The 42553-nt window shown below is 56.4% G+C and carries 34 protein-coding genes; 14 read left to right on the forward strand and 20 right to left on the reverse strand.

Annotation, left to right across the window (positions count from 1 at the left end; genetic code table 11):
• Positions 1-77: 77 nt before the first annotated feature.
• From VFE46_04870 to VFE46_04900, 7 genes are all read right to left on the reverse strand, one after another.
• Positions 78-884, reverse strand: coding sequence for an FAD-dependent oxidoreductase (locus VFE46_04870; GenBank protein ID HZZ27320.1), 807 nt, complete (start codon positions 882-884; stop codon positions 78-80).
• A 3-nt stretch (positions 885-887) separates the two neighbouring features.
• On the reverse strand, positions 888-1034 hold the full coding sequence (locus tag VFE46_04875; protein ID HZZ27321.1) for a hypothetical protein: 147 nt from the start codon (positions 1032-1034) through the stop codon (positions 888-890).
• Between the two features lie 177 nt (positions 1035-1211).
• The gene (locus tag VFE46_04880; protein ID HZZ27322.1) at positions 1212-1370 is read right to left on the reverse strand and encodes a hypothetical protein; all 159 of its coding nucleotides are present in this window, start codon (positions 1368-1370) and stop codon (positions 1212-1214) included.
• On the reverse strand, positions 1348-1878 hold the full coding sequence (locus VFE46_04885; GenBank protein ID HZZ27323.1) for a DoxX family protein: 531 nt from the start codon (positions 1876-1878) through the stop codon (positions 1348-1350). Before VFE46_04885 ends, VFE46_04880 begins: the two co-directional genes overlap by 23 nt.
• Before the next feature lie 155 nt (positions 1879-2033).
• The gene (locus VFE46_04890) at positions 2034-2825 is read right to left on the reverse strand and encodes an alpha/beta fold hydrolase (GenBank protein HZZ27324.1); all 792 of its coding nucleotides are present in this window, start codon (positions 2823-2825) and stop codon (positions 2034-2036) included.
• Between the two features lie 374 nt (positions 2826-3199).
• Entirely contained in the window at positions 3200-4069 is an 870-nt protein-coding gene (locus tag VFE46_04895) for a dockerin type I domain-containing protein (protein HZZ27325.1), read from the reverse strand.
• Positions 4070-4132: 63 nt separating this feature from the next.
• Positions 4133-10333, reverse strand: a complete 6201-nt coding sequence (locus tag VFE46_04900) for a CotH kinase family protein (GenBank protein HZZ27326.1) — start codon at positions 10331-10333, stop codon at positions 4133-4135.
• A gap of 725 nt (positions 10334-11058) precedes the next feature.
• Between VFE46_04900 and VFE46_04905 the strand changes: the two genes are divergently transcribed.
• The gene (locus tag VFE46_04905) at positions 11059-11238 is read left to right on the forward strand and encodes a Flp family type IVb pilin (protein HZZ27327.1); all 180 of its coding nucleotides are present in this window, start codon (positions 11059-11061) and stop codon (positions 11236-11238) included.
• A gap of 436 nt (positions 11239-11674) precedes the next feature.
• Complete coding sequence (locus tag VFE46_04910; GenBank protein HZZ27328.1) at positions 11675-12358, forward strand: peptidylprolyl isomerase; 684 nt, start codon at positions 11675-11677, stop codon at positions 12356-12358.
• Between the two features lie 44 nt (positions 12359-12402).
• On the opposite strand, the gene VFE46_04915 is transcribed toward VFE46_04910, so the two are convergent.
• Positions 12403-12957, reverse strand: a complete 555-nt coding sequence (locus VFE46_04915) for a hypothetical protein (GenBank protein HZZ27329.1) — start codon at positions 12955-12957, stop codon at positions 12403-12405.
• A gap of 420 nt (positions 12958-13377) precedes the next feature.
• Here VFE46_04915 and VFE46_04920 point away from each other — a divergent pair, with 420 nt between their 5' ends.
• Positions 13378-13620, forward strand: a complete 243-nt coding sequence (locus VFE46_04920; GenBank protein HZZ27330.1) for a response regulator — start codon at positions 13378-13380, stop codon at positions 13618-13620.
• 56 nt (positions 13621-13676) lie between these two features.
• Here the strand turns inward: VFE46_04920 and VFE46_04925 are convergent, their stop codons facing one another.
• Positions 13677-14927 (reverse strand): iron-containing alcohol dehydrogenase, encoded by a 1251-nt coding sequence (locus VFE46_04925; GenBank protein ID HZZ27331.1) that lies wholly within the window; start codon positions 14925-14927, stop codon positions 13677-13679.
• Between VFE46_04925 and aroA the strand changes: the two genes are divergently transcribed.
• A complete protein-coding gene (gene aroA, locus VFE46_04930; protein ID HZZ27332.1) occupies positions 14910-16292 on the forward strand; it encodes a 3-phosphoshikimate 1-carboxyvinyltransferase in 1383 nt (460 codons plus the stop codon). The genes VFE46_04925 and aroA overlap by 18 nt on opposite strands.
• Positions 16293-17059: 767 nt before the next feature.
• On the opposite strand, the gene VFE46_04935 is transcribed toward aroA, so the two are convergent.
• The 5 genes from VFE46_04935 to VFE46_04955 form a co-directional block, all read right to left on the reverse strand.
• Positions 17060-17392 carry a hypothetical protein gene (locus tag VFE46_04935; GenBank protein HZZ27333.1) on the reverse strand — a complete coding sequence of 111 codons (333 nt, stop codon included), beginning with the start codon at positions 17390-17392 and terminating at the stop codon, positions 17060-17062.
• 117 nt (positions 17393-17509) lie between these two features.
• On the reverse strand, positions 17510-17758 hold the full coding sequence (locus tag VFE46_04940) for a hypothetical protein (protein HZZ27334.1): 249 nt from the start codon (positions 17756-17758) through the stop codon (positions 17510-17512).
• Between the two features lie 558 nt (positions 17759-18316).
• The gene (locus VFE46_04945; GenBank protein HZZ27335.1) at positions 18317-18889 is read right to left on the reverse strand and encodes a response regulator; all 573 of its coding nucleotides are present in this window, start codon (positions 18887-18889) and stop codon (positions 18317-18319) included.
• An 875-nt stretch (positions 18890-19764) separates the two neighbouring features.
• On the reverse strand, positions 19765-20754 hold the full coding sequence (locus VFE46_04950; protein ID HZZ27336.1) for an RICIN domain-containing protein: 990 nt from the start codon (positions 20752-20754) through the stop codon (positions 19765-19767).
• Positions 20755-20818: 64 nt separating this feature from the next.
• Entirely contained in the window at positions 20819-21796 is a 978-nt protein-coding gene (locus VFE46_04955) for an RICIN domain-containing protein (GenBank protein HZZ27337.1), read from the reverse strand.
• Between the two features lie 428 nt (positions 21797-22224).
• Between VFE46_04955 and VFE46_04960 the strand changes: the two genes are divergently transcribed.
• The gene (locus tag VFE46_04960; protein HZZ27338.1) at positions 22225-22521 is read left to right on the forward strand and encodes a DUF2442 domain-containing protein; all 297 of its coding nucleotides are present in this window, start codon (positions 22225-22227) and stop codon (positions 22519-22521) included.
• A gap of 30 nt (positions 22522-22551) precedes the next feature.
• On the opposite strand, the gene smc is transcribed toward VFE46_04960, so the two are convergent.
• Together smc and VFE46_04970 are read right to left on the reverse strand one after the other, a co-directional pair.
• Positions 22552-26220, reverse strand: a complete 3669-nt coding sequence (gene smc / locus VFE46_04965) for a chromosome segregation protein SMC (protein HZZ27339.1) — start codon at positions 26218-26220, stop codon at positions 22552-22554.
• 171 nt (positions 26221-26391) lie between these two features.
• Positions 26392-28263 (reverse strand): flagellar basal body P-ring protein FlgI, encoded by a 1872-nt coding sequence (locus tag VFE46_04970; GenBank protein ID HZZ27340.1) that lies wholly within the window; start codon positions 28261-28263, stop codon positions 26392-26394.
• A gap of 386 nt (positions 28264-28649) precedes the next feature.
• Between VFE46_04970 and VFE46_04975 the strand changes: the two genes are divergently transcribed.
• Genes VFE46_04975 through VFE46_04985 form a run of 3 tightly spaced genes read left to right on the forward strand, consistent with a single transcriptional unit; the run spans position 28650 to position 33172 of the window.
• On the forward strand, positions 28650-31349 hold the full coding sequence (locus tag VFE46_04975; protein HZZ27341.1) for a c-type cytochrome: 2700 nt from the start codon (positions 28650-28652) through the stop codon (positions 31347-31349).
• 47 nt (positions 31350-31396) lie between these two features.
• Positions 31397-32656 carry a redoxin domain-containing protein gene (locus VFE46_04980; protein HZZ27342.1) on the forward strand — a complete coding sequence of 420 codons (1260 nt, stop codon included), beginning with the start codon at positions 31397-31399 and terminating at the stop codon, positions 32654-32656.
• Positions 32657-32674: 18 nt separating this feature from the next.
• Entirely contained in the window at positions 32675-33172 is a 498-nt protein-coding gene (locus VFE46_04985) for a DinB family protein (GenBank protein ID HZZ27343.1), read from the forward strand.
• Between the two features lie 47 nt (positions 33173-33219).
• Here the strand turns inward: VFE46_04985 and VFE46_04990 are convergent, their stop codons facing one another.
• Together VFE46_04990 and VFE46_04995 are read right to left on the reverse strand one after the other, a co-directional pair.
• Positions 33220-33483, reverse strand: coding sequence for a CopG family antitoxin (locus VFE46_04990; GenBank protein ID HZZ27344.1), 264 nt, complete (start codon positions 33481-33483; stop codon positions 33220-33222).
• Positions 33484-33526: 43 nt separating this feature from the next.
• Positions 33527-33751: a hypothetical protein gene (locus tag VFE46_04995; GenBank protein HZZ27345.1), complete on the reverse strand. Its 225-nt coding sequence runs from the start codon at positions 33749-33751 to the stop codon at positions 33527-33529.
• 154 nt (positions 33752-33905) lie between these two features.
• Between VFE46_04995 and VFE46_05000 the strand changes: the two genes are divergently transcribed.
• The 6 genes from VFE46_05000 (at position 33906) to VFE46_05025 (ending at position 40163) form a co-directional block, all read left to right on the forward strand.
• On the forward strand, positions 33906-35147 hold the full coding sequence (locus VFE46_05000) for a beta-ketoacyl-[acyl-carrier-protein] synthase family protein (GenBank protein HZZ27346.1): 1242 nt from the start codon (positions 33906-33908) through the stop codon (positions 35145-35147).
• A gap of 61 nt (positions 35148-35208) precedes the next feature.
• Positions 35209-35469, forward strand: coding sequence for an acyl carrier protein (locus tag VFE46_05005; GenBank protein HZZ27347.1), 261 nt, complete (start codon positions 35209-35211; stop codon positions 35467-35469).
• Between the two features lie 38 nt (positions 35470-35507).
• Positions 35508-37061, forward strand: a complete 1554-nt coding sequence (locus tag VFE46_05010) for an NAD(P)/FAD-dependent oxidoreductase (GenBank protein HZZ27348.1) — start codon at positions 35508-35510, stop codon at positions 37059-37061.
• Positions 37062-37127: 66 nt separating this feature from the next.
• Positions 37128-38573 (forward strand): NAD(P)/FAD-dependent oxidoreductase, encoded by a 1446-nt coding sequence (locus VFE46_05015; protein HZZ27349.1) that lies wholly within the window; start codon positions 37128-37130, stop codon positions 38571-38573.
• 244 nt (positions 38574-38817) lie between these two features.
• Positions 38818-39309, forward strand: a complete 492-nt coding sequence (locus VFE46_05020; protein HZZ27350.1) for a 3-hydroxyacyl-ACP dehydratase FabZ family protein — start codon at positions 38818-38820, stop codon at positions 39307-39309.
• The gene (locus VFE46_05025; protein HZZ27351.1) at positions 39306-40163 is read left to right on the forward strand and encodes an SDR family oxidoreductase; all 858 of its coding nucleotides are present in this window, start codon (positions 39306-39308) and stop codon (positions 40161-40163) included. Before VFE46_05020 ends, VFE46_05025 begins: the two co-directional genes overlap by 4 nt.
• Before the next feature lie 200 nt (positions 40164-40363).
• Here the strand turns inward: VFE46_05025 and VFE46_05030 are convergent, their stop codons facing one another.
• Together VFE46_05030 and VFE46_05035 are read right to left on the reverse strand one after the other, a co-directional pair.
• Entirely contained in the window at positions 40364-40972 is a 609-nt protein-coding gene (locus VFE46_05030) for a Uma2 family endonuclease (protein HZZ27352.1), read from the reverse strand.
• Between the two features lie 73 nt (positions 40973-41045).
• Positions 41046-42125: a 3-oxoacyl-ACP synthase III gene (locus VFE46_05035; protein HZZ27353.1), complete on the reverse strand. Its 1080-nt coding sequence runs from the start codon at positions 42123-42125 to the stop codon at positions 41046-41048.
• Positions 42126-42553: the final 428 nt, after the last annotated feature.

Here is a 42553-nt window from a genome sequence, read left to right on the forward strand (position 1 = left end):
AACCGCCGTTTGATTTTGGGGCTAGGCCCATGCCAATTCTCTTGGACAACCAAATCCCAGCGGGCGATGTTGCACCCTCAGTCAGCGCGATGGGAGTCAACCACCGTCTGCTGTTGAGCATGGTCGACGAAGTCTTTTCTAAATCTGATGACCCAGCAAATATGTCCTCCTGGGAGCAGTTCGACAATCTTGGCGATCATCAAACCGATGCGCATTTCTGCGAAATTGAGGCGCTCGTCTCCAGCAATGCCTAGGCGATATCGAATGCCATGCTCCGCAGCCTCTTGTTCGTTTAGCCCAATGCGCGCCAACTCCGGATCGGTGAACAGACAAAACGGCACTTGCCGGCCGGTCGTCGTGCGATTGCCGCCGAAAAGGTTCGCTAGCACAATGCGAAAATCATCCTCACCGATATGCGTGAAGTACGGACTGCCCGCGCAGTCTCCCGCGGCCCAAATTCCTATTGCCGTGGTTTCCAATCGCTCATTGACTTTGACATGTCCACGTGCGTCGACCTCCACGCCAGTCTTTTCCAGCCCAATGGCATCGGTGTTCGGCGTTCGACCGCCAGCAACCAAGACATGCGTACCTTCAATATTTCCACGAGTTGTGCGCATCCGAACGGATGTTCCGGATTGACCGTCCACCTGCTCGACCGTCATGCCAGTCAACACTTCAATGCCTTCGTCGCGAAATAGCTGCTGCATCGCCTTGGAGACGTCCGAATCCTCACGATGAATGAGAGCAATGTTTCGCTCGATGACTGTCACGCGACTGCCAAAGCACCGAAATGCCTGCGCAATTTCCAGGCCGACGTAGCCGCCACCTAACACAATCAAGTGTTCTGGCAATTCACCTAGTTCAAGCGCTTCGATATGAGTCATGGGTCAGACATCTGAAAGCCCCGGCGTGTTGTCGATTCGAGCCCGCGATCCGGTGTTGATAACGACAATATTGCCTTGGAGTGTGCGCGTGCCACCGTCATTCAATGTCACGTCAATGGTCTTGGCCGTCACAAACTTTCCGCTGCCCATGATCTACTCGGTGTCAGATTCTTTATATTTCTGCTGGTGTACTGCGATCAGGCCGTCAACCATCTTCCGTTTACGATCGCGGACCCCGGCCATATTGATTTTGCAATTCTCTGCGATGATGCCGAACGCGTCCCGGCGAGACAATAGTTGGCGACTTTCGCGCTGTGAATGATGTTCTTACTCGGCAAGCAGGGCGATATTCGGGCAAGACCCGCCAACATACCGCCGCTCGATAACCGCTGTCTTTTTGCCCCGAGAGGCCAGCGACCAGGAAAGGAGCTTGCTCGGTGCACCACTTCCCAGAATGACGACATCATATTGCTCTGGCTGGTTCATCTGATCCTCCTTGGAATTGGTTTTCAGTGGCACAAAGGTTGGATTTCTCGCGGAACAGAATTCGGTCGACCGATGCCGCTGTCGGGCTCGACAATGCCAGCGCAATCAACCCCGCAATGTAGAGCAGGTTGATCTCGTATCCAGGCGGTCCAAACACGGGCCCCGAGGGGGTCAACCCAATCGTGTTTACCGAACTGAATCCGTAATGGATGTGAACTGTAAACAGGGCAACCAGCATCGAGATAATCAGCGGAATGCTCGCAAGCCTCACCATGAGTCCGATGATCAGGAGCATGCCACCAAGAACTTCAATGCACGCCACCAGCCACGCCGTGGGAAGTGGATATGGCGCGCCGATTTGCTCAAGGATTGCAGCAAACTTCGCCGGACCGCGATTTAGTTTTTCCAAACCGTGCAGCAGAAATCCGACGCCAACAATGAGCCGAAGCGGGAGAAGCGTCCAAGAATTAGGGATGTTCAATTTCCCGAGTGATCTCCAACGAATCATTTCGACATCTCCTTACAAAATGCCTCGTCAGGCTATTGCGATACCAACAATCCTCCACTGCGGCCGCCGATGGCCTATTCGGAATAATTACTCATGCGAAATATGCTTAGCGAGAAATTCGCGCATTAATTTTGCGATTTCGTTCGCATTGGTTTCTAACGCGAAATGCCGGTATCGAGAAAATGCACGACAGCGTCCGGGATGTCGCGTTTGAACGCCTCGGCCCCTGGTGGCAGAAAAAATGGATCGTTTTTTCTCCACACCGCCAGCAGCGGCGGCTTATGGGTACGAAAATACTTTTGGAAGGTCGGGTATAGCGCGACGTTGCTCTTGTAATCGCCGAACAAGTCGAGCTGTACTTCAGCCGCGCCCGGCCGGGCCAGGTAGAAGTTATCGAGTGTGTATCCGTCTGGCGAGACCGCAGTAGGGTCGGTAACTCCATGCGTGTATTGCCAAACGGTTGACTCGGGCGTCAGAAAGGCGCGAAGGGCCTCGCGGTTTGCGGGTGATGCGTCTTGCCAATAAGCCCGGATCGGATTCCAGCCGTCGCTGAGTCCTTCCTCGTACGCGTTGCCATTCTGGCTGATGATCGCCGTGATCCGGTCCGGGTGCTTTACCGCGAGTCGGAATCCGGTCGGCGCGCCGTAATCGAAAACATAGACGGCGTAGCGATCAAAGCCGACCACCTCAGTGAAACGATCGATCGTCTCGGCGATCCTGTCGAAGGTATGGCCCCGGCCCGGCATGTCGGACCTTCCGAAGCCTGGCAAATCGGGAGCCATAATATGAAATCGGTCGGCCAGCATCGGGATCAGATCCCGGAACATATGGCTGGCGCTCGGGAAACCATGAAGCAACAGTAAGTTTGGGGCGCCGGCCGGGCCGGCCTCGCGATAGAAGACGTTGACGCCGCCCACGTCCGCTGTTCGATACTTGATGGCAGTCATGACGCCTCCTTTGAGTTACGAGCCTAAGCAATTCGGATTGATCGATGTTGTTATGCGATTGAAATCGTAATGTCTCAACGTCGGTTAATGCAGTGCCGCGGAATTTAGTTCCTGGACTTCATTCGCCGACATTTGCCTGTGCGAATTGACCATGCTCAGACCAACCGTAAGTTCTTTAATTGCCTCGCGGATGATCTCGACGACGACGGATGGCGCGGACACGATTGGCGCGTGGTCGACTGTCACTACTTGTTGTAAATCAGGCAGAAATCAAGCGTTTTGTTGATTACCTGCCGATGTTCGGCAGTGCAGCCAGTTCCTAGCCCGCCCAACGTTCCAAAATTTGCTCGCTCGCGGTGAGGCCGTGGTGAGAATTATGAATTTAGGGACGCACCGCTTCGCGCTTTGGGCTTCCGATAATAATTTCCTTGCCTACCCACAGCCAATGTGGTTAGCGCTAAGAGAAGAAAAGACGCCGGCTCGGGCACGGAAGAAATTGAACCGCTGCCGTTTGTCAGGTAGTTCAGTAGCGCTTGCAGATCGGTATTGGTAAATTTGCCATTGCCGTCAAGGTCGCCGAGAAGCGTTACTTGCGAATCGGTCAATCCCCCGTGAGTTTGTTCGTAGCTAGACAAATTGGTGAGAGCTTGCATCATCGGTATAATGTCCGAGGCATCGACATGACCATCGCGATTTAAATCGCCGGGCGCCACGACCGTGAGGATGCCGTTGCCAAAGACAGCGGGAACAATATCTCCATCTACGTCTCCATCGTTAAATTTGCTGTCGCTACTGCTGTTCTTCGTGCCGACAAGTTTTAAATCGTAATCGCCCAGGGGTGCGCCGGCGGCACTAAAGCTAACTGTGGCAAGTGTGCCACTGGGATTGACGAATTCCCCTTGATTGTCGGTTACGACAACATACGACTGAAATTGCGGAAGATTTCCGCCGCTAGCCGGAAGAACATCGTCGGGCGCAACCTGGCCAGACCAAATCGTATTGCTCAAAAAATTAACGCTGTTGATCGCTGGCAAACTTTCTGTGCCGTCGGCAATTTGCAGCGTGAATAGCATGCCTTCAATGTCTTCCGCTGCAGGGTTTGCGGTATCGGACACAGCCAAGCTGATCGAAGCCGACGAATTCTTAGCCACGTAGTAATGTCCCAAATTGACAATTGGATTGGCATGTGCCGCCAGAACGGTCGCCAGCCAACTGACGCAAATAATGAATCCAATCGTTCGCATGGAATTACCTGGCAAGCCGTTTTTTGGCCATACAATGGACCGCCATTTATGGTCTGAAAGACATTATAGTTTCAGCAGTTGTTGCCATCGCGGCGCAACATCGGCCGCCAAATTTTCGCAATAAGCATCGATGGTGACCGAGTCGGTATCAAAACTGTGTGATTTCTCGCGCTTTGTGGGAAGGAACATCAAATCCACGAATAGATCTTGCCCAGGCAAATGGTGGTTAACCATCGGCGGTGGCGTGGATGCAACATCTTCATATATGGTGGAAAGGTTGTTACGCAATCCAGTATTTACAACCGCCACGGTACTGCTTAAGGGAATTAGCGGCGGCAAAGTGTTTTCCACTGCCACAATCGGCGGGCTGGGCCGAGAGCTGGAATCAACAGACGTAGAATTACCATCCGTCGAAGTCACCGACGAAAAATTAACGGTTATCGGGGTAGATAAAATCGTCGGAAGCAATGGGGGGCTAATCGGCATAGCTGTTGGAATTGAGGCCGGGGCATCCTCGGCAAGCGGAGGCGAATCGGCATCAGCAGTCAGCGAACCGCCGCCAGTTGGCGCGGTAATCAATTGGAGCGCCGCATCCGCCACGCGGACATTTTGCTTGGCGACCGTCACATCCTGGTTGTCGACAATGCCATCGCGGTTGAAATCAAACGGATTGATGATCGATACCGGCCCCGCATCGTGATGACCGCGAGCTGCCAAAATATCGCTCGAATCGATATTGGCATCGGTCGCGGAATTTCCGACTTCACCCATGGCGTTGCCGACATAAAACACGTCGGGCGTTGCCAGTTGCGTAACGCCATCGGCATTCAACGTGACCTGTAGCCACTCGTTCTGAATAGCATTGTCTGCCCAAATCAGTTCGATCCGGGTGGAACCGTTGATGCCCCCGCCGGAAAACTCCGAAATAATTTGTGGAGCCGGAGCTGTTTGCCAACTGGCCACGTCGTTGGTATTGCCTACTAGGAACGTAAAATCCCCGGCAGTGACGGCGCCATCGAGATTGTTCACGTCAATCATGAGGCCATTGAGGCCTTTAGAGTAACTCGTGTAATTTTGGAAGCTGGCGGTTTGGCCCGGCAACAGCACTTGTTTATCGGTGGCAATCGCGTTGGAATCGATCTCGTCGTCAAACAGACTGTCGTTATAGAAAATGAAGTTGTCGGCGATCGTCGGCACGGTGGGTATGACACTCACAGCTGAAGTAAACGCGGAGTTGCCGGCTCCGTCCGTGGCGCGAATTTGATAAAAGTATTGCGTGCCGGCCGTGAGATTGGTGTCGGTAAATGTGGTCGCGCTACCTTGTAGCAAAGTCACTTGCGCGAACGTGCCGCCCACGCCGGTTTTACGATCAACCTCGATATTTTGCGCGAAACTGGAGGCATTGGTCCAATTCAACTGCGCCTGCGACGCGGATAACGCGATCGCGGTAAAATTGGCGGGAGCGGCCGGTATTTCTCCCAAACCAGCAATTTCCGAAGCGCTCAGCACGCGGCTGTAAATGCGAACATCGTCCAAACTGCCGTTGAAATAATTCGCGCCAGTGATCGTCGTGCCGTTTACGTCGGTTAATGCGCCAAGCAGGGAGAACGGACTGGTTTTGCTTCCCGTATCAAAAGTTCCGCTGCCGTTGAGCACTCCATCGACGTACAATTGCACAATGCCCGTCGCGGCGTCGCGGGTCATGGCGATATTGTGCCACTGGCCATTGTTGATGGGGCTGGTGCTGTAGACGCCACCGGCATCGCCCACATAAATTCCGATGTCGCCGGCGGTATTGAGAGTCCCCCAATTAATATCGTTGTTGCTACCGCTTTGCTCCACACCAGTAATCGCCGGCGACATATAGTGGAGGCTGCTAGTGGATGTTTGCGTCGTCCGGACCCACACGTCCAGAGTGCTGGTCGTGCCCAAAATCGGCGCCAGATTACTGGCTAGTTGTACCGCCGATTGTCCGCTGCTGCTGAAGGACAGCGCGCTTGTGCCAATGCGCCCGGGGGTAATAAAAGTAGTTGCGCCGACGAGCGTGCCTGTGTTCGTGCCGGCGGAATCAGCAGCAGTACTGCCCGAGCCGGCATCGAATCGATACCAATCGACTGGCCCCAGCAATTCGCTAATTTCCGCTGAGCGAGCGCTTTCTAGCCCCGCGGAGTTCACGGCAGTGACTTCGTAGTAAAAATTAGAGCCCGAAGTAGCGTCGATGTAGATGGGCTGCGCCACGTTGACTGCGATGGGCGTTGGGGCTTCGCCGCCGCTGGTGCTGCCACGATAGAGGTTATACGTGTCCGCACCAACCGGCACACTCCAGGTAAGCGTGATGGAGCCACTGGCGGTTGCCCCAACCAAATTGGTTGGCGCCACGGGAAAAAGGGTAACGAGCACATCGCCGGGATTGCTGAAGCCCGAAGCATTGAAGGCTTGAATCAAGTATTCGTACTGGGTTCCAGGGATCAGACCAAGGCCGTTATTATTGTCCGTGAATGTTGTCGTGTTAGCGGCCAGGCTGGCAATTTGCGTGAAAGGACCGCCAGAAGTGCTGCGGAAAACGGTGTAGCCCTGCTCGGTGGTGGCGTTATCGATCCATTGCAGCGCAACCTGGGTGGTTGAAATATTCGAGGCCACAGCACTTGTGGGTCCCGGCAACGACGCCGTGCTGCCCACGCCCGGAGTGCCATTGGTGGTTGTGCTGGCTCGCCAATTGGCAGAGTTGTTCAAGTCTGGATCGACCGCTGGGTTAATCACTTCCAATGTGGCGCCCGACCCATGCGTCGTCGGGTACCAGTCGGGACTATACGTGAAATCGGCCAATACTTGTCCGAATGCGTCATCCAGTTCTACCTCTTCGCCGCTATTGCTGAAACTTTGGCCGGTCGAAAGGTAATCGCCCAAAATCAACGGCCCGGCGCCATACAGCGATTGAAACGCTGCCGTGTTGTGCACCAAAACGCCCACTTGTCCCGGTGTAAGCGTGACGTTGCCGAAGGTGAAATCGATCCCGTTTGTGAAACTAACGCCCGCCAAATTCAGCGTTTGACTGCCGAAGTTTTCCAGCTCGACGAATTCAAAATCGTCGTTGTTGAACGAACTGCCGCTGGGCTTTTTCGGATCGTAATTCAACTCCGTGATTCGCAGCGAGTTTTTCACCGCATTATTCGGAGCAGTAACCACAAATTGTGTGGAATCGGCGCTGACACTTGACCAATGGCTCCAGCGCCCGTTGGAATCTAGCATTCGCACTCGCAACCGGTACGTGTGGCCAGGAATCAATCCGATATTCGAGGGAATGGTCACGGTCGGACTATAAGGGGTGATTACGCCGCTATCCCAGACGGCATTGACCTCCAAATTTGGATTGAGGCCCGGCACATTCGTAACGTCGGCAATGCGCCACTCCACGCCGGCAAAACTGCCCCCCAAGTTGCCGGCGGAAAACAAGCCGGTGGAGAAGGTCAAATCGTTTAAGGGGAAGTCGGAATCGCCGGTGTAAGAAACGCTGGGAGTCAATGGCGCAGCGGAAGCATCGGCGGTGGTGATGACGGTCGTGTCTAAATACGAAATCCGGCTTTGCGCAAACGACTTGAGCCGCGCCACCATGCCGGCAAAATCTTGCGTGGGCGAGCCGTTGGCGTAAAATCGCCCCACGCTTGCTTTGGAGGAGTTCACGTCGCTGGAGGTTTCAATCGGATTGTAATCCCACATCGCCGCATCTGCTTGAACCAACGTGGGACCAGTGCTCTGGGGGTTAACTTCGTTGGCATAAGCGTCGGCCAGCTTGCTGATGTTTTCCGGCGTGAACAGCAAATCTTCCAGGCTGCGAACCGTATCGCGATACTGAATTTGCAGATCAGCATAAGCCAAAATCGCGGAGGTAAACGGCGTGATGTCGCCGTTGGTGGGCTGGTAATTGACATACCACGTCAAATCGGTATCCCAGGGAATGATTTCCCAGAGTCCTGTGTCGGGATTGTGGTAATACAAATAGTTTTTTCCGAAGCCGATGTCCCAGTTATGGATCATCTCGGTGACAGCCTGATAGGCGTAGAACTCGGGCAAGTCGATGTTGGCTTCGATCCACGCTTCGCTGGGGTGATTATTCAGCGCGGCGATGAAAGCGGTTAAGTCTGAGCCGTCGCTGGGTTCGGTGGACCCCTGATTTTTTGAGGTGCCCGCGCCGTTTTCGATTTTGTAAAGATTACCGTCGGGCAAATCATGCGCATCAAGAAAGCGCCCGTCCGGCTCCTCGATCATCAAATACAAACCCTGAAAATCGGTCGTGTATTGGCTGGTTCCGGTCGCGGAGGCGCTTTCGACAATTCGCAGCTCGGTGGGAATGGTGGCCGGCGCTGGCACTCCGGCTTCGTCGAATAGCGCGAACGACATGGTTTCGAACAGGCCCTGTTCGCCGCGATCACCAATGTCGCCTTGCTGGATGTCGGCGCCTAAGTCAAGCTTTTTCCACAGCGTGGGATAAGGCGTGCCATCGGCATAGTAGGCTTGGAAATCGTGTCCGTTTTGGAAGTCGATTTTCCACATATTTTTGCCCATGGCGTACCGCCACGTACCGCCACGGGCTCGGTAGTGAATGCCATCGTAGACCACGCCGTTGTAAACCAATGTGCCGGAAAAGGTATATTCGTTGCCGGTCGAAGCCGGACTATTGGAACCGGGAATGTGCTGCGAGTTGTCGTGGTCTTGCTGTTTTGTCAGAAGTTGCAGTACGGGCACAGAACTCATAGTTGCCGAACTGAACATCTGAGTTTGCCCGGCCGAGCCACTGCCGCCGGGTTGTAGCGCAGCAGTGTACGATGGCACGCCTGAATAAACGTAATAGGCGAAATTGGGCACCGGGTCATCGTCGTAGGGGCCGGTGATGGAAAGGCCGTCACTACCGGTGGCCGTAATGCGGTATCGCACCAAGCGCCGATCCATCTGCACCGAGGCCGGCAGCACGGCGGTGTAAATTCCGTCGCCGGCGGCGGCATCGCCATTGGTGCCGTTGTCGAACATGGTGACGGTGGTCCAATTCGCTGGATTGCTGTAGGCGGCGTCTTGCAAGGAAATGTAATTGCCGGCGTCGACCGTTTGATACGCCAGTGTCACGGAAGCCACACCGGCAGGATCGGTCACTTTAACGGTGATGCTTTGCGTGGTGCCGGGCGTTGGCATTTGCTGACTTTGCGTCACCTGCCGCATGTCCGGCGCAGCGGCGGCCGCAAAATCGGAGTTTTGCCGGCCAGGCGTGGGACCGCCGGTGCCCGTGGTTTCGATCAGTGCGGCGTCGAAGTAAGCATCGCTATCGGTCTTGGCGGCGTTGAAAAATTGGATGGCAATTTCGTTATCGCCAGCCTGGAGAAATGTGGGGTTGATCGTGAAGTTGAAATAAGTGGCGTCCGAGCCAGCGCGCGCGCTGCTGGCCAACCCGTTGAATGCCGTGTTCTCGCCCGGTGTATTTACGGTTTGCGCCAGGTGGCCGTTGATCCAGACGTTGAAGCCGTCATCGTACATCGCCTGCAGCGTCAACCCCAGCGCCTCAGCCGGATCAGGAATGTTAAACGTCTTGCGCATGAACACTGAGGTGTAGCTGCTGCTCATGTCAGACAGCTTGGTGCCCATCACCGGTCCGCCGGTTTGGTCGTAGCCGATGGGTCCGGCGCCAGTTTTCCAATTGCTGTCCTCGACATAATCGAGCCCACGCCACGCACCGATTGCAAATGGCGCCGGGGTTGCTTCCGCCGTTCCTTTGCGATAATCCCACGTGGAATCTTTGGCGATGAGCGTTACTTGCGTCGGCACGGCGGGATTATACGATCGCCAATTGCCGCCCAAACTGTTGTCTAAATTCGGGTTGATAAGTTCGATGCTGTACCCAGGTCCGGGCGAGTCGCCCTCCAGCGGCCAGGGAAAACCCGCTCCATAATTCACATCGTCCAGCATATTGCCAGCGGCATCTTGAATCGTTACATCTTCGCCGCTGTTGCTCAGACTGCCGGACCACGGTCCAAACGAACTGACGCCATACATTTGTTGCAGTGCCGTCGGGCTTTCCGACACAACGATGAAGCCACCGGTTGCCAGCGTGGTGCCCGAGGGGAACGTGTAGTGCACGCCGTTCACGAACGAAGCCCCGCTCAAATCGACGGACGTGGTTCCGGGATTGGTCAGCTCGATGAATTCCGTCGGCTTGGTTTTGTCCGGCGGATTGTAGTTAATTTCGTTGATGACCACGCTCCCGGCGGCAAGCTGCAATCGGACTTCCAGCCGCTCGAAATAGCGTCTGGAAAACAGCCGGTGTCGACGGACGTGCCTGCGTTGCGCATTCCCATCCCTGCATCGCTTGGTCATGCATTGCTCCTGATCCCAATCATTCCCCTAACCATTAGCGAATATCAATATATTTGCAATCGCTCACCGCTGCAATAAAAAGATCTTTTATTGTGATCGCTACGAATTAGAAAGCGCCTGTTCGTTTCTGCTTAGACACCCATGTTGGAATTTCGCGAACATTCTTGCATGCAGTTCGGTCGTATCCGCATTCGAAGTGATTTTGAGAATGGAGATTAAATCATTTCGCGTTGACTTCCAATGATTCCGCGTCTGCCACTAGCGTGTTCAAGTTCGTGGCCGTTCCCGAACCAGCCTCGATCACGTTGGGAACTACTTGCATTCATCGGTTGCGTGGTGCTTTCAGTGCGACGTCGAAAAGCAGGCTGACTTGGTCGAGGGGCAGCGTCGTACGGAACCGCCCGGTCGATTTGTGTGTAAATAACTGACACTACCACTGACGATCATGGGACAAATTCAATTCCACATGCGGAATGGGCCAATTGACCCAGTCGGGTAATGTGCAAAGTACCCAATACTCTTCAGCCTGTTGATTTGCATTTGTTTCTTGGCAAGCTAACCTTAAGTGGTAGTCTAGTCATTTGTGGTGTTGTCTTTTCTTTGGCTGAGATTCGATCGGGAGTTAGAGGATGATTTTATCAATCAAACGGTTTATGCGGTCCGATCGTGCCGCAACCGCCGTGGAATATGCAGTGATGTTGGCGTTAATTCTGTTGGTATGCTTCGGAGCGATCGTGCTGGTGGGGCAGGCCACTTCCACAAGCTATACGTCGTCTGCAAATTCATTGAGCGCAGCCTTCGGAAGTTAGGCAATTAGCGCAAGTAACTAGCCTGCGGCATTAGATTACGCGGACGCGCTGAAAATTCGCGAGGTTGATCGCGGGCGAGCCCCGTGTCTGGTAGACAAGCACGGGGAATAAGCTAACCTTTGCGGGTTGCCGCATCCGATGAACATGCGGTATGGCAAGTTGCGGAAGGTGCTAGCACAGCCTCAGCTTGCTCAACCTCAATAATAGCGGCTCTCCTTCGCGCCAAGGGATTACCTGCCCCAGTCCCTGCGAGGAGAGCCGTTTTTTTGATGGCCGCTTTGATTTTATGGAAAATCGGCATTGCCAGAATTGCACCAAGCGCGGATGATGCCATCCCCGCATTCCGGCTTACCGGAATATCATTCGGCGCGGTCTTTAGATTTGGCCCCGTCGATTGCCTTCGATTACCAACCAAGCAAGGAGGTTTGTGTTGGCCATGCAATGCATCGACCTAGCTGTGCGTAAATTTTTGTGCGGACTGGCGATTGCTGTTCTACCAATCACCGCCGGATGTTGGTCTAGCGACACCGCCCCTCCTACCGCCAGCATCAACACGTCGAATTATGGTGGAGTAACACCGTCGAAAAGTGTGCCAGAGCGACGGCTACTGAATTTGCACCCGATGGTATTGATGCGGACCTCCGCCGGCGAATTCACAGTCGAGCTCGATGCTGAACATGCACCGCTTACGGTTGATAACTTTTTAAGCTACGTGCAAACGGGCCAGTACGACGGCACTATTTTCCATCAGGTCTATGACAATTTCATTGTGCTTGGCGGCGGATACGATCCCAACTTCACGCAGCGTCCCACCCAACCGCCGCTGAGGAATGAAGCCCATAACGGATTGAAGAATCGCCGAGGAACCATCGCCATGGCGCGCCAATTGGACAGCATCGATAGCGCAACGTGTCAATTTTTCATCAACTTGGGCAACAATACGACGCTCGATTTTTCCGGCTCCGAGCCCGAACAATACGGATACTGCGTATTTGGCAAGGTCATAAAAGGGATGGAAGTAATCGATCAAATTGCCAACAGTAAAGTCCATAGCACGCCTCAATTTGAAAACGTGCCAGAACGGCCTGTGGTGATCGAATCAATTCGCTGTGTGCCATAGAGCGTGCGTAAAAATTATCATTCTACGGGGATGGATATTCTCTTTCACTTTCCCGCCTGAGCCATTTCGTACGATTTCTTCAATCGCGATAGAAGTTCTTCGGCCGTGTAGATGCGCCCTGTCGAAGCGTTGAAATTGGTCCCACGCAAACTGGGAGCTATCATCCACGATTGGTTCTGACGTGGCGTGCTGGTTCCCAGGTTCAATATCTTTTTGTACCCATCATTGCTCGTGATGAGTGCATCGACGGTTTCCGGCCCCAGCGTGACATGATCGAGCTGATCGACACGGCTGTAACCCATCGGGTCTCTATTAATTTGCCGCATGAACTTCTTTCCGGCGGCCGAGCGGAACTGACGAACGATGGCTTCGCTATCGCCGGGCACCAAACTTACGATTTCTAGCCGATCGTTTACGGTCCAACCCAATCGCGTAAAACGATCGAACATGGGGTCTACTTCATTTCGGGAGAGGACGTCGCCTGGCTGATAATCCGCCAAACTGTTCAATTGTTGAGCGACAACTTTCTCCACTTGGTCCCAGGAGGGAAGCCTTGGAACGGACGCATAAGCTAATAAATCTGTCAAAGCGGCGGTCATTACGGTTCCTAAAAATGCAATCCTCAGGTTTAGAAGTTTCGTCATTTTTGCCATGATTCGGTTGAATTTGGGTGTTTTGAAGAGACAGCGGATACATAAAGCCGTTGAAAAACCGCAGTTGTCTTACGCCTTTTTACATGCTCATGAAAGCCTAGCATGTATGTCATCGGCTGAATGCTGGCTTTGGGCACGGTATATGCATGGAAAGCAAACCTCCTGTGAACCTGAAAAACCCGTTTGCTGTCTGGCAATTCTGTTCACTGCTTTCATGCAGCGCGGCAAGGGATAGCGTGGTTTGCCACATTTAACAGTTTTACACATTTGTAAATTTTGCGTGATCTATTTGCTTCGGGCCAGGAAGGGTCGTACAATATGCGACATCAATGGCGATCGGGCAATTCGGTAGTAGGAGATACCGTCATGTCGAAGCCCGTGTATTATGTTCAGGAATGCCCCACCTGCGGTCGGAGTCTGGAAATTCGGGTGGCACATTTAGGCAAACAAGTGGTTTGCCAACATTGCTTGGCCGAATTTGAAGCACGCGATCCGGCGAACAAGCAGCTTTCAGCTTCAGATTCGAGTCAAAATTTGCTCGCTCTGGCCGATGAGTTGCTGGCGACGGTTGACCGACAGCACGAAGCCAAAGCCGAGTGGGCGTCTTGAACATCGTTGTGCGCAGCCTGACGAAGTCGCAAGTGCATCGTTTTAACGGTGTGCGTTTACCACATCGTCTCCAAAATCAAGGTTAATTCATCATCGGAAATCTCGCGCGGATTTCCCGCAAGGCTGTTACCGTGCGAGCCAGCTACCAAGGCGGGAATTTGCTCGCGGCGTACTTGCAAGTCTCGCAGGCGTGTGGGAATTCCTAATTCGGTAACCAGCGATTCCATGTGCTGAACGAACGCATAGACGGCAGCACTTTGATTTCCGAACGAACTTTCCTTCGTTGCATAAAGCCCAGCAGCTCGCGCCAGCGCGGCCAGTTCTTTCTCGGCCACGTCACGATTCGCCTTTAGTGCCACCGGCAGCATCACCGCACAAGCCAGGCCGTGCGATACATGGCACTCCGCGCCGAGTGCAGCCGCCAAGCCATGAGCCAAGCCCAGCCCGGAATTTGCCAACGCCATTCCGGAAAGTAGCGCCGCCTGCGACATCGCTTCGCGCGCCCAGCGGCAACTACCATTTCGTACGGCTTCTGGCAGGGCCGGCAGCGCCAGTTGAATGCCTTGCACGCACAAAGCGCGCGGCAACGGTTTGGCCCGCCGCGATATGTAACTTTCGATCAACTGCGTAATGGCGTCCATGCCGGTGTGCGCGGTGACTGTGGCCGGAGCGCTTGTAGTCAGCTCGGGGTCGATCAGCACAATCCTCGGCAGCATCAGGTCTGATCGCAGGCTCTTTTTGAACGGCGGGTTGTAGCTGCTGATGACGGCGTTCTTCGTCGCCTCGCTGCCTGTGCCCGCGGTGGTGGGCACGGCCAGCAAGGGCAGGGGCGGTTGAACAATTTTCAAACCGCGGCCAACGCCTTCCAAATAATCAGTAACCGTCGTGCTGTCTCGATTGGTGGCTATGGCGGCGGCGGCTTTGGCTAAATCGATCGCCGAGCCGCCCCCCAGGCCAATCACAAAATCGCCCGCACTGGCATGTTGTTCCACCAGTGCCGCGGTCAGCCGATCGACATCACCCACCTCCGGCTCGTGCGAAATCGAAGCCACGTGCAGCGGCTCCACGCCGGCGGCTTCTAGCAGCCGAAGCAGCTCGTCGAGCGTGCCGTTTTTCTCCAGCGTGCGGGAACCAGTCACCACAAACGCGCGGCGGCCCAAGCTAGCGGCCAGCGTTCCAATTTCCCGCCGTCGCCCCCAGCCGAATACAATTCGCGGCGGTGCGAGAAAATCGTATTCCAGCGGCGGCAGCGGAAAGCCAATCGCCGGGCTTAAAGTCGGAGGAGTCGAATGATCGGCTGGGGGCATGCCGCCATTCTCGGTTCGTCCAGTGCAATCTACAATACGGCCATGGTCGAGTCGCTGGAAATCACGCCCGCCGCAGGCCCCGTTCGGGGAAGCATTCGCCCGCCGGGCTCGAAAAGCATTACCAATCGGGCGCTCATCTGCGCCGCGCTGGCCGAAGGGGAATCGATACTTGCCGGCGCTCTGCCCAGTGAAGATACGCAAGTGATGATCGAATCGCTCCGCCGCCTTGGCATTGCCGTGAACGCCACCGACGGCGGCCAAACACCGCACCTGACTGGCTGTGGCGGAAAAATTCCCGCGGCCGGGGCAGATTTGTACATCGCCAACAGCGGCACCAGCGTGCGATTTCTCACGGCGCTGTCGTCGCTGGGGCAGGGGCGTTTCCGGTTGGATGGAACCGCCCGCATGCGCGAGCGCCCCATTGCGGATTTGCTGGAAGGCTTGGCGCAACTGGGCGTGAATTTGAATAGCGAACTGGGCAACGGCTGTCCGCCGGTCGTGGTGCACGCTGCAAGCTTGGCCGGCGGCCGAGCAAAAATTCGGGGCGATATTTCCAGCCAATTTCTCAGCGGCTTGCTGTTGGTCGCCCCGTATGCGCAACACGGGGTCGAGTTGAGCATCGAAGGGGAGCTGGTTTCGCAACCATACATACGGCTCACCTTGGCAGTGATGCGCTCCTTCGGCGTGGACGTACCCGGGGAAAATTTGCGGCAGTTCCACATCGTGCCGGGCAAATATCGCGGGCAGAATTATGCGATCGAGCCCGACGCCAGCGCGGCGAGTTATTTTTTTGCTGCCGCAGCCATCACCGGCGGCGAAGCAATCGTGCAGGGATTGTCGCAGCAAAGCTTGCAAGGGGACGTGGCTTTTGTGGAATGCTTGGAAAGGATGGGATGCAGCGTAAGGGAGCAGGAAGTAGGAAGTAGGGAACAGGGAGCAGGAGGAATCGTGATGACTGGGCCGGGGAAGGGAAAAAAACTGCACGGCATCAGCGTGAACATGAACGCCATTAGCGATACCGTGCAAACGCTGGCCGCGGTCGCGCTGTTTGCCGACGGGCCAACCACCATCACCGGCGTGGCCCACATCCGGCATAAGGAAACCGATCGCATTGGAAATCTGGCCCTCGAGCTGCGCAAGTTCGGCGCCACCGTCGACGAATTGCCGGACGGGTTGCGGATTGCGCCGCCTGCTAAGCCGCAAGCGGCGCGCATCGCCACCTACAACGATCACCGCATGGCGATGAGCCTGGCCTTGGTCGGCCTGAAAGTTCCCGGCGTGGTGATTGAGAATCCTGGTTGCACGGGCAAAACTTACCCCGGGTTTTTTGATGACCTTGCGAAATTGGTGACAGGACGCGGCTAGGGAAGAAATGTGGAATGGGGAGTGCGAATGAAATGTGGAATGGGGATTGGGGAATTGATAAAAAATGTGGAATGGGGATTGGGGAATGGAGAATGCGGAAACGTGAAGTTTTTTCGGGACGCGATATTTTTTCAGTGAATTCGTTTTTGTCCTGGATTTTTTATTTGCGGACAGAATGCGGACGTTTTGTCGCCATCGCAGCCTGGGCGAGGCAGGTTTTTCCCGTGCAAACTGAAATTGCCCACGACAAAAGTCGCGGAGTTTAAGTCCGGCTATGAGAGTTTTCGGCAATTTGTTCAGCGCGATTGACATGGCGGACCTAGTAGCAGGCGGCAGGCGGCGGGCAGTAGGCGGCGGGTAGCGGGCGGCATGCAGTAGGCGGTTGGCTGCCGGTTGCAGACCGCCTGCTGCCAGCGTCTAGTCTCTTGTTGGGAACCAGCAGGCTGTTTACCGCCTACTGCTAGTACGATACATGCGTACACTATAACGAATTCCACGAGAGATTCAACCGAGTTTTTGTGCCACGCGTTGGCTTGGCATAGCAAGCGCAAACATCCTTAATCGCTCCCTGATTTCGCGTCACTCTTATATCGTTCCCAAAATTCGGCAGCACGCGTTAAAGGGATTCGTTTTGCGGTAGTGTCCTAACAGTGTGGTGCTGAATTTAGAACCGTCTGTCAGGCACGGACTCCGCAGCATCGCGTGGTGTTCTGATTGGTCTGAATCCGTCTGGGTAAACAAGTTGCCGCTCAAAAACGAATCGAATCTTATAGACCGTTAGCACGCTTGAATTGCTCAAGCGTAAGGAATCGGGTTGACCGGCCTGATTCTTCGTATGGGTCAATTGCGACATATCTAAACCCTCCGTTCCGCATTGATTGGATATGAAAATCGACATTGGACTTTGCCGGAATTGGCCATATCTGTGCGAGCGGGGATTGCGAATCACGAGCACGCTCAGCTAGCAGTTCTTCGGTAAAAATAGCGATGCCGCGTATATTCTCGTCTTCTTCGGAGACACACTTTAGCGGAGATATTCCTTTCGATTCATCTACGACCATGAACAATGGCAACGTGACGACAAAGTCTTCGTCTTCCATGATGGCATGCCCTTTGGTTGACGCTGAGAGCCCAATGGCATACCATGCAAGTGACGAGTCGCATGGGCCTTTTGGCTCATAATGAAAGCCGTCCGCAGCAACGGACGGCTTTTTATTTTATCCGCCGAGAACGGTAGAGAATAGCTCGTCAAAACTCGAAATATGGTCAGTAATTCCGGCCATCATGCAAGCGGTCGGGCGCTTCTGACCGCTCTTGCCCGGCTTGCGAGTCCGCAGCAGTAATTGTAGTAAGCCGCGAACATTGCGAAAGCCGCCTCTAGGTTTTCCAGTTTCTTGGAAAAGCACAGCGTCAATCTGTTCAAAGCGGTTTCTTTGAGACATCGCGGATAATAACGGCGTGTCCATTGCTAACAATCGGCGTAATACTTGATGAACTGTTTTCGCGGATTAATGGCTCACACGGCGAAGGTTAGCGGCACGGTAAATGTTACGCTAATCCAGCACGCTTACCGCCGGCCTGGAAAAACCGAAGCGGCGGCGTAAGCCTGGCGGCAAGCGCGAATGAATCTATGAAATTGCCGAATTCACAACTCCGCGGTGATTTCGGAAACAAGGATCGTTGGGTAATTGCTCGGTCCGGCGCATTCGGTCGTGGGTCGGGATTCACATTGATGGCAGCGGTGGTTGTCATCGCAGACCGTATGTGATTGGATACGGATTGCCCCCGGCCGTGGGCCGGGGGCTAAATGGGACCGGTGAAACCGGTTTAAATGCGCGCAAAAAGCAAGCGGCCGGTTGATGGGTCAACCGGCCGCTTAAAAGCGAGAGTTTCGCGTTATCGTTTCGATCCGTCGCGGGGGTCAACCGCGATGGGTTGTTTATTATCGGCGATCGGGCGGGACTTGTCCGCCGCGGGCTGCTGTCCGCTTCCTGACGGTTGCGGCGGGAAGCCCGCGGGGAGCGTTAGACCAACTCTTTACGGGCGCCAATCAACGTCTTCAAGCGTTCGGCCAACAGGGCTACGTCGAACGGCTTCTTGAAGGTTTCGTTGATGGTGGAGCGATCGAAGCTGATGCTGTTGCCGTCATCGGGCAACAAGGCAATCAGAATCACTTCGCCATACTGCGGATTGCGGCGGAGATTTTGGCAGATCTGCAGGGCTTCCACCCGGCCGATGCTGAAATCTACCACGATGCAATCGGGATGGAAGCTTTCGGCCTGAATGCCGGCTTCAAACCCACTGGCGGCGGTGGCCAGCTTGAACGACTTTTCGATGGGCAAATTACGCTTCAAATTTTCAATGAGCACTTGGTCTTGGCCAACGACCAACACCTTGGCCATTGCTTCGTCTTCCAGCTCTCCCAGCGGCATGCCATGTTCTTTGAGGAACTTGATCAAGTATTCGCGCGGGATGCGACGGTCCTGGGAACCAGGAATCCGATAGCCACGCAAGCGGCCGGAATCGAACCATTTACTGACCGTGCGCGGGGCCACTTTACAGATCTTGGCGACCTGTCCGGTTGTAAAAACCTTCATCGCAGGCTCTCCCTTAACTCTCGCTTTGGTTTTTGAACTGGCGTCGGTTGCGGTGGTGGACACCACGACAACTGGCGCTTTGCCCTGTGCTTGCGTCGCTCGCCGGGGGCGAACGTGGTTGGCTGCGGGGGCTGCCAACACAACACAAACTCTGGGTTCAGGGCGTTTTAGTCGCTTCTTTTAGTCGGCCTGGTTCAGTTCCCTCTGAACTCGTGCCTATGTTTGGACATCGGCACACCGGGCATTCGGAAATGGGCGAAAAACCCTAAGATGGCGAACCGTGCGTTCAACCGTCTCCTTGTTTTCGGCTCATCCCGCATACTCGGCAGAGGGATGGTACAAGGGGAGAGCTACGAGAGAGCCCGCCGAAATAATCGCTTTCGGCGGCAAGCTCGCCCTGCGGCGAGACTCCGGTGGCAGGTTCCCCCCTGCAGCCTGTTTCGCGTTTCGCCTGGACACGTTGCCCAAGTTGCACACAGAACAAGCCTTCCGATTGTTAGCATCGTTTCCGGCCGCCAGCAGACTTTAGAAACTTTGTCCGTTCATACCGTCCATTCCCATAGATTCGGCCGTGGCGGACTCAACCGTGGGTCCGTTGGGGTAAAATGGAGGGATTAAGCCCGTTATAACGGGCTGATGGCGATAGCAAGCATCGATGTGCGATCGGGCCCGGCTACATCGTCATTTTACGCTTGGGGGTTGGCGAGGCCAGCACGGTGCTCTCACCCGACTGACACAGTCGGGCTATGTAGAATTGCCGGCGGGCACAGTCGGGCTATGTAGAATTGCCGACGGGCACAATTGGGCTATGTAGAATTGCCCGACTGGCACAATCGGGTTATGTAACCACGATGCAAATTTCCGAGGGCAGGCTGCTACTGTTCGCCCACGAGAAGCCAGAGTTGGCTTTTGGCGCTATCGCTAGCGGCACGCTGCACCAGATTGCCATCATCGTCAACATCGAGCACCAGTCCGCTGGCTTTTGATTTTAAGCGCAGGGGCTTATCTTTCGACGAGGCGCCGCCGACCCAGATCCAGCGTTGGCTGTCGGCGTTTTCCGATTTGCTTTCCGCCACGCTGACGGGGTGATCTTCTTCTTTCGAGCCATCGGGCACATTTAACACCAGTCCGCTGGGACGGTGCGCGAAGGTGTAAACATCGTTTTCCTTGGCGAGCTTCCATTGCCGATCGTTAAAGTTTTTATCGCTGCTGCTTACCTTCTTTGCCAGCACGGCCCGGCCGCCGCTTGTGGCAGCATCCGATTCCAGCGCCAGCACCCAGCCGGTATTGGCGTTGACCAGCATGAAGTATTGCGTGGGATGCACGCTCACAATTTTCCATAATTGGCTCTTGGCGTTTTCGTCGGGCTTGCGCTGCACGATGCTTCCCGAATCGTTGACATCCAACACCAGCTCGGTGAATTTCGATTGGATGCGCAGCGGCTTGGGATTTTCCAGATCGAACTTGCCCAACACCCAGCGTTGATTGTCGACCCCTTCCGTGGTATTGGCGGCGCTTTCCGCGGATTTTTCCGGCCACTGGATGATGGGGGTTTCCTCATCTTTGTGTGCGCCGAACACATCGAGCAGGTGTTCCGCGCTGTTGTTGCGAAGCTTGTAGCCGTGCTCGTCCTTTTCCAGCCGCCACTGGCGAATGGTGCTGTTGTTGTCTTCGGCCAAAGCGATGGGGGCGGCCTCTTCGCCGGAATCGCCTTGTGGGGCCAGCACTTTTCCCGTTTCCACGTTGATGATTTTGACTTCCACCGGCTCAGGCTGCTTTTCCGCAGCAGTTGCGTTGAGCTTTGCCGTAACGCACCACGCCGCCCATAGCAGCCCACCAAATACAACCGACTTGGGCGAAAACATGCTCGCCTCCTGTAATTCGAAGCACAATTTCAAAAGTAGTGCCGGCAGCCCGTGCGGAGCGCTGCTATTCCTTCACTTCCACCATCAACCACATTTGGCCCTTAGATTTTTCGCTGGGGCTGCGCTGAACGATGTTGCCTTCGTCATCTACGTCGAGCACCAGTCCGCTTGATTTCGATTTCAACCGCCGGGGCTTGTCGGCCGTGGCGGGGCCCCCTTCCCAGCTCCAGCGTTGGTTATCGTTGCCATCGGCGGCAGATTTATCGTCGTACAGAATGATGGCCCCGTCTTCGTCGCTGGAATCGCCCGAAACGTCCAGCACCAAGCCGGTGGGCCGCTGCACAATTTTGTAGAAGCTGCCGTCCTTTTCCAATTTCCATTGATGTTCTTTGTTCGGTTTGTCTTTGCTGTCGGCGTCTTTGGCCACCACCGCCCGGGCGCCGGAGTAGCCGGAATCTGATTCTGGCGCAAGCACCCAGTGCGAGTTGGCGTTGACCAACTTCACATACGCGGGGGCTAGCACATAGACGATGCGCCACAGCTGGCTTTTGGCGGTATTGCTGGCGCCTTGCTGGACAATTTTTCCCGCGTCGTCGACATCCAGCACCAGCCCGCTCGATTTAGAATTAATGCGCACGCCCTTATCGCTGGCCTGATTGGCTTGTTCCCAGGACCATTGCTGATTGTCGTTTTGATCTCCGGCTCCTTTAGCATCCCACAGAATGATGCTGGCGCCGGCATCGGTAGACCAACCATTCACATCCAGCGCCAGGCCGTTGGCGCGATTCACCAATTGGTAGAAATCGCCATTTTTTTCCAGCTTCCATTGCTGCGCGTGGCTGCCTTTGGCTTCGGCGGCAATGACCGCTTGGTCGCTGGCGGCGTCGCTCTCGTGTTCCAAGGCGAGAAGTTTGCCGGTCGCTACGTTGATAATTTTCACGTAGCCGGCATCGTCGGGTTTGCTGTCGGCAGCATATGTTTGGGCAGCGGATAGCAATAGGACAGCACCCATCGCGACGAGGGCCATTTGAAACCGCGACATGAGACATCTCCCGAGGGCGTAAAGTGGAGGAGTGAAAAGCGTGTTGCCGGCAGGTAAAAAAACTTATGCAGAGCGCTTACTGCCAACGAACAGAATGTATTTGCTGGCGCAGCGGTTGTCAAATCCTGGCCCGAAACCTCCAATGAATCCAGTGCTGCTTCCCGAGATAAGAAATGTCGACGTTGTAGATGAAGTGTGATAGGCTTAACAATGCCCACTGTTTTTACGTGTTTGACCCTATAGTTTTGTGTTCTTTAGTTCCGATCGTGGAGAACCCCCGCACATTCACGTAAAGCGTGACCGGCAAATCGCAAAGTTTTGGCTGGAACCTGTCCAAGTTGCAAAAAATCATGGATTCGCAGAACACGAGTTGCACCCAATCGAACAACTTGTCAGGCAGCATCGCGAACATTTATTGAAGGCATGGCATGACCACTTTAGTGCTTGAGCACGATCCTGTCGCGATAAAAGTTTTAGTGACCGCCGATCGTTTAATCGTGGAGCTAGCGGATGGGCGCAGCTTAAGCGTCCCGCTGGAGTGGTATCCGCGTTTGTTGAATGGCCTGCCTGCTGAGCGTCAAAACTGGCAAATGCTGGGCAATGGTTATGCGATGGAATGGCCAGACTTAGACGAGCACATTGGCGTGGAAGGTTTACTCGCTGGCCGCCGCAGCGGAGAGAGTGTGGAATCGATCAACCGCTGGTTGGCAACGCGAAGTAAATAAATTCGTGATGCCTGTGCAGGTCGCCGCTTTTTACGCCGCTTCGGTGGCGGAGTCGGGGGGAGATTGGGCAGCGGTGGGCGAAGCGGCGGGAGCATCCCGGTTGGCACGCTGCAGTGCGGCCTGGCTGATTTCACCGGTCTCGCTCACATCGTCAAAGCGCACCGAAACGCGCTTGCTGACGCCGCTTTCTTGCATGGTGACGCCGTACAGCGTGTTGGCGAAGGCCATCGTTTTTTTCGAGTGCGAAACCACGACGAACTGCGTCCACTGCAAAAATTCGCGCAGCACGTTCACAAAGCGCTCGATGTTGGCTTCGTCCAGCGCCGCATCGACTTCGTCCAGCACGCAGAAGGGGCTGGGGCGGCTGCGGAAAATCGCCAACAACAGCGCCACGCAGGTGAGCGTTTTTTCTCCGCCGGAAAGGAGCGAAATATTGCGCGGCTCCTTGCCGGGGGGCCGAGCGACAATTTCGATCCCGCTTTCCAAAATGTCCACCCCTTCGTCCAGGATGATGTCGGCCTGTCCGCCGCCGAACAGCTTGCGGAACAATTGCTGGAAGTGGCCTTTCACGGTTTCCAAGGTTTCGGCAAACAGCCGGCGGCTGTCGGCGTTGATGCGGTGAATGATTTGCTCCAGCGCCCCTTTGGCCTTCGATAAATCTTCATGCTGGGCGGCCAGCGATAGATAGCGCGCTTCCATTTCGTCCACTTCGGAAAGCGAATCCAAATTCACGCCGCCAATGTTCGTCAGCTTGCGGCGCAAGTCGGCAATTTCGGCTTCCACTTGTTCGCGCTGGTGCTGCTCTTCGGGCGTCGGCTGGTGCGATAATTCGGCCAGCTCGATGCCGTAATCTTCGCGCAGCCGGCTTTCCAACGTGGTGCGCTCGTGGCGAATTTCGCCGGCAGCCAGGTCCTGGGCGTGCAATTGCTCTTCCAGCTTGCGGATGGCGCTGCGGCGGCGTTGGGCTTCCTGTGCATGGGCAGCGCGATCGAGCCGGAACTGCTCGCGCTGGGCGGTGTGGCTGGCGACTTCGGCCGTCAAAGCTTCTCGATGTAAAAACAATTCGGCCAGTTCCGCTTCGGCTGTCAGAATATTGTTTTCAGACTGCTGGCGGCGAGTTTCGCAATCGGCCAAATGCTCGCTCGCTTCGGCAACGGTTCGCTCGCGGTCCTGCCGATCTTGCTCGTACCGGCGAAGTTGAACTCGCAGGTGATCCAACTGCTGCTCGCTGCGGGCCAGCTCGACCTGGGCCGAAAGGCAATCGCGGTTGCGTAGCTGACGGCTGGCGTCGAGTTCCTCGATGCGGCGCACGTTGTCCGACATCCGGGCTTCGGTCTGCGCCAAGTCGGCTTGCAGTTTATCCAAGCGCTCGCGGGCAATCGTGAGCGAACGATTTGCGGCCACTTCCTGCTCGGCCGCGCTGGCAAATTCCGCTTGCAGGGCGGTGTGCTGCTCGGTTAGTTGATCGCGCCGCTGGGCGGCAGTGGTAATTCGCAATTTTTGCTCCGCCAGCGCTTCGCTGGCAGCCTGATGTGCCGCGACGGCGCCAGCCACGGCCTGATCTTGCACGGCCACTTGCTGTTCCATGGCCGTGACCACGCGGGCGATGTCCGCAATTTTATTTTCGGTTTCGGCGATTTGCGCACGCAGTGCGCGCAGCTCGCTGCGGCGAGAAATTAAGCCAGCCGAGGCTGCTTTTTGGCCCACGACCAGCGTGCCGTCGGCCGCCAGAAATTCCCCGGACAGCGTCACATAACTGAGTCCGCGCCCCACCGATTCGCCCAGCGCCACGGCGTGGCTGAGGTTTTCGACAATCCAGATGTTGCCCAGCAAGCGGCGAACCAGCGGCGCCAACTCTAGCGCCGATTGCACAAAGCGATCGGCCCGACCAATGACGCCCAGTTGCTCGCTTAAATCGAGATTCAATTGCGGCGGGCCCGCGGCATCCAGCGGCAAAAAGCCGACGCGCCCGGAGAGCCGCTTACCGTGGGCGATCAAATAATCGAGCAATCGTCGCCCCGGCGAAATAACAATGTGTTGCGCCTTCTCGCCCAGCGCCGCTTCGATGGCCGGCGCCAGCTCAATGCTCACTTGCACCACGTCCGCCAGCAGCCCACGGACCTGTTGAAACGGCCCATCCGGGTTTTCGCGCGCATATTGCAGCACTTGCTGGGGGCCAATGTCGACGCCTTCGTGCCGTTTTTCCAACTCCTCCAGCAAGGCCGCCCGGTGGGTCAGACCACTGTGCTTTTCGCGCCAGCCGGCAAGTTCTTTCTGCCGGGAGGCATGCTGACGGCGGCCTTCGGCCAAATCTTCACGGGCAGCGGCCAAGTGGGCGGCCCGTTCCTCGCGGCGCTCGATTAACTCTTGCTGCCGCTGGTTCAGCGCCGCCAAATCTTGCTCGAGGCGCTCGCGGGCAGTTTGCAATTCGGTGAGCCGCAAATTGCTGCGTTGGCGGGCTTCTTCGGTGCGGGCCAAGCGGTTTTCCAGAGTGCTAATTTCGCTGGTCAGAGCGGCGCTGGTGCGCAGTTGCTCCAAATGCGTTGCTCGGCGCTGCTCGTTTTCCGCACGAATTTGATCGAGCTGCGCCGTCAGGGCCGTGAGCGCCCGCTGCTGGTCGCCCAAATGATTTCCGACTTCGCGATGCTTCACTTCGGCCGCTTGTACTTCGGCTTGCGTGGCCTGCCACAATTCGGCCAGATCGCCGGCACGGTTGGTAAGAGCGTGCAATTGCTTGCGATGGCGCGCGGCCTGATCTTCCAAATCGAGCACGCGGGTGCGCTCATGCTCGATGGTGGTTTCCATGGCGGCGGTGCGCTGCTGGTTGCCGGAGAGGCGCGCTTGCGCGGCTTGAAGGGCAGATTCCAGTTCCGCCGCTTGCGCTTCCAGCGTAATGATGTGTTGCTCGGCGGCTTCCGCCGCAGCGGATTCGACGGCGACCAATTGCCTTAGCCCGGCGGCTTCGTTTTCGACGGCGGCTAGTTTTTCGCCCAGCGCCCGCCAATCGGCCAGGCCCACTTGCGTGCGCAGCTCCTGCAAGCGATCGGCATAATCTTTGTAGCGGCGGGCTTTGGCGGCTTGGGCGCGAACGCTTTTCAGGCGGCTTTCCACCTCGTCGACAATATCGTGCAGGCGCAGCAAGTTTTGATCGACGCGCTCCAGCCGCCGCAAGGCTTCCACTTTTTTCGCTTTGAAGCGGCTAATGCCGGAGGCTTCCTCGAAAATGGCCCGGCGGTCTTTCGCCGAGGACTGCAACATGACGTCCACCTTGCCTTGCTCGATAATGCTGTAGGCTTCGGTGGCGACGCCGGTGCCGGCAAACAAATCGCGAATGTCGCGCAGCCGGCAAGGCTGGCGATTGATGAAATATTCCCCCTCGCCGCTGCGGTACACGCGGCGGGTAATGTGCACCTCCGGCGTGTCGATGGCCAAGCGGCGGTCGGCGTTATCGAAGGTGAGCGTGGTTTCCGCGCTGTTCAGGGCGCTGCGGGCCGACGAGCCGGCAAAAATGACATCGATCATTTCCTTGCCGCGCAGGCTCTTTACGCTTTGCTCGCCCAGCACCCACTTAATGGCATCGACCACATTCGATTTGCCCGAGCCGTTGGGGCCGACGACCACGGTAATTCCGCGCGGGAACTCGAACCGCGTGCGGTCGGCAAAGCTTTTGAAGCCGATCAGTTCGAGGGCCTTGAGCATGAGGGGGCGTGCTAAAAATGGACAGAGGCAAATTCAATCCGCAAGAAATCTAACCGAGGACAGAGAACAAATGACCAATGCACAAGCACCCATGACCAATGTGGCCGGCGCTAGATGTCAAAGATAATTGGTCATTGGGACTTGGTCATGGGTCATTATGCCTGCGTCCCTTCATTTTACCCCAGAGGGCTTCGGTTTGGCTGCGGTTTTTGGGGAATCTTCGGCCTGATTTTTGTCCGATTCCGCCGCCGCGGGAGGCTCCATTTCGTCGGCCGACTCGCTGAATTTGGGAGTGTCGCCGCCAAATAGATTGGGAAGCGGCTGGTTCGATTGCACTTCGGTGGTTTCGCTGTCGTCGCCATCGGCCGATTTACCGTGGGCAGAGGCCACGTTGCCATCCTTGTCTTTGGACGTGCGGGCCACGCGGTTGCGGTCGTAAACTCGGCCGCGCTCCGGAATGGCGTCGACCTCAAACCGGCTCAATACCGCTCCGCCGGAGTGCGCTTCCTCCAAGGCCTGCACCGCATCGGGGTAATCGCCGCTGACTTCGACAATTGCGCGAATGACCTCGGCCACGGAGTTCTCCACCGTGCGGCGCTCGTCGGGTTTTTGCAGGCTGAACCGGGCCACGCTGATGAGGCCGTCGGGTTGCGATTTCACGATGATCGAATTGCCGGCTTCCAGCGTGAGGGGCAACTGGAATTTTTGATTTTCGCCAAACAGCACAATTTCAGGGCGGAAGCTGTGCGTCACGTGAATCATCGGTGGGCCGGCGCTGGGCACAACATACAGCCAGAATTTATCGCTCAAATGCTCGCCGCGAAGTTGCGGATCGTGCTCGTTCATGGCCCACAGGGCGCGGAAGGCGCCGTAGCGTGTTTCGGCGCTGGAAACATCGAACAAATCGCGCAGGGCGTCGGCAGATTGCACATCGCCCAGGGCGCACAGCGCCGTGAGAGCATAGGCCCGCAAGGCCGGCTCGCTTTTCACGGTTTCGGACAGAACCGGGACGGCGCACGATTGATCGAGATAGGCCAGCGATTCGGCGGCATAAAAGCGGACTTCGGAATCGGAAGAGTCCAGGCCTTTTTTCAGCACGCGCTGGGCATCGGGCCCAATGGCTTCCAATCGCAAGGCGGCCTGAGCGCTGGTGACCGGATCCAGCAATTGCCGCTCCAGCAATTCCAGCCGCGCCAGTTGTTCTTGCGGCGATTCAAACAGCGCCACGCTGCGAACAACTTGCAAATACCGGCCCAAATTGTACTTGTAGCGCGGATGCACTTCCAAATCGATGAAGGCGTCGGTCTTCGGCGTGGCCACGCCTTGTTTTTGGCCCCGAATGTAGGTGTGAAAGCGACGATTGACGGCGTCGCCAATTTGCTTGCTTAAGAAAACCGATTTGTCGCTTTCGCGCAGCACCAGTCCCAGCGAGCGCGATTTCAGCGCCACCCCGCCCCCCAACACCACGCCCCGCAATTGCGAAACCGAGTCGTCGCTGTCCGGCGTCACAGGATTCACCAGCACGGGTCCTTCGGCCTGCGCCAGCACGTGCCCGTTGCGAATGCTGCCGGCAATGACCGCCATTTCCTTCAATTGCGTTTCCATCATCCATCCGCCGCGCAAGCTGGTGGTTTCGGTCGGCGGTGGGACGCGCACTTCGATATCTAGCGGATCACCTTTGCGAACTCCCGGCGGCAAATATGCTCGGGCCCAGGCTAATGCATTATTGGGAGAGGCCAGCACCCGGCTGGGATTAATGACCCCATGCGCTTGCATATCGGACAATAGCGCCGCACGCTGCGAGCCTGGCGCCGGATCGCATCCCGTGCCCGCTAAGCCAGTAACCAGCACCGGCCCTTCCACGCGAATGTACGAGGTGCCATACGGGGCGGCAAAATCGCCGACCAACTTGGCGTCGACCGTGGGGGCATCGCCATGCTCCGGGCTTTGCGAGCGCGAGTTCAGCAGCGAGCCAGTGCAACCGGCCACAGCCGCACAAGCCAGCAAGGAGACAATTAAAATGGGACGCGGAACAGGCCTCATGCCTTGGGCGCCTCTATAATCTAAATCGATTTTGACAAGCGATGCTGCCGGCCGTCCCCTTCCTGGCGACGTGATCGACAGCTCGAAAACTGACTCAAACTACCTCCACAGACGGCAATGCCCGAATGGGCAGACTATCGGAGGCGGGGAGAATAGTTTTCCGTCGACCGCCGGTCAAGGCGACTTCTGGATAGGACGATCGCAGCGGGCCAGGAAATCTGTCGCAGACCCGAACCGCTAGCACCGGCTGTCCGCGCGATCACAATTTACGAGCGCCCCACCGTGAGAAAGCACATTTCGCCCGGAAAACATGGACTTTGTGCGGCAATACCGCTGGCCCGGCGCTCAGGTTATGATGAGTGAAAATCGAACCTGGGGGAACTACCATGCGAACGCGGTGGCCAATTCTGCTGGCAAGTTGCGCCGGCGTGCTTTTCGCAATTCAAGCGGCCCGTCCTGCCGACGATGCGGCGACGAAGGACAGCTTCAAGCCCGCGGCGGCGGCGGAAAAAAAAGCATCACCTGGGCAAGCGCCCAAAGTCAGCACCGAATTTCGCACGTCCCCGGGCTTTGAGGTCGAGCGGTTGTACACCGTGCCCAAGGAAGAGCAGGGCTCCTGGGTGAGCATGGCCACCGACAACAAGGGGCGGCTGATCGTTAGCGATCAAAACACCAAAGGGTTATATCGCGTCACGCCGCCAGCCATCGGCAGCAACGAAGAAACGAAAGTTGAAAAGCTCGATGCCAAAATTACCGGCGCCCAAGGCATGCTGTATGCCTTCGACAGTTTATATGTGGTCGTCAACCATGGGCGTGACAGCGGCTTGTATCGGCTGCGTGACACCAAGGGGACCGACCAGTTCGACGAAATCGTCAAGCTGCACGAGTTTCATGGGCCGATGGGCGAACACGGTCCGCATGCCATTAAGCTTTCTCCGGACGGCAAATCGCTATTTATTGTGTGCGGCAATCACACGGAGCTGCCGTGGGACACCATCATGCCGCGCCAGCCGAGTGCGGCGGATATGCAAGCGCATCCGGAATACACTTCGCGCCTGCCGGTCACTTGGGACGAAGATTTAATTTTGCCGCGACTGTGGGATCCCAACGGCCATGCCGTGGGACGCATGGCGCCGGGCGGATACATCGTGCAGACCGATCCCGAAGGCAAAACGTGGAACATGTACAGTGCCGGGTACCGCAACTGTTACGACATGGATTTCAACGCCGATGGCGAATTGTTCGCCTACGATTCGGACATGGAATGGGACATGGGCTTGCCGTGGTATCGGCCCACGCGGTTGGTGCACGCCTCGGCCGGAAGTGACTTCGGCTGGCGCAGCGGGGCCGGCGATTGGCCTTGGTATTATGTCGACAGCTTAGCGCCGGCCGCCGACATGGGGCCCGGCTCGCCGGTGGGTGTGATCTTCGGTTATGGGACGAAATTTCCCGCGAAATATCAGCGGGCCTTGTTCGCTTGCGATTGGACCTATGGCACGATTTACGCGGTCACGCTGGAGCCGGAAGGCTCGAGCTATAAAGCGATCAAGGAAGAATTTCTATCGCGCAATGCGTTGCCGCTGACCGATATTGTGGTCGGCAAAGACGGCGCGCTGTATTTCATTGTCGGCGGGCGAAATTTGCAATCGGAATTGTTCCGCGTTAGGTACGTTGGGCCGGAATCGACCGAGCCGGTTGATTATCACGATTCGCGCAATGCCGATCAGCGCGAAATCCGCCACAAACTGGAAGCGCTGCAAAGAAAGGTGGCGGACACTTCGAAAGCGGTCGTCGATTTGGCGTGGCCCGCGTTGGGTAGCTCCGACCGCCTATTGCGATTTGACGCGCGCGCGGCACTGGAATTTCAACCCGTGGAATTGTGGCAGGATAAAGTTTTGATGGCCACCGATCCGGAGACACTCATCACCGGCGCGGTGGCCATTGCCCATCAGGCCGACAAAAAAATTCTGCCGCGGCTGCTGGAAGCGCTGAACCAATTAGATTTTGACAAGCTCACCACGTTTCAACAGTTGGAATTGCTGCGAGATTACGAGCTGGCCATTATTCGCCTGGGTCCACTCGCTGCCGCCCAGCAGGAAGCGCTAATCAAACGCTTGGATGCCCATTATCCCGGCGGCAACGATTTGGTGAATCGCGAACTGTGCAATTTGCTGTGTGCGTTACAATCGCCCACGGTGGTGGCCAAAACCATGCCGCTGTTGGCGGCGCCCAGCCCGCAGGTGAAGGAGGAATTTGGCGATTTACTAGGCCGCAACACGCAATTCGCCCGGCCGATTGCCGCCATGCTGGAACATCATCCCGATCAGCAAAAAATTGCCTACGTGTATGCTCTGCGCGTGGTCAAGGCGGGCTGGACGCCAGACCAGCGAGCGGCATTCTTCAATTGTCTGCGCGAACTCAGCCATGCTAGCGGCGGCTTCAGCTTCCAAAAATATCTGAACAACATTGGCAACGAGGCCTACGACAATTGCACCAATGCCGAGCGCCTGGCCATCGAAGCCGCCGGCGCCCGGAAGCCGTATGTTCCCCCGGTGCTGCCCAAGCCGGAGGGGCCAACCCACGATTGGACTGCCGAGGAAGTGTTGCAGTTGGCGACGAACGCAAACGCGCTCAATCATCGCGATTTCCGCAAAGGACGCACCACGTTCGCCGCAGCCCGCTGCATTGTGTGTCATCGTTTTGGCGGCGACGGTGGCTCGACCGGTCCTGATTTAACACAACTGGCCGGCCGCTACAGCATGAAAGATTTAGTGCAAAAAATCAGCGAGCCGAACAAAGCCATTTCGGATCAATACCGGGCGAAAATGGTGGTCACGACCGGCGGCAAATCTTACACGGGCCGAGTGGTCAAAGACGAAGGGGGGAAAATCGTATTGCTGACCGATCCGGAAGATTCAACCAAGACGGTCACCATTTCCCGCGACGAAATTGAAGACATGCACGATTCGCCCGTGTCGCTGATGCCCACCGGGTTGCTCAAGCCGCTGAACGAGCAAGAAGTGCTGAACCTGTTGGCGTATTTGCTCTCGCGCGGCAATCCGCAAGATGCGATGTTTGCGAAATAACGCCGCGGGCTTCAACAAACGGAGTTTTTATGGAGATGCGACTGAGGATGACCAAACTCATGATGTGGGGGCCGCTGCTGTTGGGCGGCATTCTGCTAGCCACGGCGCAATTCGACGCAGCTTTTGCCGCGCAGCCCAAGCCGCTGGAAATTGGTCAGCCGGCGCCGGATTTCAAATTGCCTGGAGTCGATGGCCAAACGCACAAGCTGGCCGATTATGCCGCCGCCAAAGTGCTGGCGGTGGTGTTTACGTGCAATCACTGTCCCGCGGCGCAGGCATATGAAGATCGCATTATTCAGCTCGATAAAGATTTCAAAAGCCGCGGCGTGGCGCTGGTGGCAATAAATCCCAACGATCCCCATTCTTTGCGGCTCGATGAGTTGGGCTACACCGATTTAAGCGACTCGCTCGCGGAAATGAAAATTCGCGCCAAAGAAAAAAACTTCACGTTCCCCTATTTGTACGATGGCGATACGCAAGAAGTGGCCGCCGCATACGGCGTGTTGGCCACGCCGCATGTGTTTGTGTTCGATGCCGACCGCAAGCTGCGCTACCAGGGGCGCGTCGACAATTCCGATGTGCACCAGGTCACGTCGCAAGATGCCCGCAACGCCATCGAGGCCGTGCTGGCCGGCAAACCGGTCGCCGTGGAAACGACGCGGGTCTTCGGCTGCTCGACCAAATGGGCCGACAAGCAGCAAACGGCCGTTAGCTCGATCAAAAAGTGGGATGAAGAACCGGTAACGCTGGAAACCATCGATTTGGACGGAATCAAAAAGCTGGCGAAAAACAATAGCAGCCCCGCCGAAAAGCCGGACAGCACGATGAAACAAGCTAAGGCCGTCGAAGACAAAGCAACCGACGCCGCCAACACAGCGCCGGGCAAAGCCACCGAGGAAAAAGACGCTCATCCCGGCAAGTTGCTGCTGGTAAACTTGTGGGCCTCATCGTGCGGCGATTGCGTGGCGGAAATGCCTGACCTGGTGACGATGAATCGCATGTACCGCAAGCGTCCCTTCGAGTTTATCACCATTAGCTTGGACGAGCCCGCAGATAAAGATCAGGCGCAAAAAGCGCTGCAAGAAGCCCACGCCTCGGGCAAAAACTATTTGTTCACCGGCGAAGATAAGGACAAGCTGGCCGTCGCTCTCGATCCGCAGTGGCAGGGCCCCACTCCCTATACCATGCTGATAGCGCCCGGGGGCAAAGTAATTTATCGCCACGACGGCGCAATCGACGCGCTGGAGCTGAAACGGGCGATTGTCGATTATCTAGGCCGGACCTACGCTGGCCGCGCGAGCAAATAGGAATTCTTAGGTTCGGCAATGATTCCAGAGATTTTGAACAGCAATGCCATGACGCTCGATTTTTTGCGTCGGCTTGTGGATGATGTTCCCGATGAACTGATGACAAAACAACCGCCCGGGGTGGTGAACCATCCGGCCTGGGTTTTGGGACACTTGGTATACAGCCTGGAAGCCATCGGAGGCGAAATGGGCCTGTCGTCGTGGCTCCCTGCCGATTGGCAGCCGCGCTTTGGAACGGGGAGCATTCCCAGCGACCATCGCGAGGCATATCCGTCCAAGGAATCGCTGTTGGCCGCGCTGGCCGATTGCCAGCATCGCATTACCAAGCAGTTCGCCGTGCTTGGCGAACATGGTTTACAGCACGCCTTACCCGACGAAAAGCATCGCGCGTTCTTCCCCACCATCGGCCATGCTGTCTTGCACATTTTAACGGCACATGCGGCGCTGCACGTCGGCCAAATCACCATCTGGCGGCGAGCCGTGGGCTTGGAGCCACTACACAAATTCTTTGTGTAATCGCCGACATGTTGCACAATGCCTGACTGCGGCAAATCGCATCTAGTTTAATGCGATTCAATTTTTTCCCGTACCCATTGCCTAACAAGCTGGGCGTCGGTGATCCCTTGAGACTTTGCCATTTGGTGAACCGCCTCAGCCTCAGCGCCCGCCAGTGGCAAAGTCAGAAATTGCTTACTTTCGAAAACAGGTTCGCTAACTTCTTCGAGTTCGTGGTCGAAGTCGGTCACATCGTGAGCGTCCCAGAACTTGGCCAATTCACGAATCGAGTCAGTTTGCGGCAAGGGAGAAGTGTTCATCGATTTTTCCATTGCTTGTATCGAGCTTTTTCTTTCTCGGTCATCGGGCGCGCGGTCACAGGATACCCGTTGCCGTCAGGAAAGCTAATGATAACACAAAACAGATATCGGCCCGTCGTCGTTTGCCCCAGAATGTAGTAAACCGGATTTTTGCCTTGCGATTTTGCCCGTAGCACCAACGGCGCGCTAAAGCATATTGTTCCACTTCGCTGGGAGTCACGCCATGAGTCGCAATATGCTCAATTCTATCTTGTGGCCAGATAAGTTGGTGGATTTTCATGGACGCCATGCTATCGCTTTTCGTGAAACAGAACCACAATTACGGCGCCCAACGAACCGGAGGTAGTCGGCTTAAAACCCATCCAGCGCCCACTTGCCAGGCCGCGACTTCTGCGATAGGTTAAAGTGTTTAACCACTGGCACGGATGAACTTTATGATTGCTCGCCCCGACACACAACGGATTGTTATTACCGGGGTGGGGCTGACCGCGCCCGGGGCGAATAACTTGGGCGAGTTTCGCTCCAATTTGCTGGCCGGGCGTAGCGCCGTGCGGCCTTACGAAATTCGCTACGTGGGCGCCACGGTGGCGGGCATTTGCGAGTACGACGAGCTGCGCTACCAAAAGAAGAAGGAAGTCCGCCGCGGCACCCGGGCCGGCAGCATCGGCATTTACTGCGCCAACGAGGCCATTTCCAACGCCGGACTCGATTGGGCGAACCTCGATAAAGCCAATGTCGGCGTGTATGTGGGCGTCACCGAGCATGGCAACGTCGAAACCGAGAACGAAATTTATCAGCTGAAAGAGTTCGATTACGACACGAAGTTTTGGTCGCACCATCACAATCCGCGGACCGTGGCCAACAATCCGGCGGGGGAAATTTCGCTCAGCCTGGGCATTACCGGGCCGCACTATACGATTGGCGCTGCTTGTGCCGCCGGCAATGCTGGAGTGATTCAAGGGGCCCAAATGTTGCTGCTGGGCGAGTGCGATGTGGCCTTGGCCGGCGGCGTGTCGGAAAGCATTCACACGTTTGGAATTTTTGCCAGCTTCAAAGCCCAGGGGGCGCTGGCCTGGCACGATGATCCCACCAAAGCCTCGCGTCCCTTCGATGCCCAGCGCACCGGCATTGTCGTGGCCGAGGGAGGCTGCATGTATGTGCTGGAACGAATGAGTGATGCCAAAGATCGCGGCGCAAAAATTTACGGCGAGGTGGCCGGTTGGGCCATCAACAGCGATGCCAGCGATTTTGTGATGCCCAATCCCGAGCGGCAGGCGCAGTGCATGCAATCGGCCTTGCGGCGTGCGGGGATGGGGGCCGAAGAGGTCGATATTGTCAGCACGCACGCCACCGGCACCACTTCCGGCGATGCCCAGGAGTGCGCGGCCTTGCGGCAAGTGTTCGGCGGCAGCAGCATCACGCGGTTCAACAACACCAAAAGTTACATTGGGCATGCGATGGGCGCAGCCGGCGCGTTGGAACTGGCGGGCAACCTGCCGGCCTTTAGCGATGGCGCCTGTCATCCGACCATCAATTTGGAACAAGTCGATCCAGAGTGTCGGCTGGAGGGTTTGATTGTGAACGAGCCGCGCGAACTGCCGAAGGTCGACACCATTTTGAATAATTCATTTGGCATGCTGGGAATTAATTCGGTGGTGGTGGTGACGCGCGTATAATTTAAGTGCACACTGTGTTAAGTTGAAGTTTTTAGTCTTGGGAATTGTTGGAGTGTGAAGCATGACGGCGACGGACATTCGGGATGAACTGATCAATATTCTGTCCGATATTGTGCCCGACGAGGATTTGAGCAACCTCGACAACGATAAGCCGTTGCGCGAGCAAATCGAGCTGGATAGCATGGATTTTCTCGACATTGTGATGGAACTCCGCAAGCGCTACCGCATCCAAATTCCCGAGGACGATTACGTTCACCTGGCCACGCTTTCCAGCACGGTGAAGTACTTGGAGCCGCTGATGAGCGGTTTGCAGCGCGCCTAATTGGCGCCGCTTTGTGCCTCGCAATTCCGCGTCCTGCCATGTACGACGTGATTATCATTGGCGCCGGCATGTCGGGGTTAGCGGCCGGCATTCGCCTGGCCATGTTCGACCGCCGGGTGTGCATTCTGGAGCGGCATTACGCGATTGGCGGCTTGAATTCTTACTATCGGCTTGATGACCGTAATTACGACGTCGGCTTGCACGCACTTACCAATTACGCCCCGCGCGGGGCCAAGCATGGCCCGTTGCCGCGGCTGATGCGACAGTTGCGGTTGAGTTGGGACGAATTCGAGCTGGCCGAGCAAAATGGCTCGGTCATTGCATTTCCGGACGTGCGCTTGCAATTCGATAACGATCCAGCACGGTTGGCTGCGGAAATTGTGCGCGCCTTTCCGGCGGAGCGCGACCATTACCCGCGCATGCTGGCGGCACTGTTGAATTATGAGGAGCTCCAATCGCCGCAGGCTGCCACTTCAGCGCGGGAAATGTTGGCCGGCACGCTTCGCGATCCGCAGTTAATCGAAATGTTGTTGTGCCCGGTGATGTTTTACGGCAGCGCGACCGAGCACGATCTGGATTGGGGCTCGTTCAGCGTGTTATTTCGGGCAATTTTTCTAGAAGGTTTGTGTCGGCCGCGCGGCGGCATTCGCACGATCTTGAAGCCACTGGTGCAGCGGTTCAAGCAGTTGGGGGGCGAACTGCGATTGCACAGCGGCGTGCAGCAAATTTCTGCCGATCGTGGCGAAGTGGTCCACGTCGTGCTGGACGACGGCGCCGAGTTGACTGCACGGCAGGTGATTTCGTCGGCCGGCTGGAACGAAACCATGCGGCTGTGCGCGGCCACACCAGAGAAAGTCGAAGCCATTGCTCAACCCTCTCCCTTTGGGAGAGGGCAGGGTGAGGGCGTCGGAAGTCGAACAGGCAGCCTCGCCTCAACTCTCTCCCACAGTGAGAACGCGCAGCGCCCGCAACAGCCTGCCGGTCCTGTCGGCCGAATGACATTCTTCGAATCGATTTGCACGCTGGATTGCCAGCCGCGCGATTTGGGATTTGCCGACACCATTGTGTTCTACAACGATGCGCCGCGGTTCGATTATGCCCGGCCGGATGATTTTGCCGATCTGCGCAGCGGCATTGTGTGTTCGCCCAACAATTACCAATACGCGGCGGGGGAAGAAAATGGCGACAGCACTGGCCTGCAAGCGTTGGGAAACGCCAAATTACCCCAGCCCGTCGAAGGGACGATTCGCCTTACAGCCCTGGCGAATTTCGATCGTTGGGCCGCGCTGGGGCCGGAAGATTATTCATTTCAAAAGCAACATTGGCGCCAGCGGCTGTTGGATTCCGCGGCTCGGTTTATCCCGAATGTTTCGCAGCATGTGGTGGCTCACGATACGTTCACGCCCCGCACGATTCGCCATTTCACCGGTCACGACTACGGGGCGGTATACGGCGCGCCGCAAAAACGGTACGATGCAAGCACCCCCTTCGATCATGTGTTTGTGTGCGGCGCCGACCAAGGTTATGTGGGCATCGTTGGCACGCTGACCAGCGGCATTCAAGTGGCGAACATGCTGTTGCAGCGAGTTTAGCCCCGGCGGCCACGACGGGGACCCTGTGCAATTTTTCCCGCCGCAGCCGGCGGGAGCTAACCGAAGATGCCTCGCGATTTTCTCCACGACGTTGCCCAGCGGTACGATTGCATTGTCATTGGCAGCGGCCTGGCCGGGTTGACGTGCGCCAATACCCTGGCCCGGGCCGGGCAGCGAGTGCTGCTGTTGGAGCAGCATTACAAATTGGGGGGCATGGCTACGTGGTTTCGTCGGCCGGGGGGCCATATTTTTGATATTTCGCTGCATGGCTTTCCCATTGGCATGATCAAAAGCTGCCGCCGCTATTGGACGCAGGAAATTGCCGATTCGATTGTGCAATTAAAGCACATTCGCTTCGACAACCCCATGTTTTCGCTGACCACTTCGTTCGATCGAGACGATTTCACAAGGCTGCTGGCAACGCAGTTCGGCGTGCCGCCGGAGCAGGTGAATCTGTTTTTTGACACCGTGCGGCGGATGAATTTTTACGACGATCAATCGACCACCGTGGGCCAATTGTTCGAGCAGTTTTTTCCCGGCCGCGAAGATGTGATTCGCCTGCTGATGGAACCGATCACCTATGCCAACGGCTCTACGCTGGAAGATCCGGCCATCACGTATGGCATTGTGTTTTCCAACTTCATGTCTCAAGGGGTGTACACGTTTGAAGGCGGGACCGATCGGCTCATCAAGCTGATGCAAGCAGAGCTGGAGCGCAACGGCGTCGATGTGCGCATTCGCTGCGATGTGGAGCGTATTTTGGTCGATCGCCAGCGTCGTGTGGTTGGAGTGCGCGTGAATGGGCGCGACATTAAAACCTCGGCCGTCGTGTCGAACGCCAATTTGAAAGCCACCGTGTTTCGGTTGGTGGGCGAAGAATGTTTCGACGGACGGTTTGTTGAGGAAGCCCGCGCGGTGCGGCTTAACAATTCCAGCACGCAGGTATATATGGCGCTGAAGCCGGGGGAAATGATCGATTCGGCCTGCGGCGATTTGCTGTTTAGCTCGGCCGCGCCGCTGTTCCGCACCGAGTTGCTGTTGAGCCGCGACATTACCAGCCGCACGTTCTCGTTTTATTATCCGCAAATGCGGCCGGGGAGCGATCGGTGCCTGGTGGTTTCGAGCACCAATGCTCGATACGAAGATTGGGCGAGTCTGAGCGACGAAGAATACGAGCTCAGCAAGCGCGATTTAATCGAAACGACGCTTTCCACGTTGGAAAAATACGTGCCGAACGTGCGCGATCGGCTCGATCATGCGGAGGCCGCCACTCCCCGCACCTTCGAGCATTACACCCGGCACGTGAACGGGGCCAGCTTTGGCACCAAGTTTGAAGGCTTGGCCGTCAGCCGCGGACTGCCGCAACAAATTGCTGGGCTGTATCATGCCGGCAGCGTGGGCATTATTATGTCGGGCTGGCTGGGCGCGATGAATTATGGCGTGATTGTGGCCAACGACGTGGATGCCCTACTGACGAAAACTTCATCTCGTGATGCTGTGGCCATTGAATAACCACGGAGACGCTGAGACATAGAGAAGGCAGTGAAGAAATTTATAACAGGCTGTTTCAAAACTAGGAATCGGGTGGCTGGGGGCTCCCTTCGGTCGACCCCAGCAGCCTATTCACTGGGGGCTCGGCGGCACTCGACCCCAGCCACCCTTGAAGGAAGTCCAGTTTTGAAACAGCCTCTTATAAGACCTCTTCTGTTTTGTTCCTCTCTGCGTCTTCGTGCCTCTGCGGTTCATAACCGATCCGATGAATAAGAGTCTGGCTGAAATTTACGCTGCAATTCCGCATCGGCCGCCCTTTTTGCTGGTGGACGAAATTGTTTCTCGCGATGGCGGCAGAATTGTTTGCCGCAAGCATTTCTCCGGCGACGAATGGTTTTTCGCCGGGCACTATCCCGACGAGCCGGTCGTGCCGGGGGTGCTATTGTGCGAAGCCGCGCTACAGGCCGGAGCGATTTTACTGGGCGGAACAACGCAAACGCAGCGCGCAGATGATCCCTCGGAGCGCACGCCGCCAGATTGCAACGCTTCGCTAGCGATGCCCGTTGTCACAAGGATGAATGAAGTGCGGTTCAAACAAATGGTTCGGCCGGGCGATACCATCGAGCTAGAAGTGCAATTGCGCGAGCAGTTGGCCGACGCGTTCTTCTTCGATGCCAAAGTAACGTGCAACGGAAAGCTGGCCGCCCGATTGGAATTTGCATGCATGCTGGTGGCGAAAAGTGAGGCGCCGCCATGACCGATTTTTTGCAACTCGCGGGCAAAACCGTGTTAGTGATGGGCGTGGCCAATCGCAAAAGCGTGGCCTGGCACGTGGGACGGGTGTTGTCCGAAGTCGGTGCCGACGTCGTCTACTCGGTCCGCACCGAAGCTCGGCGGGACAGTGTGCAAAAAATAGTGGACGCTGCTCCAGTGTTGGTATGCGACGTGGAGCACGAAGCCCAAATTGCCCGGCTGCGAAATCAGTTGGCCGAAATTCGGCCGCAACTGCATGGATTGTGCCACTCCATTGCTTTCGCAGATTACGGCAGTGCGGAAGCGGCAAATTCCATCACCCCGTCCTCTCCCGTCAGGGGAGAGGGAGTTGCCGGAAGGCCATTTCACGAAACGTCGAAAGATGCGTTTTTACGGGCGGTCGATATTTCTTGCTTCTCGCTGATTGCGGTGTCCAATGCATTGCGGGAGCTATTCGACCCGGATGCGTCGGTGGTGAGCGTGTCGATTTCGACCACGCGCATGGCCGCGGAAAATTACGGCTTCATGGCGCCCGTGAAGGCGGCGCTCGATTCGTCCTTGGCGTTCTTGGCTAAATCGTTCAGCGGCTTTTCCCGAGTGCGCTTCAATGCCGTTGCGCCGGGATTGTTGAAAACCTCGGCCTCAGCCGGTATTCCTGGCTACGTCGATGCGTATCTCTATGCCGAGCAGGCCACACTGCGCAAACAGGCGGTGCAGACTGAGGAAGTGGCCAATGCAGCAGCGTTTTTGCTAAGCCCGCGCTCCAGCGGCATCAACGCGCAGCAAATGGTGATCGATGCCGGCATGAGCGTGAATTATTTTGACCGCGAACTGATCCGCCGTGCCCTGCGGGACTGATTTGAACCGCAGAGACACGGAGATACAGAGAAAGAACGAAAAAATTTATAAGGATGTCAGGAAACAAGGAATGATCATTAGAATAAACGATTGAGAATCAACTTCGCCTTGGATATTTCCTGGATTCCTGGATTCCTTATTAAAAATCTGCCCGCATCAATCTTCTCAGTGTCTTTGCGTTTCCGCGATTCACTCGATTTTTACGGCAGAATGTCGCCGATGCGCAACGTGCCCAAATCGTCCAGGGCAATCACCAGCGATATTCTGTCCTCCGTGCGGTACACACGCTTCTCTTGATAGCCGGGCATCGGAACCGGGCCGCTGGGATTCGTGTAAACTTCCAATTGGCTATCGATCAGATTCAACAGCCAGTAGCAAACAATGCCGGCCCGGGCGTAAATGCGGCCTTTCAGTTTGCGGTCGGAAAGGAGCGAACCGTCGGCCGCTTCCACCACCAGCGGAACATTTTCGGCGGTGGGGGGGTGATTGGCGAATTCGTTCAGTACATCGGCAGCAACGGCTAAATCCGGCTCCGGCTGGCTGTCTCCGCAGGCAATTGGTTGTTGCGCCAACAAGTGCCAGCCGTTGGGGATCATAATGCCGATCAGGTCGCGCAGCTTTTCGACCGCCGTTTCGTGTCGCAGCGTTTGTCGAGTTTTGGGAACCACGACGCCTTCGAGCAGCTCGAACGCCTGGCTGGTGCTGAATGCGCCTGCAGCGGCACGGCGACGGTATTCGTCCAGCGTCATTCGCTCCGCAGCGCCGAGAGGGGCTCCGAAGGGCTCGTCGGTAGAAGGATGATCGCTCATGGTGCGTACATTCTCGCACCGAAAGTTGTCGCGGTCAACGAACGGCCGCCTCACATATCGCTCAACGAACGACTCATTCAAACTTGCCGCCGGCGACTAAGCTCTGTTGCAATTCCATCGCCAGCATCAGCACATTGATGCCCGAGCCAATGCCGAGCATGGCAATGCGATCGCCGCTTTGATAATGGCCTTGCTCCATGCCGGCGGCCAGCGTGACCGGCAGCGCCGCCGCGCCCGTGTTGCCCAACCACGGAAACGTAACAAAGTCGATCGCCGGATTCAGCCCAAATTTTTCCAACATCATTTTGCGGTGAGCCGAGCCGACCTGGTGGCAAGCTGTTTTGGAAACGTCGGCCAGCGACCAGCCCAGTTCAGCGAGTAGTTGAACGAACGTTTCGCGGCCGACGGCAATGCCTTCGTGCATGAGTGTTTCCGCATCGGTTTGCATCAGTGGGGCCATGCCTCCGCCCACGGTTTCATCGCGCCCGCTGTGGCACAGTTGATGCGCTGCCGTGTGCGTTCGGCCAACGGCTGCCAGCAAACGATTTTGCGTGCGGCTTAAATCGCTGTGCACCAGCAGCACGGCGGCGCTGGCCGAGCCAATGGTCAGCGAGGCCAAGGCTGGCTTCACGGTATCGCGGGTGAGCGATTGATTGTCGTTCAACATGGCAATGGTAGTTTCCATCAAAGGGCGGCTGACTTCGCTGGCCACTACAAGGCCCGCTCGAATTTGGCCTAGCTCAATCATGTTAGCCACTTGCACCATGCCGTTCAGCAAGCCCAGGCAGGCATTGGAAACATCGTAAATCAAACAGTCCGCGGGTAATGCCAAGTGATGATGCACGCTGCACGCCGTGGCAGGCTCTAGAAAATCGCGACAGACCGAACCGTGAATCAGCGCGCCAATGTGGCGCTGATCGATTCCGCCGACGTCGAGCGCTCGCTGTCCGCTTTGCACGCTGATTTGGCTGGGCAATGTGTTTGGCGGCCACACCCGGCGCTCGCGGATGCCGGTCATCAATTCCAGACGGCCGGCGGGCAACTTCAGGCGTGTGTACAGCGGTTCTAAGCGCCGCTCGATCTCCTCAGACGAAATCACTTCGTCTGGAAGCGTATATCCCAGCGCTTCAACGCAAACATTACGGTACTTCATCACCACGCATCCTCATCGAATCTTGACGACGGGCCGCTGACTACTATTCTTGCTAGCACACTATGTTGAGCTAGCATGGGCTGCTTTGCGCAAAATAGCGGAAAAGCTTGCTCTCTGCGAGCGGGTGGCTACATTGGCCCCAGTTTGATTGTTCTGGCTGGGGTGACACGGCCAGAGAAATAATTCGTGGACCGTTGCTCGCTCGAATGATTGTGGGGCACAGCTCGGAAGGATTCTGAGTTGGGCCCAGCAGGTTCGGCGGCAACACAGCAGCGTGATTTCAGGGACGGAAACATGCCAGCTATTCTGTTAGACGCCGCGCCGGCGTCGTGTAGCCAGGCCGAATTTTCTCACCCCAATTTCAGACACACGACGTGTCAAGGAGAAAGCAATGCGCAAGAAACCTTTAATCGGGATGAACGCGGAAT

The organism is Pirellulales bacterium (genome assembly GCA_035656635.1).
In the GTDB taxonomy this organism is placed as follows: Bacteria; Planctomycetota; Planctomycetia; order Pirellulales; family JADZDJ01; genus DATJYL01.

What these genes read in the sequence shown, in the direction of transcription:
- VFE46_04870 (HZZ27320.1), bottom strand. Translation starts at nt 884, where the DNA reads ATGACTCATATCGAAGCGCTTGAACTAGGTGAATTGCCAGAACACTTG.
- VFE46_04875 (HZZ27321.1), bottom strand. Translation starts at nt 1,034, where the DNA reads ATGGGCAGCGGAAAGTTTGTGACGGCCAAGACCATTGACGTGACATTG.
- VFE46_04880 (HZZ27322.1), bottom strand. Translation starts at nt 1,370, where the DNA reads ATGAACCAGCCAGAGCAATATGATGTCGTCATTCTGGGAAGTGGTGCA.
- VFE46_04885 (HZZ27323.1), bottom strand. Translation starts at nt 1,878, where the DNA reads ATGATTCGTTGGAGATCACTCGGGAAATTGAACATCCCTAATTCTTGG.
- VFE46_04890 (HZZ27324.1), bottom strand. Translation starts at nt 2,825, where the DNA reads ATGACTGCCATCAAGTATCGAACAGCGGACGTGGGCGGCGTCAACGTC.
- VFE46_04895 (HZZ27325.1), bottom strand. Translation starts at nt 4,069, where the DNA reads ATGCGAACGATTGGATTCATTATTTGCGTCAGTTGGCTGGCGACCGTT.
- VFE46_04905 (HZZ27327.1), top strand. Translation starts at nt 11,059, where the DNA reads ATGATTTTATCAATCAAACGGTTTATGCGGTCCGATCGTGCCGCAACC.
- VFE46_04910 (HZZ27328.1), top strand. Translation starts at nt 11,675, where the DNA reads ATGCAATGCATCGACCTAGCTGTGCGTAAATTTTTGTGCGGACTGGCG.
- VFE46_04915 (HZZ27329.1), bottom strand. Translation starts at nt 12,957, where the DNA reads ATGACCGCCGCTTTGACAGATTTATTAGCTTATGCGTCCGTTCCAAGG.
- VFE46_04920 (HZZ27330.1), top strand. Translation starts at nt 13,378, where the DNA reads ATGTCGAAGCCCGTGTATTATGTTCAGGAATGCCCCACCTGCGGTCGG.
- aroA (HZZ27332.1), top strand. Translation starts at nt 14,910, where the DNA reads ATGATCGGCTGGGGGCATGCCGCCATTCTCGGTTCGTCCAGTGCAATC.
- VFE46_04925 (HZZ27331.1), bottom strand. Translation starts at nt 14,927, where the DNA reads ATGCCCCCAGCCGATCATTCGACTCCTCCGACTTTAAGCCCGGCGATT.
- VFE46_04935 (HZZ27333.1), bottom strand. Translation starts at nt 17,392, where the DNA reads ATGGAAGACGAAGACTTTGTCGTCACGTTGCCATTGTTCATGGTCGTA.
- VFE46_04940 (HZZ27334.1), bottom strand. Translation starts at nt 17,758, where the DNA reads ATGGACACGCCGTTATTATCCGCGATGTCTCAAAGAAACCGCTTTGAA.
- VFE46_04945 (HZZ27335.1), bottom strand. Translation starts at nt 18,889, where the DNA reads ATGAAGGTTTTTACAACCGGACAGGTCGCCAAGATCTGTAAAGTGGCC.
- VFE46_04950 (HZZ27336.1), bottom strand. Translation starts at nt 20,754, where the DNA reads ATGTTTTCGCCCAAGTCGGTTGTATTTGGTGGGCTGCTATGGGCGGCG.
- VFE46_04955 (HZZ27337.1), bottom strand. Translation starts at nt 21,796, where the DNA reads ATGTCGCGGTTTCAAATGGCCCTCGTCGCGATGGGTGCTGTCCTATTG.
- VFE46_04960 (HZZ27338.1), top strand. Translation starts at nt 22,225, where the DNA reads ATGACCACTTTAGTGCTTGAGCACGATCCTGTCGCGATAAAAGTTTTA.
- smc (HZZ27339.1), bottom strand. Translation starts at nt 26,220, where the DNA reads ATGCTCAAGGCCCTCGAACTGATCGGCTTCAAAAGCTTTGCCGACCGC.
- VFE46_04970 (HZZ27340.1), bottom strand. Translation starts at nt 28,263, where the DNA reads ATGAGGCCTGTTCCGCGTCCCATTTTAATTGTCTCCTTGCTGGCTTGT.
- VFE46_04975 (HZZ27341.1), top strand. Translation starts at nt 28,650, where the DNA reads ATGCGAACGCGGTGGCCAATTCTGCTGGCAAGTTGCGCCGGCGTGCTT.
- VFE46_04980 (HZZ27342.1), top strand. Translation starts at nt 31,397, where the DNA reads ATGACCAAACTCATGATGTGGGGGCCGCTGCTGTTGGGCGGCATTCTG.
- VFE46_04985 (HZZ27343.1), top strand. Translation starts at nt 32,675, where the DNA reads ATGATTCCAGAGATTTTGAACAGCAATGCCATGACGCTCGATTTTTTG.
- VFE46_04990 (HZZ27344.1), bottom strand. Translation starts at nt 33,483, where the DNA reads ATGGAAAAATCGATGAACACTTCTCCCTTGCCGCAAACTGACTCGATT.
- VFE46_04995 (HZZ27345.1), bottom strand. Translation starts at nt 33,751, where the DNA reads ATGAAAATCCACCAACTTATCTGGCCACAAGATAGAATTGAGCATATT.
- VFE46_05000 (HZZ27346.1), top strand. Translation starts at nt 33,906, where the DNA reads ATGATTGCTCGCCCCGACACACAACGGATTGTTATTACCGGGGTGGGG.
- VFE46_05005 (HZZ27347.1), top strand. Translation starts at nt 35,209, where the DNA reads ATGACGGCGACGGACATTCGGGATGAACTGATCAATATTCTGTCCGAT.
- VFE46_05010 (HZZ27348.1), top strand. Translation starts at nt 35,508, where the DNA reads ATGTACGACGTGATTATCATTGGCGCCGGCATGTCGGGGTTAGCGGCC.
- VFE46_05015 (HZZ27349.1), top strand. Translation starts at nt 37,128, where the DNA reads ATGCCTCGCGATTTTCTCCACGACGTTGCCCAGCGGTACGATTGCATT.
- VFE46_05020 (HZZ27350.1), top strand. Translation starts at nt 38,818, where the DNA reads ATGAATAAGAGTCTGGCTGAAATTTACGCTGCAATTCCGCATCGGCCG.
- VFE46_05025 (HZZ27351.1), top strand. Translation starts at nt 39,306, where the DNA reads ATGACCGATTTTTTGCAACTCGCGGGCAAAACCGTGTTAGTGATGGGC.
- VFE46_05030 (HZZ27352.1), bottom strand. Translation starts at nt 40,972, where the DNA reads ATGAGCGATCATCCTTCTACCGACGAGCCCTTCGGAGCCCCTCTCGGC.
- VFE46_05035 (HZZ27353.1), bottom strand. Translation starts at nt 42,125, where the DNA reads ATGAAGTACCGTAATGTTTGCGTTGAAGCGCTGGGATATACGCTTCCA.